Raw genomic sequence first — 57,671 nt, 5'->3', positions numbered from 1 at the left:
TCAAGTTGGCGCATACCTTCATAAGCTATGATTGCCACCGCATTAGATAAGTTCAAAGAACGTGCTTCATCTACCATGGGTATACGAATGCATGTATCCTCTTTACCATCTAATAAACTTTCAGGCAACCCTCTTGTTTCAGGTCCAAAGACAAGCATATCACCAATTTCATATTTCACCTCGGAATGAGTATGCTTCGCTTTGGTAGTAGCATAGAAATATCTACGATCAGGATATTTCTCATATAATTCTTGAATATTTTCATGTACCTGTACATCTACCAAGTGCCAGTAATCAAGGCCAGCACGTTTTACATGCTTGTCATCAATAGAAAAACCAAGGGGTTTGATCAGATGTAAGGTCATATGATTGGCGGCGCATAAACGCGCTATATTTCCTGTATTACCTGGAATTTCAGGCTCATAAAGTACTATTTCCATTTTCAATCCCCTATTCTTTATATCTATATTATTCTACAAAGGAACGGACAAAATGTCCACTTTTCCCGCCTTCTTTTTCTACAAGATATGTAGGACCTATAATCATCCCTTTATCAATAGCTTTACACATATCGTAGACTGTTAAAAGTCCTACTTGAACCGCTGTAAGTGCTTCCATTTCAACACCTGTCTTTCCTGTCGTTTTTACGGTAGCCCGAACCTTAACAGCACGATTATGTGTAGCATCTGTACAAGCAGGACTTTCACCATCAACAAGAGTACAATGCACCTCAACTTTAGTTAATGCCAATGGATGACAAAGGGGAATGAGATTACTCGTCTGCTTCGCACCCATAATAGCTGCTAATTGAGCCACACTAAGAACATCCCCTTTTTTTATTGTTCCCGCCTCGATGCGCTCATAAATGGCATCATTAATAGCAATAAAACCTTCTGCCACGGCAGTACGAGTTGTAATATCCTTATCTGATACATCTACCATCCAAGCATTTCCATCTTGATCAAAATGTGTTAAATCCATAATACATCCTTACTAATTATGTATAAATTATCACCAATAGTTTTATTTTCATTTATTATATTATACAATAGAATTAAGAATTGTATGTACAAGGAAGGAAGTGTTCCTATGAAAACAAAACTAACTTATTTTGGTCACGCTTGCTTTATGCTCACACATGGCGATGTATCCATGATTTTCGATCCATTCTTGACCGGTAATACATGGGATATCGCTAAAAAAGAAGATATCAAATGCCAATATATCTTTGTCAGTCATGGTCATGATGATCACTATGGCGACACAGATTTTATTGCCAAAGCAAATGATGCACTCGTTATCTCTACTGCTGAAGTAGCGGGTAAAGCAGCAGCTGCCGGTTGTCGTACACACGCCATGCATTTAGGTGGCAAGTTCGACTTTGAATTCGGTTCTGTTCGAATGGTTCCTGCCTTCCACGGCTCTGGCATCCCTGGCGGTCACGCTGCAGGTTGTATCGTAGATTTCTACGGAGATATCCTATACTTCGCTGGTGATACAGCACTCTTTAGCGATATGAAATTATTAAATCGTTTTGGTGAAATTGATTACGCCCTTCTTCCTATCGGTGATAATTACACAATGGGGGTTGAAGATGCAGCTCTTGCTGCTTCTTATGTAAAAGCGCGTATTTCCATTCCTATTCACTACAAAACATGGCCCGTTATCGACCGCGAACCAGGTGTATTTACAAGTCTTGTAGAAGGTAAGTATAACCAAACAGCACTCATTATCGATCCAGGTTCTTCTATTGAGCTTAACAGCTAATACAAAATCTACAGACCTAAAAATGACGCAATCCAAAGGATTGCGTCATTTTTGTATATAGTCTTGGTTCAAGATCAAACCCATAAAAAATTGCATTCTAATAGACTAAATCTCTTGATTTGCCATAGAAAAGCCCCCACGGTTAGCCATGCGTACAAACTCATCAATATCTTGAGTTTCATCAATACCAACATAGCCGAGTTCACGAACCAGGCCGTATGGGGTATGCAAAGATAGTTGTGGGTTCTCACCGGTCAACACCCACAGCACCTTATAGCCTCTTGGCGCCTCTCGTAGTCGCTCTTCCCCTTTGCCATCTGTAAAGTATACAAGTAAATCTACACGGTTTTGATTAGCCAGAGAGAATACAGGGGTAAAGGCTGTTGCACCACGCACATCAAGGCGCGGCTTCACATCCTTCACGGATTCCATCGAATAGGTGCGGCGCACCTCATTATCACATTCTACAACGGTAATGCGATGGTTATAAGCATGCACGATTTGTAACACTTGCTCTAAGGCATTCGTAAACTCTACATCAGTTATACTACCACTCATGTCGAGAGCTACCCATACATTTGCCTTATGTTGGCGCAATGTACCAGACAACTCCAAACGCTCAGGTTGACGACGATTACGACGCATCGTCGTTTTTTTGTATCCACTCGCTACCTTGCCCATTAGCTTTTTGAGATAAAAATACCACGGCAAAGCGCGTCGCGTTTTTTGGAATGTATCGATAAGACTTTTCACATAGCCTTCCATATCACCCTTTGAGGCTTCATTGATATAGCGCTCCGTGATTTGGTCCATCGTGTCTGTATCAATAGAATCAGATTCATCCCAAATATCATGGCTAGTTTGAGGATCAAACTCCATAGCAACCGCCGTATCTGCATTATCGATAGGCACAAAAAGATCCGGTTTTTCTTTCATGACATTATCAATAACCTTCGCATAGTATTCAATGGTACGGAAACGCTTTAATAACAAACCAAAGCGCGCATTTACATTGGCTACCGTTACCGCATCACGGTCTACATGTTCAAGGTAATCGTTTACGACCATATCCATAGCCATATGAACTGCTGTTTTGTGAAAGTCTTGACTCAGTGCTTTTACCCGCATCAAATGAGCAGAAATGATATGAAGAACTTCACGCTTAATACCATCCTTCATCACATCAGGCGATTGGCGTAACAAGATAAAGGGATTTACATATAATACATATCCGCCCTGTTTAAGATTAATACCAAAAGCACTGGCCATATCAAAGCGAATGCGATGAGTCATTTGTAAGTAAAAGTAACCAAAGAATTGGTCCTCTTCAAGGAGCAGACTGTTTACATCATGTAATATGTTCCACAACCGTTGCTCATAGGCAGGTGTCATTATCGCTTGCTGCATAACGGAAAGGTCTGTCCCCTCCACTTGTACGTCTTCAAGAGCACGACCGATAGTACCTATATGGCTATCCGACATATTATGGTTCATAAGATCAGCCGCTATACGTTCAGGCGCCATGCTATGATGTTGTTCTTCATAGCTATCTACATAGGCCTCATAGGATGCGTATATTTGCGTATACAAAGCCTCTGCTTCGCGATGTATGCGCTCTCGTTTCGCATGCCATCGATCAAGAGCCTCGATAGCTTCCGCATCATAAGAACCCGTCTTTTCCCAACCATCGATATGAGTCAGCAAATCCGAAGCATCACGTATATCATCCTTATCTAAGTTTCGTTGCATATTTACACCCCCTTTTCTTTGGAAAACAAATTTAATATATGTCACATGCTATATATCAATTAACCTCATAACTAATAATTTACTACAGTTGATTATCTATATAGATAGCTTCGATTTGGTTAACTACGCATATAAAATTATTTTTGCGCTTCAAAGAAAGTATCTACAAAAAGGTCATCTTCAATAGCATAGGCGTAAACGCGCTCATACGTATTACGAAGATCTTTCATAACCGCTACGCGCAAATCCCCTGGATACAAGGTTAAAAACTCCACAAAATGATGTACTTCCTGCGCATTGCTATTGCGATTTAAACGATGCAACATATTTTTTGCCGCTACATAAAGGCGAGTTGGGCTTTCACCTTTAACCTGCTCAGCCATAGACATAATAGCACCTGGTTTTTGAACCGCCGCCAATACATCATCAAAGGTAATAAGAGGTTCTTGGTCGGACTCGATAAAGTTTACAAAAGCCTCCGCAATAAGTTTGCCTACGTTACCGCGGATAACATTCATAAATGCGTCACGACTATAGCTTGTGCCCTCTTGATTCTTATAAATTCTATATAGACCGGACACGCGTTCAAAGGAACGAGGTGTGGCATCGATATCGTCTTCGTGACGTTGATTTAAATATTCTGGATAGGAAGAAATAAATTCAATAACCTTTTCTTCAATACCAGCACCAATAGCCCAGTCAATCCATTGCATATAATCAGCATTCATATAAAGCCATACAAAACGGTTTTGCTGTGCCGGGTCCATGTCAATCGTTTGGTAATCAAAGGAATCCTCAGGGTTCATAGCGGCGATGATGCGCACTTGATCACTTAAAGAAAAGCCATTAATTTCACGGTTTAGAATAAGGTTCATCAATTCTTGTTGCACTGCATGTTCTGCGCGGTTAATTTCGTCGATAAACAGTAATACTTGGCGCCCTTTATCTACGGCTTGTGCCACATGTTCCAATGTATGATGCACAGCGTATACTGTGGTTTTCACATCCCGTGTATTGCCATGACCATCCGTATGAGTCACCGTTTCTACTGTAGGCAAGCCACCAATTTCACCTTCTTTTAAAAGGTTTCCGTCAATAGTTACTAATTCCCAATTATGTACCTCTGCAACGCGCGCTGCGAGAGAGGTTTTACCTATACCCGTCTCACCGACGAGCAAGGGTACTTGATTAGCAGCAAGCACTAACTCAACGCTTGCCATTGTATCTATAAAGTTCATTGTATCTCCGTTCTAATATTTCAAATATTCGCCTACTGCAATTTTCTTAACACTTCTAGTACCATACCTATCAATAAGTGACAATATATCAATAGGCCATTTGGATTGACGTCCACCGATAGCTTTATTATTGATTAACTCGCGTACATAGTCTTCATCAACGGTATCCCTAGAAATGGCATCTAGAATTATATCTTTGATTTCGTCTACCGTAACGCCCAATGTATTAGGTATATAACCGACGATAGCCGCACTTACCTTAAATAAATGCAAAGCCAAGTCCTTAGTGAGATTTGTAATCTGACGCATTGCCTGTGGATCTTGCTTTACTGCTGCTTCTAGTACAGCTACGCTAGGCTCATCAATGTAGCGCAAGGCTAAGTAACTCTCTTGCACGGCTTGTAACTGCACAGCTTCGCTTGGGGCCTTGATATATTGTAAGGCATCATAATTCGCCTTCACCGCTTCTAATTGCAATTCTTCAGATGGGTTCGCAATATAGCGAATAGCCCAACCTGATTGAGCTAACGCACTTTTTATTAATGTATCAGACGGATTGTTGATATATTCTAAAACCGCCCAATCTTTTTCCACTAAGGCTTTTAACAATTCTTCTGTAGGATTTTCAACGAATTGTATAGCTCGTGGTGCTTGTGAAAGCGCCGTTTCAATAACCTTTTGAGTAGGTTCTTTAATATATTGTAACAGCATGCCGTTTTGTCCCACACATGTAAGTTGCATAGCTTCTGTAGGATTTGGAATATTTCGAATCCCATGTGGGTTATTGGTCAGCGCCGTTATATATTGTTCCTCTGTCATAATAACCTTCATTTCTATATTAAAAGGCCATACGAATACGTATGGCCTATACTGAATTCTATCTTATTATATCATATTTTTTCGATATATTTATATCTCTTTCGTATACTTACTACACTGTTAATGCATCTAAATCAGAATTATTTCCTATGATTAATAGTTTTTCCTCTGCTGAAAGAATCGTAAACGGATTAGGAGGGACCTCTAAATCCTCCCCACGTCTAATCCCTACAGCATTAAGATTATATTTCTCACGCAGATTAGAATCTTTTAAGCAGGTGCCTACCAAAAATTTTGGCATATCAACTTCAATAAGGCTAATGCTTTTAGATAGCTGTAAGTAATCCATTACATGTTCTCGTGTCAACGATTGAGCTAACCGTTGTGCCACATCGTATTCTGGATAGATAACCATATCTACCCCCATCTTCTTGAGCATCTTACCTTGGAGTGCATTTTCAGCTTTCGAAACCACATGAGGCATTTTCATTTCTTTCAACAACATCGAAGTCATAAGGTTAGCCTGGATATTATCCCCAATAGCAACAATAACTATATCAAATTGGCTCAAAGCTAAGGCTTTAATGGCCTCTTCATCAGTAGTATCTGCTACGATAGCATGTGTAACATAAGGGGAAACCTTTTGTACAATTTCTGGATTAATATCTACACCTAAAACCTCATGATTCATAGAGGCTAACATCTTGGCGATGGTCGTACCAAATTGTCCAAGACCAATGACAGCTATTGTTTTATATTTCATGCTATATCTCCTGATAGGCTAACTATTCTACTCAATTACAACAATACATTCTCTTCTGCATACCCAATTGGCTTCGTTGGTGATGTCCTAAGAGCCCATGTACCAATAACGGTCATAACACCCACACGACCGGTAAACATAACAAGCATCAGCACCCATTTACTGCTTTCAGATAAATCAGGCGTAATTCCCGTCGTAAGGCCTACAGTCCCAAAGGCAGACGTAACCTCAAATAACAATCGGATAAAATCATAAGGCTCATCCCAGGCCAGATAACATGTGGCTATTAAAATAAGAAGGAGCGATAAAAATATAATCCCGTTGGCTTTAAGCACGGTTACTAATGAAATACGACGTTCAAAAATCTCCGTATCTGGACGGTTATTAAACAAGGTACGCGATGCAAGTATGGTTACTGCTACGGTGCTAATTTTAACGCCTCCACCGGTAGAGTTTGGGCCGGCACCAATAAACATGAGAATAATGGTAACAAACAAGGTAATTGGATGTAATGCATTATAATCAACCGTTGCAATCCCCGCTGTACGCGGCGTAATCGCTTGAAATAAAGAGGCCATTATTTTATTCCAAATCGGTAATGACCCAAAGGTTTTTGGATTTGACCATTCCACACCTAAAAAAATGATAGTTCCTAATAGGATAAGAGTCGCTGTGCCTACTAACATAATCTTAGTGTGAAGTTTTAAGTCAACAAATCGTCTCACCTTACGGTGTGACCATATGTCAAAGGCCGCTAAATAGCCAAAACCACCGATCACAATTAGCACGGCCGTATTGATATTAAATAATATGTCCCCTACCATGGCATACGGTAGATCATTATCAAAAAATACAAATCCAGCGTTACAAAAGGTGGAAATAGCTTGCATGATACCTGTATATAATGCAGCCTGTCCAATATAAGGATATAGCTGAATCGTATAGATTATGCCTCCTACAATTTCAATAGCAAAGGTATAAAGCGTTAACTTTTTCGTAATATGTAGTAATCCAGTCATACCATCCTGTCCGACATCCTCGGACAAAAGCACACGATTTTTAAGGCCTACTCGTTTACCTAGAAGCAAAGCAATTATGGTTGTGAAAGATACAATTCCTAAACCACCTAACTGAATAAGGATAACCATTACAAGCTTACCAAATAAAGACCAATGATAATAAGTATCTACAGTGGCCAGCCCTGTTACCGAAACACAAGATACGGCTGTAAAAGCGGCATCTACAAGAGCCGTCGTTTGCCCCTGAGCACTCGCCATCGGTAACATAAGCAATAGGGTACCTATAATCATGACGCCTAGAAAGCTAAACGCTAATAATCGATATGGATTTTGTTGCATGTACCGTTGTACATGAGAATGGGAAATATCGTGCCACATACTTATTTACTCCAAGCCCATTAACTTATGTACAACTTGTAAACTTGGTAAAGGGCTACGGCCACCAATCCCTTGCGTATTTAAAGCTGCTACAGCGGACGCAAAAATAGCAGCTTTTTCTAAATCAGAATGTCCACAATGTTGTAGTAAATCTATAGCATATGTAGAAGACGCTCCCCATTCTACTGCGGCTAACTCACTCAATAATGTAACAAGCTTTGAAAGAAATGCACCATGAAAACTATCTCCAGCCCCCGTTGTATCAACTACATGTTCTTGAGGGAATGCCTGGCAGCGATAGAAAGTTCCATCAGGCCATACGAAATAACTACCATTAGCGCCATCCGTAACCCCTGCAATAAGTGCGCCACGTTCATGAATAATACGGCAAGCCTCTTCTAAATCAGTAGCGCCCGTATATTTTTCAGCATAATCACGAGCAACAATAACAATATGACTTGCCTCTGTAATAGATTTCATCTCTTCATCGTAGCGCTGTGCACCTCCATCGAGGGAGATAATAGTACCAACCTCTTGTGCTAACGCCATGGCAGAACGCATGAATTGTCGATGCCGTCCATTGACATGTAACATAAAAGCATCTCTAATTAATTGCTTATGAGCATCTAAAAATACTGGCTCTGGCGCAGTAGAGCGCTCAAAAAATACGGCACGCTCGCCAGTACTATGCTTTACGAGGATTGTAGCGACACCACTTTTTGCCTGTCCCTCAATATGAATAGCATCGGTATTAACATTATATTTTTTGAAATCATCTAAAATATGCTGCCCTACCATATCGTCACCGATACTATCAATCATGGCCGTACGTGCACCATATTTACCTGCAACGGCCAAGGCAGTTGCTACAGGTCCACCACCATCGTTGGTCGAGGATAAAACTTGCTGCACCTCACGACCTGTTGGATAATGATCAACCACGATAAAACGGTCTAATGTACTAGCTCCAATACCTAATATATCTATCTTTTTTTGAGGACATGTACTCATACTAACCCCCTAAGCCTACAATTAGCTATATAAGCAATATTACTTACATCTTATAGATTCAATATCTTTCTTATCAATTTATGATTTTAACAGTAATCAGTTTTTATAGCCTTATAGGTTTGTATATCTATTCTTATACTGTTTAAAGCCCTTTAAGTCTTATATCTACAGAATACCTTTCGCGCTATAAAAAGTAAACCCCAGACCAAAGGCTGGGGTTACTTTGTACTACAAAGAGCACCTATATGTTACGTATTATGTCTTGTTTATTATAAATTAGTTATTCCCAGAGGTTGTTAGAATTGAGGTGTAACATAATAGTTTAGGACATCATACGTTCCATCATATATTCAATTTCGTCAGCGCTCAAATTGTACATAGCTTGCACCATTCGTTCTGCAGACTCTCCAGAAGCACCGCTCTTGGAAATTTCAGCTTTCGCCTTAGTAATAAGAGCCTCTTTACGTTGTGTCTCAGAATCCTCATCCGTTGGCACAGAGATATTCGCTTTTCCTTGACCAATACCACGTACTTGTTGATTAGGATTCTCTTTAGAAGTTGTTTTTGTATCCTGAGCCGCTACTGCTTCTACAGCGAAGGAGTTCTTACCAGTCAAGATATATTCAACAGCTTCTAACGTACTTTGTGTAAGATTTACAGTCCAGAACTCACCGGCTGCAGTCAATTTGTAAAGTAAACCATTATAAATAACAAGACCTCGTTCTTCCCATAATTTATAGAGCCAGTTCAATTCATCTAATCTTGAATCCATCTTTACTAAGCTCATAATATTGAGGAAACCTTGTTCTAGTTGGCTTACTACTTGATTAAAGATAGGTTGTAATTCACTTTGTTTCATTAGTGCCATAAACGGTTTTTCACCACGGCTTACCATATCTTCATATGGTTTTAATGCGCGATGTAACATCATGCCATAGCCATCGACGTTACCACCTGCACCACTACCAAATGGGAACATTGGGACACCCGATTTAGCTAGAGTGTTATATAGGCTACGCTCACGATTATTAGCACTCCAATGTGCGGCACTCAATCGGCGATAAGATCGCGCATCTAGGTATTGTCGACCGAACTCGAACATATCCCCTTGCATCGCTGTTGTTGCTGCAGCAGGAACTTTCCCATTTTCAATGTCTTTATTGAGATCACTACCATCAAATACATTTAATTGATATAGGTCTGCACCATCAACGCCAGAGCTTACTAAATCTGCTAAGTCTTGTTCCCAAACCTCCATGGTTTGACCAGGCAAGCCATAGATTAAGTCAATAACAACAGAGCATTGACCATAAGCTTTTAAAGCAGCTAGCCGTTCTAATACGGTTTCTTTCGTATCTAAACGGCCTACCATTTGACGTACTTCTGTATTAAAAGATTGTACGCCGATGGACATACGATTGACACCGTTTGCCATCCAAACTTCAAGATTTTCAGGAATTAAATCGTGAATACGACCTTCTAAGGTAAGTTCGTAATCATTTGCCAATGGCAAGTACGCTTTAATTGCTTTGAGCAATCTTTCAGAGTTTGTAGGTGATAAAGAGGTTGGTGTACCACCGCCGATAAACACGGCATGGATTAAACCATCTTTTAATCTCGGACGCTCACTAGCGAGCTTTAATTCACTAATTAGACCATCAATATATTGGTCTTCAACACTTTGACTCGTACCGTTTTGGAAGAATCCACAATATGTGCATTTTGTCTTACAAAACGGAATATGAATGTAAGCGCATTGCATTTCGCCCTTTTTAGGAGCCCCGTTCATTACTGTATCCCAAACGGCTTGCGTTTCTTTTGGAGAAACGAGCGTACCATTAAGGCCTGCATGAACAACCCGTTTATGAGGAAATGCACCACTCATCGGATTATCGCATTCTAAACCTAGTTGTAGATTGCGTTGTTTCTCCGGAATGGACTCAAAGAAACTTGCTAAACTCATACTCCAATCCCCTTTCAGAAATTAGGCTTGCAATTTTGCAAGTACAGATTTTGTAAATTCTTTTGCATTTGCAAAGTCTTGTTCATCTGGATGAGTTTCCGCCGCTTTATGTAACGCATCGCGCTCTGGGCTTTGCCCATGTGCAGATCCAGGTGGGAACATTTTATACATCATTTCGATTACTTTAGGATCGATTTTACCTTGGCATACGAAGCCATCTACAAGAGCTTCTTTGTTAGGCAACAATTCAGAAGCTTTCTCAATACTTTCACGTGCATGATCAGAATCAGCATACATTCCTAGTGTGGCAAAGAATACCACATTAGGATTTTTTAAAGTTTCAATCAATTTTGCTGCTTCTTTATTCGCTGTACCTCGATCCACCCAGAAACCTACGAATACTGTATCATAATCAGCTAAATTTTCAGGTGCATCTTTTACAGAAACGCAAGGTGTTCCCTCAGGCATAACGGAAGCCATTGCTTCCGCTACACTTTTAGTATTTCCCGTAAGGGAAGAATATAAAATAATAGATTTCATATTTATCTCCTTTATTACTTAGATATATTTATTCTTCTTCATCTTCGCCATCGGCCTGTACTACAAAGTGTACAGGAACTTCTACTGGTTGTATATCCCCTGTTTCATTTGGATACGGAGTCGCTCGTCGCACTGCATCAAGAGCCGCTTCTACAAATATCTCATCCCCACCACTAGTTGGATATACGTCTATTAAATTACCATTAGTATCTAATTTAGCCATTACATTAATTGTAACATCTACGTTCATTTTACGCTTAATAGCCGCATAAGGAATTTGTTTTTGGCTATCTACAGCTGCATAAAAGCCCTCTACATTGAACGCTGCTTTACCTGTACCATGACCATCACCTTCACCGGTACCATCACCTGTACCAGTACCATGGCCTCTACCATCACCAACGCCAGTGCCTTCGCCGGTACCATGACCACCACCAGAACCGCCACCAGATCCAGGGCCTGTGCCACCAACAGCGGAATTATCACCGGATGTATTGCCTTTATTTTCGCTTGCTTTAGCTGCCACATCTACTGCATCAGGAATATCTGTTGCGGTAGATGGTTCAACATTTGCTACAACAGCCTTTGTTCTTGCCGCTACTTCATCTACTGACAATGGTTTAGGGAACAGATCGGCTCTGTTGCCTCCACCACCAGCATGTCCACTGCCACCATCATCGAGCACACTTTGTGTGAGGTCGATTTCATAGGTATCCATTTCTTGAATGGCTGGAACCACTACAAAAAAGATTACAGCAATAAAGAGAGCAATAAGATGAACTACGGCGGATATAATGGCTGCTTTTTTCCATGATATGCCTAGTCCCATAGTTATCCTTTCTGTTCAGCTGCAATAGCTAAGCGTTTAACGCCAGATTGTTTTAACATGTCCATGATTGCTACTACTTGACCATGAGCCGCTCGTTTATCAGCTTGTAAGATAACACTAGCATTAGGGTTTTCTTGGATACGTTGTTTTACCATTGCCTCAGCATCGTCAATGCTCATTGGCTTGTTATCAATCGTAATATGACCCTCTGCATCTAATGTTAGAACCACTGGTAATTGAGCCGGTGCAGAAGCACTAGTAGCCTGTGGTAATTGTACAGACAAGGCTTTTTGAGCCACTGTTTGCAAGCTGTTCATCATGAAGAATACCAACAAGAAGAAAATGATATCAATCATTGGAATAATCATGAATTCCGGCTTAGTTTTCATACGAAAGCTTTGCAAGTTCATAACTATTTCCACCCTTCTCGTTTAGCTGTAACAATATTTACACACATATTTTCAATTTGGTTAATAATGGAATCCAAACGATGACTAAAGATTGTGTATACGATAAACGCCATTATGGCCACACATAAGCCAGATGCTGTGGCGATAAGAGCCTCACCTACACCACCAGTAATGGCAGATGCACCCGCACCGGAGTCAAGGATACTGAAAGAACCAATCATACCTGTTACTGTACCAAGTAAGCCCAATAATGGAGAGATTGTAACTGTTGCACTTAAGTAGTCCATATATTTTCGGAAGCCAACTGCATCAACCCCCATTTGATCAGCAAAGGCTGTCTTCATTGCTTCTTCACTAGAATCATTTTTTAAACCTGCTTCCGCAATACGACTTGCAATAGAAGGGTTCTCTTTAATGACTTTATCGATTTCATCCCAACGTTGTAGTTTTGCAAATTCATTTACTGCATGAGTTACAACAAATGTTTTGCCTGCATACTTACGATAGAAGAAAGCACGTTCTGCAGCTATAGCGATAACCATGAAAGACAAGAGTAACAATGGATACATTACATACCCACCACTATGAAATAAGTGAATGACATAATTTAAATTTTCCATATTTGTAACCTTTCTGCCTGTTTACAGACTGAGCATTAGAACCTATAGGTCCCTTGAATTCGTGTATAATCGCCTAACTTAAAGCTTTCACTACCATATAAAGTATCTCGTTTATTAGTGCCCTTCGCATCAAATGTATAGAATGCTTCAAGGAGCAAGTCCTTACGCGGTACATAACCGGCACCAAATGTAAAGCTACGAACACCATCTAAATAACGATCAGGTACTGCGCCCGTACCATTGCCACCGAAGAAGGAACCATGTTCAAAGTATTTGTAATCGATGAACGCATTCCAAGATTTCGGAACATCTAGATCAGCACGCCCAATATCTAGACGAGCCATCCAGAAGTGTGGTGTACCGCCCATTTGGTGACCTTTTAGAGTAAAGTCTGCTGTGCCACGTTCATGTTGATATACGGTATTACCATTGAGGTAACGTCCTAGGTTAGAACGGTTTTGACCATAATCAACCGTAACAGCTGCATTAGCACCAAGTTGATACTTAGCACCGATACCAAATACATGAGCTACATTGGAGAAGCTGTATTCATCATTACTGTTTCCATTAGCATTTAAATATGTATGTGTTTTACCGCCAAAGGAACGTAAGTACCAAGCTTGTAAACCAAGACGAGCACCAATTTGTTTCTTGTATTGAATAAATGCGGCCTTATCGATGGCTGGTACAGTATCTTTTTCAAGAACTACACCTTCTGTTCTGATCAAGTTGCCAATGACCTTACCAATTGCTTCGCGTGGTAATTTATTTTCAGACTCTGCATCATGTACAACATTTTCAAGATTATACATATAGTTATACATAGCATTTGGCATGCCCCAACCATAATAAGAACCACCTTCACCATAATCGTTATAGGACATTGTAAAGTTCTTCTTATATAAGGCATCTTTAGCATCATAATCGCTAAATACGTATTTACCACTATCATATTTATAAGTCTTAGCACCTAAGAAACCAGTAAGTTCGTAATCACTAGATGGTTGACCATAGTAATCATAGGATCTCTTAAATGTACCATCAGCTTGTTTTACCCAAACCTCATCAAGTGAACCATTATTATAATTCTTCCAATTATCTGTGGCATTATATTTAGCAATTTCTGAAATGGATTGATTAATCTCATTACCATGTTTATCAACATAACTCTTAGGGTTTACCAAAGCTTCTTTATTATCAGTAGGTACGATAAGTCCTTTAGCCTTATCTTTTAGATATTCAGGGTATAACGGAGAGTTCACATTATACATAAGATCACCAGTCTTATAGAGTTTTTCCCCTGTTTTCTTATTAGTAATTTCGTACATTGTATATCCACCAGATGGAATATCGAGGGAGAATTTCTTCTCAGCCATCTCTTTAGGATATGCTTTTGTAAGAATATCTTGTAAACGACTCATAACTTGAGCTTGTTTTTGTTGTGTTTCTGCTAACTTAGCATTAGCCTTTTCAATTTCTTGATCGCGGTTTGGATTACTCCAATTTAGATTTAATGTAGCCTTATAAGCTTCATATTCATCTTGCAAATCTTTAAGCTGTTGATAGAAATAAAGGCTATTAGTCTTGCCTTTATAAGTCGAATCATAAATGCCATTAGGACTATCTGGTGCTGCCGGAGCATCAGAATCTTTTCTTTCACCATCTGAACCAGATTTTGTAGCACTGTTGATATCATATGGATAATCATCACGATTGATACCAATCAATTCAGCTGCTGTTGGTGGTCTAAAGATAACTTTATGCACTGCATGTGTATATGCAGAATCAGTGATACCTGTACTATGTTTGAAAGTACCAACACCAATACGAACTTGAGAATCATGGCCATTCCAAACAGCACGAACACCATCATATGATTGACCAAACCAGTAGCCACTAACGCCCATAGACTCAGTTAAACGCCCTACGGATACGTCCCATTTCTTAACGCGTCTTGTAAGATCAACTGTATCAAGTCGTTGATGGTTGAGACCTTTGGAATCAGATTTTGTCCAGCTTGTATCTACTCCACTCATGCCACTCATGCTACCGATAACTTTGAGGTTTGTGAACTCATTGAGTCGAGCATCAAATCCAAGGCGTAAGCGTTGTTCAAAACTATGACGATTAGCATCGTACATATTGGCTTTTGCAGAACCGATGGCAGAGTTTGCTCTAAATGGAGATTGCGGTCTATTAGAACCATCATGTGCCATCCAACGCGCTCTATAGTCGCCAACCATTGTAATACCACGTTCTTTAGTAGTATCAAAATCAGAACGAATAAAGTCAGTTAAACGAACTACATCAGCTACGTTTTGTACACCAGATTCAGAATTTACCACTTCACCATTAGCTACATTAGCACCTGTAGCATTAACGTTTGCACCATGCTTAGTTTTACCGATGGCCGTAGTTTTACTACCATCGCCACCACCAAATTTAAGGTTAACACCCATGCGGTATACGCGTTCTTGTGTAGCACGATCATCATCGCGATGGTTAAAGATATTGTTGATACCGAAATACATCATGGCATTTTTATTGAAACGTTTTTGAATCATTACATTCCAAATGCCAAATGTTTTCTTTTCATACATTTGTTTCTTATAAACGCCTGCATCACCAGACAAGATATCTGGCCAGTAGTTACCGCCGTTATTAAGAGTATTACTATCAAGCATATTGATATAGTAATCACCCCAGATGGAGCCATTCCAACCGGATTTAGGATTATCATAAGTAATGCCAATATCAACTTTGTGCATTGGTTTATCCAATAATTGACGTGGCATGGATGGATCGCTTTTGTTAATGGCGTGTAAATATGTATAACCTAATTTACCAGACCAATATTTGCCGAATTTTTGCTGTACTTCCGCTTGCAACCCTGTAATTTCAGCTTTACCAATATTTTTAAAGCTGTAAATCATATCCGGTGCACGTTGGTATTTCGCATCACCTTTAAGATATGGTGCGAAGTCCATAAAATCACCAGTGAAGTATACAGACATATAGTTCTTAATACGGTTATGGAATACACCTACGCGTGCATATGTATTTTTATTTTCACCTTCCAAGCTCATGTCGAAATTGACTGATTTTTCTGGTTTTAAATTAGGATTGCCAGCCCAATACCAACCGAGTTTTGCTACCCCAATCCCTACAGGGTTAGAAGCATACATTTCCCAGTTATACCACAATTCGCCCATACCAGGTTCTGTATAACCAGTACCTACATTGGCTTTAAATCTGCGATGTGTATTACCCTTAACGTTATATGTCATCCCCAAGGATGCAGATACGTTAGAACCAAACAAGCTACTATTATCAAAACGCACAATTGGAGACAATGTTAAATTCTTATTGACTTGCCATGTATCAGAAATATAAGCGTTTATTTTACGAATCGTACCACTACCAGTAGTCAAGCGTTGGTCGCGATTACGGTACTCTTCCAAGAAAGCCTTACCATTTAGCTTAGGCGCTTTCTTACGCATTTCTGGATCGTTAGACTCACCATATTTAAAATAGTCACCTACGATGTTTGCACGATGTGCCGCCATTTCAGGATTTTCCGATTTCAACCGATTTTCCAAAGCATAATATCGCTTCTTAAATTCATCCGTTACGGGTTGATTATTCGGCGATGTGCTTGACCATTCACTAAGTCTGCTTTCCGATAAACCATAATTCACATAATCATCGTACGTAATGCCCGGCTTTTGTGCCTTTGTTTCAGCCCCATAGTATTCATAATCCATATCCCATTGCGGCATGCCGCCACCGGAATTAATGAATTTATAGTCATGGATGTGAGAGTAAACTTTAATACTATTATCGCCTTTACGTCGCACGAGACGATCAAGGCGGTCTACTAACAAGCTTTTATCGTAATCCCATGGATCAATGTACATCGTACTTGTATTAGGAGAACTCTTTAAGCGACTACCAGAACCTTCTTCACGAGCATAGCTAACACCATAGCTTAGCAAATGATTTTTATTGACTTGCGTATTTGCATTGACTCGAATATCTAATTGACGATGATCGATGTTATCGATATAACGCAACTCATTAGAGCCTTCATAAGCGGAACGACCTGTATAGTTAATGAGGGCGACGTCATTTTCTTTAATACGAGAGTAATTAGTTTCTACAGTCCAGTCACTCTTTCCAGCTCTAGAGGACCATTGCAAGTTAGCTGTATTACGATCTGCGGTACGTTTGAAGTGTTGTTGTGGCTCTAAGTCGGAGTCGGAATGCTTAACATCGCGCACAAGATCTTCTGTGTACCGATTAAGTCGCAATTCCACCTTGTTTTTATCATTTGCCTCGTAGGTCGCTACAAGACCGATATCTGCCGCATCACCATAGTAACGAAGTACATTTGGCTTGAAGTTATGTTTTGCATAATCAAAGGCCATCCCAGAGGCACGCCGTTTAACAGATGCTAGAACAGGCATAAGATCTCGTTTACTACCTGATAAACCAACCTTTAATTTGCCCATTTGACCAGAATCGGCACGAATGAAGAAGTTTTGGAATGGAAACACATCGCCATCGCTCTTACGACGCATGCCTTCAGCATTAAATTGTACGGATGGTTTCTTTTGTGCTTTTTTAGTGATGATATTAACTACACCACCTACTGCATCGGATCCGTATTTAGCACTAGCCGCACCTTGAATAACTTCAATTCTCTCTACGTTCTCTGTGCCCAAACGTTGTACTTCATCTGCCGCACCAGAGTACTTATCAAAATCACCTAGCACTGGTTGACCATCTACGAGGATGAGAGTGTGACGCGCTTCTGCACCGCGAATGGACACGCCAACACGTCCCATAGCATCAACTGTTCTAGATACACCTGTTTGTGTAAAAATAATATCTTCGACGGACTTCGCCTGTTTCTTTTCAATCTCTTTCTTGGTAATGATTTGCACTTGCTGTGAGTTCAATTTTGCTTCTTCTTCTGCCCATGTGCCTTTCACATGAACAACATCTGTAGTGACAGTCGCATTATCTGCCCAAACCACTAGAGGCGCGCTAAGCCACAAGGCAACTGCACTAGACAGGATTATGGTACGCTTTGTATGTCCCCACCGGTTCATTGTGCCCTCCTAAACTTATAACTAAACATATGTCTTGTATCTCCCACACAAAAATTAAAAAGATACACTTCACTAACATATAATGACATTGAATATCATTCACATTTTAATGTTAGCAAAGTGTATCTTGCATATCTACTCCGAATAGACCAAAAATATACGTTTCGGACAAATCGGACATAATTTTTAGAATTTATACGTCATTTGGAAACGAGTATAATTCCCAAGTTTGAAGTTTTCAGATCCATATAAGGTATCTCGTTTATTAATCCCTTTAGCATCAAATGTATAGAATGCTTGTAAAAGAAGATCTTTAGTTGGCACATAGCCACCACCAAAGGTAAAGCTCTTAATACCATCCAAGTAACGGTCAGGTACAGCCTCTGTGCCATTGCCGCCGAAGAAGGAGCCATGAGCAAAGTATTTATAGTCCACATAGGCATTCCAAGAGCCAGGTTTATTCATATCAACGCGGCCAACATCAAAGCGCAATGCCCAAAAATGAGGTACACCACCTATATCACGCCCCTTGATATCGAATTGAGCAGATCCAGCCTTATGGTCATAATGAGTATTGCCATTCATGAAGCGACCAAAGTCACTACGGTTTTGTCCATAGTCAAAGGAAATACTTACATTATGATTTAATTGATACTTAGCTCCAACACCGAAAATATTAGCCATATTGTTGAATTCATGCGCTTCTGTAGCATTACCATTCGCCGTATAGAAGCGATAGTCACTACCGCCAAAGGAGCGCAAATACCAAGCAGCTAAACCAAGTCGAGGTGTTACCATATGTTTAATTTGAACATAGGCAGCCTTTTCAATTGGTGGAATTGTATCCCGCTCCAATACGACACCTATTGAAGGAATAACAGCACCTGTATATTTTCCTAACGCCTCTCTCGGCAAACGACTGTTGCCGTCCGCTTTTTCAAGCATTCGAGCCAAGCTATTAAAGTACGAAGCTATCATAGAAGGATAATAGGCACTTCCTTTTACGTTAATAAGACCGGACGTGCCGGAGTCGTTAATATCAACGACATTTGCCTTATAAATAGACTCGTCCAGCCCGTCAAAGGCATTATCTTCAAATTTCATCGTATATGGATTATTACCGAAACTATAGGTTGCTATATCTTTCGCCTTGGCACGATACGCCTCTACGATAGCCGCCTTATTCTGATTGTACCAATTTGAAATAAACGTTTTTCCACCATTGGAAAGAACAGTGGTATCACTCAACTTCATTTCAAACAATGGGTTTTTCTTATCAAGCCCAATCGTTCCCGGTGCTATTTTCTGAGTGAAAGTACGTTCGTCTTCATACCATTGTTCATCATCTTCATCATAGTATCGCGATTTATAAGAATACGTTACTGACACATCAGGCATCTTAATCGATACAGTCTGTTTAGCCGCATCCACACCATAAGCTTTCACCGCGATCTCTTGCATCCGGCGCAACACATCAAACTGCGCAGCTCGCAACGGTTCCCGTTCTTTCGCCACACGAGCTTCCACATCCGGCAAAGATGCTTCCAACTTTGCCAACTCCGCTTTTAATGGAGCCAGTTGATCCGCGGACATGCCGTCAATAAATTCTTTAGACCAGATATCGGAAGTCATATCGTCGATTTTCTTCTTTAATGTACCTACCTCCGCATCTAAGATGCCTTCCTTATCGCGCAAGGCTTTTAATTGCTGGTAGAAATTAATAGTATTCCCTGCGTTTGGTACGATGAGTTCCTTATTGGCACCGTCCGAATCCATAGTAACACCTAAGAATTCCTCTACCGTTGGAACCCGTTTAAAATGCGTATAAATAGCATGAGTATAAGCACTGTCGCTAATTCCCGTACTATGTTTAAAGGTCCCCACACCGATACGGACTTGAGTATTCTTATTCGTCCAAACACTACGAAGGCCGTCATATTCTTTATTAAACCAATAACCTGTAACCCCCATAGATTCAGTAATACGACCAACACTATGATCCCATTTAGAACCGTGATGTGTTACATCTAGTTCTTCGAGACGTTGATGATTAAAACCTTTAGAGCCTTCTGTTTCATGACTGCTATCTACACCAGCTTGGCCAGAAGCACTACCCACAACACGTACATTCGTATTATCGTTAATACGAGCATCGACACCGACACGTATACGTTGATTCAAGCCATGTTCCTTGCGGTCCGCCAGATTCTTTGCGGCCTCGTCGGATACGTAACTTGTAGCAGTCACCCGCGTAGCAGGACGATCAGATCCAAGATGACTGTCATTACGTACACGATAATCACCTACAAGTTCCATACCTCGTTTTCTGTCTGTATCGAAAGGACGCGTAATAAAATCCTGCAGCATAACCGGAGGTAACGATTCAAACTGCTCCTTCGTAAGTTTCGTTTTACTTTCACCTGAACCAAAACCGAATTTCATATTTAATCCGATACGATATACTCGAGCCGATAAAGCCCGATCATCATCACGATGATTAAAGAGATTATCAATACCGAAATAGATTCGTGAATCCTTATCAATCTTCTTTTGAATCATCAAATTCCATATGCCATAAGTTTTATGTTCATACATATCGGCGGTTTTTCTATTATTCAAATTATATCTGATAACGGAACGATCGGAATTATTAGGATCAATATAAGATACCATATAATTACCGCCACCAGACAAGGAGTTACTATCCAGCATATGAATATAATAATCTCCCCACAGACTACCGCTCCATCCGCTAGCCTTATCCTCAAAATCCACACCGATATCCACTTTATGACGAGGTTTATCCAGTAATTCACGAGGCATATCTTTATCGCTCTTATTAAGCGCTCGTAAATACGTATATCCCAAACGGGCTTTCCAGTGTTTATTCAAAGTTTGTTTAACTTCAAATTGAAGTCCCGTAATTTGGGCCTTGCCGATATTACGGAAACTGTAAATCATATCTGGTGCATGAGCAAATTTCGCCGCTCCATATGTGGTAGATTCATCATACTGAGGATAAAAATCCATCAAATATCCCGTATTGTAAATCGACATATAATTCCGAATATTATTGTGAAATACGGTTACTTTACCATAGGTATTTTTATTTTCCCCTTCCAAAGAAAGATCGAAATTCATGGATTTCTCTGGTTTAAGGTTCGGATTTCCAACCCAATACCAACCTAATCGGGCTTCACCGCCACCGATTGTGGCATTTGTAATATTCGGGCCATACATTTCCCAGTTATAATACAGCTCGCCCATACCGGGTTCCGTATAGCTGGTACCCACATTAGCCTTTAATCTGCGGTGTACATTTCCATGTACATTGTGAGTCATGCCGAAATTAAAAGACCAGTTAGAGCCGAATAAATCACTATGATCCAGTCTTATAATTGGTGATAAAGTAGTATTTTTATTAACCTGCCACGTATCCTGAATAAAGAAATTCTGTTTTTTGATTTCCGCACGTCCTGCGGTCTGTTGATTAACGCGTTTTAAATATTCTTCTTTAAAATAAGCTCCGTTTAATTTCAACTTCGTAGAATCAAAATCCGGTACGGCGCCATAGTAAAAGCTCGGTAAATAGGCATCATAAAGTGCTGGATAATACTTACCGTTTTCATCTTTTCGGCCCTCCTTATTAAAATGATAGTCTTCAATAAATTCTTTATTCTCCGCTAATAAACGTTTAGCAAACTGCTGATATCGCGCATAAGCTTCAGGATTCCGTTTTTTCAGCGTACGCTCCGTCACGGGGCCATCCACAAGCCCCATTACGGCCGCCGAATCAATTCCCGCCTGAGGATCCAAATATTGAAGATATTCTTCGTAAGTAAATTCTGGCAATGTATTTGGCTTACTTTTATCCCCGTTATACCATTCTTTCTCCTTATTCCACTGCTCTACACCAGCGTCGTTTTTTCTGAAAGAATGGTCATAAATTGTGGATGAAGGAACACCGTTTTTTACAGCTAGACTTTTATCGTAATCCCAGGGATCGATATGCCGTTTATAGGTATGAGGCGCATTTTTAAGTCTGCTACCTTCGCCTGTCTCCCGTATAAACCCAATACCATAAGACAAGAGATGTTTCTTATTGACTTGCGTGTCTGCCCCGAGTGTTACGCTCCATTGACGATGATCTACATTATCCACATAGTTTAATGTATTTTTCCCTTCGTAGGTACTATTTCCATAGTCACTGGTTAATGTTACATCATCTTCTTTGGTCCGCGTATAATTCAGTTCCGCTTTCCACGAACTCTTATTATCCTGACCAGTATACGTCAAATTAAGATTATTCCTGTCTAAATCCCGTTTATAATGAACCTGAGGTTCCAAATAAGAAGTACTGCGCTTTACATACCGTTCTAAGTCCTCATTATACCGATCGATGCGAATTCCCAAAGACTGCTTATCATTAATATCATACGTAGCGGCCAAACCTATATTGGAATTTGTACCGTAATATCGTAGGGAATTCTTTAAAAACCCGTGATCTTCATCATTGGTCATAGCGCTGATACGACGCCGCTCGCTAGCATAAATAGGCATAATATCACGTTTACTACCGTGAATATTAACTTTTAACTTACCTAATGAGCCGGAATCAGCGCGCATAAAGAAATTGGAAAACGGTACGATATCACCGTCGCCTTTAGTTCTACGACCTTCCCCATTAAACTGAAGGCCAGCGGTCTTACGCGGTTTATTGGTAATAACATTGATAACACCACCGATGGCATCGGATCCGTATTTAGCACTGGCTGCACCTTGGATAATTTCTATACGTTCCACATTTTCTGTACCGAGACGTTGTAATTCATCACCAGCACCTTGATATTTGGCAAGGTCGCCCATCACAGGCTGTCCATCCACAAGAATCAAGGTATGACGAGGATCCGCTCCACGGATAGATACGCCGACGCGCCCCATCGAATCGACGGTTCTAGATACGCCAGTTTCGGAAAATACAATATCTTCTACGGATTTTGCCTGCTTTTTGACAATATCCTTCTTCGTGATAATCGTCGTCTGTTGAGACTCTTGTTTTGCCTGCTCTTCAGCCCATGTACCGCGAACATGAACCACATCGGTTGTTACAGTCGCATTGTCCGCCATAACCACCGGCATTTGCAACCAGCACGCTACTGCGCAGGATAGTATGACATATCTCCTTGCCCGCACCCAACTCCTATTCATTAAATTTCCTCCACACATATATTTAACCATGCATATAAAAATACACTTTACCACTATAACCAAATGACATTGAAAATCATTTACAGGTTTAATAGTAGCAAAGTGTATTATACATATCTACTCCGAATAGACCAAAAATATACGTTTAGGACAATATTTAATTTTCATAGACTATCAAACTTAGCCTAAAGCACAAAAATTTTTAGCTAGGATAATATAAGGTCCAAATTATTTAGACCTTACGATAAGCACTTGGCGTTACACCAGTAGCCTCTTTGAATGCACTAGTAAATTTACTACCATTCTCATACCCTACCGCATTAGCGATTTCTAAAATAGACTGATCTGAGTCTTGAAGCAATCGCTTCGCCGCATTAATACGACATTCTTTTAGATATTGATGTATGGTTGTACCAAATACACCTTTAAAGCAACGTTTCAGGGTAGATGTAGGAATATCAAACTGTTCAGACAAGGAATCAATAGTAATACGCTTCATAAACTGTGTTGATACATATTCACTTACAGCTTTTACAATATCTACCTGTTGCTTTCTATAGGTACTTCTCTTTTCAGGATTAGCTGTAGAGATAACAGATAATAATAAAAAGATTTCAATCACTTTTAATTTAAAATAGTGCTCTTTTATTTGATCTGACACATTATATAAACTGGAAAAAATGTGACGAACAGTTTCCGTTTCTTCCATCATCATACCAAAATCAGAATGCTCACAAAACCGATTGGCCAACTCAGTCAAATCAATTCGAGAATCACTAACAAGTGCATCTAATACGGGTTGAGCTTTTTCAACATCTACTAATAATACAATTCCTTTAAATAATTTTGTAGGAAAATAATTTTCATGTTGATAATCAGAGCGTATATGCCAACCTAACGACATATCCCCTGGCCCCATATATAAATACTCACCAGATGAAAACTTGCACTCTATGCGCCCCTCTTCACAGTGATTTATAGCAAACGTCTTGGTATGTGATTTAGCATAAAATTGAATCGTCTCTTGCTTCACATCTAAGAACATCAAATCGATACCGTCAAACACCGTATACCTTGACATAGATGTTCCAGCATGTGAGGCCGCATGATTATGTGGATTCATACTATCACCATATACACAAATTCTATAAACATAAATTAATAATATTATATTATAGTATACTTATTGATAGTCATTGTCAACTTCAAAATAGTAATAATTCATTTTACTTTCAAAAATATGAGTTGGCTCATTTTAGTAATATAAAACAATTACAATCATCGCTAGAAGTTGTGCTGGGTACTATAAAATAAGCCTCATGAATTAAACTGTAAGAATTTAATTCATGAGGCTATATTCAGAACTACGGATATAAATTCCTATTTTTTTGTTTTTATAATAAAAGCTAGTGCTATGATATGAGCGACCCATATAATGCCCATAACAATAAGAGCAATAGGCATATCTTGACTAAAATAGGCACCAATTGTCATTATGGCACTAACGGATATGAGAATGGACAACTTTGTCCGCAATGTCAACGCTTTATCGCGTTCATAAGCAGCAACAGTCTTTTGATATAAACTAGACGCCAAAAACATTTTATGGAGTCGTTCAGATCCACGAGCCAAACAAAATAACGTTAGCATATAAAAAGGAACTGTTGGCAATAGTGGTAGTACGATACCTGCTGTACCAAGGGCAAAACTTATGGACCCAATAGTCAGGAATACATATCGAACAACTACATTACGATGTTGCTCAGTTGTTTTCATTAATCCTCTTCTACATAGTTAATAACTTTACCCTTTGTTTTAATAAAGTTAGGAACAATGAGTACTAAAGCGGCAATAGCTACAATGCCATAAATACCTGCCATACCTACCCATTCATAAGCATTACCTAATACTAGACCCATTACGGCAAAGTCCGCATCACCAAAGGTTGTATTTTGGAAGCCTAATACCACCGCAGTTGGAGCATAGGTGAAGAATACGGCACAATCTACAGCTGGAATTGCATTAGGGATAATTTTTGTAGCAATGCCTTGGAATGCAGGAATTAAATCACCTAAGATCATACGCACACCAGAGTATACGATTGTTACACCAACAGCAAAGTTCATAGCACTCATAACAGCATATAAATATGGGCTCATATCTCCGGATAAAGTGGCTACAAACTCGGAACCAGCCGCAAAAGCCGCAATTAAGTAGAATACAATCATAGTCAATGCGGTAGATAATGTTGAGTCCCGTAAAAAGCCCCATTTTTCTGGTATTTCAATATCTTCTGTACTATCTTCAGCTTTACCAACATATTTAGCAACCCAAGCCGATAAATAGTAGCCTAAACTACCAAAATGACCAATGGCAATTTCATCACCATCTGTCACTTTGGATGTATAACTTTGACCAATAGCTGGAGAAATGGCAGACCATGCCCCCATTAAGAAACCACCTACAAGTATGAGTTCCATACCAGATAAACCTGCAGTACCAAGTACGGCAGACATAAGGCATGCCATAAATAAGCTGTGATGACCTGTTAAGAACACATATTTAAACTTGGTGAAACGTGCAATACATAAATTCATCAATAAGCCTACAACAAGAATAGACATTGTTTCAACGCCAAGTACCTTTTGTGCAACAGCTACGATAGCTTCATTATTTGGCACTACACCAGTAATATGGAATCCATGTTCAATCATTTTTCCCAATGGGTCAAGATTGCTAACGATAACACCCGCACCTGCCGCTAACATTAAATACCCGAGAATAGGTTTTAATGTGCCCGTCATTATTTTATGAAACGGACGTTTCAAGGCGATCAAGCCTATACATGACATAATACCAATCAAAAGTGCCGGTTGAGACAGCACATCACGCAAGAACTCTAATACCATTTCCATGGCACTACCTCCTATATATAATTGTTACATATTATTGAGCGGCTTGTTTTAATGCTTCAAGAACATCTTCTGTAATCTTCTTTTTATTAATATAGCTACGAACAATAGCAACATTTTTATCGTCAAATTGTTCAGCCAATTCTTTTACAGTTACGATAAGGTCAGCCTTACGACCTTGAGCCGCGTTAAAATCGATAGATTCAACTTGTGCATCGATACCATTTTCAGCACAAATTTCTTCAATTTTCATTTTTAACATCAAGCTAGAACCAATACCATTACCACATACAGTTAATACAGAAATCATACTTGCCTCCTTCTAAATGTTTATTGCTCGTCTAAATGCTCTGCCAAGAATGCTTGTACGTCGTCAATACTTTCAAAGTCAACGGCCGCATCTAAGAATTCTTCATCCTCAAATAAAGTAGCAATATCTGTTAACAATTGAATATGCTCATCTTTATTGGGAGCACATAAGAATAATGCGACAGATACAGGGTCATTATCAGGACTGCCAAAATTCAATGGTTTTTCCAATGTCACCAAAGCCGTTCCTACACGCTTTGCACCATGTTCTGGGCGAGCATGTGGCATAGCAAGACCTGGAGCCAATACGATATATGGGCCCATTTCGCGAACTACTTCAACCATAGCCTCTGTATAAGATGGCTCCGTAAAGCCCGCATCAACCATCAGTTGACCACCATGACGAATAACATCCTCCCACGTCTCAGCGGGATAATGAAAGGATACATTATCCTCAGATAATAAATCTTGTATCAAACTAACACCTCCTAAACGTACTTCTGTACATATAGTTCTATTATAGCTATTATAATAAATTTTTCATATATCAAAATAACAATGAACTTATAAAAATGAATAAAGCTAACATAAGATTTTGCTATTTATAATTTAATAAACCCTTATACGTATAATACCTATACAGGTATTAATATTGTATATATATTGAAAATTCTCTATACTTAGATAAGACTTAAACTACCTAAATAAAAAATAGAATAAGGAGATTTTATGCAGACTTCGGTAAAAGTATTTGTACTCTGTCTAATCCTCTGTATTTCATTAGTAACAGCTTTACAGTTTGGCGCTAAATTCATTTCTCTAGACCAAATTATTTCAGCACTTATGTCTATGATTGATGCAAATACTACAGCATCTGTGACTAATACGATTATTACAGATATCCGCTTACCACGACTTATTTACTCTGTTCTAACAGGTATAGGTCTATCACTTGTAGGTCTATTAATGCAAACTGTCACGCGCAATGCCCTCGCAGATCCCTATGTATTAGGTGTTTCTTCTGGCGCAAGCACAGGTGCCGTTTTCGCTATTATCATGGGTGGGCTTCCATTCTTAGGTCAGTACAATACGCCTATTTTTGCGGCCCTGGGCGCAGCACTTTCAATTATATTAGTCCTCTTATGTGTTGGTAAAAGCAACAGCCCCGTAAAACTTATCCTCATAGGTATGGGTATGACTGGTGTATTCTCAGCCTTAACGATGATGATTATTTACGGAGCCAAACACGAAGCTCAAGTGCGAAGTGCCATGTTTTGGCTACTTGGCAGCTTTGCGGGCATACAATGGAGTGATTTACCATTAACAGCAATCATCGTAATCTTATTTATGCTATATATCTATATGTTCAATCAAGACCTTGATGTGTTGCTACTCGGTAATCATGAAGCAGCACAAATGGGCCTTTCCGTTAAGCAGTTACAATTAAGCATCGTTATCATATCCTCTGTTGTGATCGCCACACTAGTATCAAAGGTTGGTGTAGTTGGCTTTATCGGCCTTATCATCCCTCACCTTGCTCGGATTATAGGCGGACCTAAACATAAACATACATTACTATTTAGTGCACTCATAGGTAGCATCGTTATGATCTGGTCAGACGTATTATCGAGAGCACTCTACAGTCCAGAAGAAATCCCTATTGGTGTGCTTACATCTTTATTGGGGGCTCCACTCTTCATTTGGATTATCATGAATCGTTATAAACACAATGGTTAGTGTATATCATATCTATAGGAGATACTATGTATCAAATTAATCAGCTGTCTTTTTCTTATGAAACCAAAGAAGTGTTAAAGAATATTTCTGTAACATTTCCTACCAATAAAATAACAGCCATAATTGGACCAAATGGATGTGGTAAGTCTACGCTACTTAGCCATCTATATCGACTTCATCCATCAAAAAACAAAATCACATTAAACGAAAAACCTTTAGAGTCTTATAAAGGTCGCGAGTTTGCTCAATTGGTAGCAGTCTTAACACAATCTAGAGACGCTATGATCGATGATTTTCTCGTAAAAGATATCGTTCTCATGGGCCGGTATCCGTACAAACAACACTTTGGCACCTATAGTTCTGAGGATGTTAAAATTGCAGAGCATTATATGAATGAAGTAGGCATCACCCATTTAGCAAATGAAGAAATTCATCATTTATCAGGTGGTGAGAAGCAACGCGTATTCATTGCTAAAGCCTTAACCCAGAAACCTCAAATACTTCTTTTAGATGAACCTACTAATCATTTAGATATGAAGTATAAAGTGGCACTTATGAAGCAATTGCGTGCTTTTAAAGGCACTACAATTGTAGTCCTTCACGACTTAAATCTAGCGGCTCAATATTGCGATCATATTGTCATCATGAACAGCGGAACTATCCTAAAAGAAGGTTCCCCTACCGAGGTGCTCACACCTGAAATTCTTGAACCAATTTTTGAAGTTCCTTTCAAAACCTCTTGGGATGAAGGGCGCTATCATTTATATTATTAATTAGTAAAGAAAGGACTTACTATGTTTCAGAATTTAAGAAAGTCAAAAAAATTATTATTAATCGCTATGACATGTGCTACATTCGCTATTGCTGGTTGTGGTTCTGATACTACAAAAACTACAGCGGATAATGGAACCTCTGTAACATGGAGTGAAACATTTGATGGTACAAAAACAGACTTTACCGTAAAATCCGCCCCTACTCATGCAGTGTCCATGTCCCAAGCAACAACGGAAATGATGTTACAATTAGGCCTTGAAGACAAAATGGCTGGGACGGCTTTCAAAGAAGAAGAAATCTACCCACCTTTACAAGCGGCTTACGACAAAGTAAAAGTATTATCTGAAAAATGGCCTTCCTATGAAGTATTCATGTCCGTAAAGCCTGACTTCGCTACAGGATGGCCTGATTCTTTCAGCAAACGAGCTATACCTGCAGATAAAATGATTTCCCAAAAGGTTAATATTTGGATCCCTGAATCCATGTTATCTACTAAGGCTGACCTAGAAACCAACTTCAGCGACATGATTAAATTGGGTGAGATTTTCGGCGTAAAACCTAAAGCTGAAGAATGGGTTGCAGGTCAACGTAAAACATTGGCAGCTATCCAGAATAAACTAAAAGACTTACCTCGTAAACGCGTTTTCATTTATGACTCTGAAGACGGTCAACCATTCACAGCATTCGAGGGTTATACTACTAACATCTTAAAACTTATCGGTGCTGATAATGTAATGAGCGGCTTAGGCGTTGATAAAACATGGGCTAAAGGTTCTTGGGAAACAGTAATTGCACAAAACCCTGATTATATTATTATCGCCGACTATGGTAATTCTATTCGCAACGATGATGATTTCCAACAAAAAATTGAAAAGATCAAGGCTAATCCTCAACTTCAAGACATCACAGCCGTAAAAGAAGGTCACTTCATTCGTGTAAAACTTTCCGAAATCACACCTGGGGTACGTACAGTTGATGCTTTAAAACGTTTAGCTGAAGAAATTCACGGCATCAAAGTAGACTAATTTAATATAACAAGATATAGAGTAATATGTAATATGTAATATGTAATATGTATTGTATATTATATTATATATAACGAAGAAGGTCCCAATTCAAATGAATTGGGACCTTTTCGTACTGCTTGTATTGAACACAGCATATTGTTTTAGAGAGTAAAGATGTGTTGTAGTTGAAAGATTTAGAAATAATGAATTATTGTAAAATAGATTTAAAATGTATTAAATTGTATATGCTGTGACAATGCCTGATTATTCATACTTCTCGACTATATTGTTGCCTATATCGTTTATCATTATTTGCCTTAATAGCCATGATCAATGGCTTTAGCGAAAGAAACTCTTCATCACTGAGTCGAAAGGTTCTACCAATACGTTTAATAGGATTACGTGGGCGCCCGGCACCGCGTCTAGATCCACCCCATGCCATATACATACCTCACTTTTCACTTGAAAAACTCCTTCTACCGATAGTATAACCTCGGATACATAAGTATGCAATAGCCATTCACTTTAAACAACCTCTTAACAGCCTATAAATTAGTAATAAACTTCATTTATTAGTAAAATGCATAATCAACAAAACACATATTTATAAGTATTTTCCCCCTATTCAACTTGAATTGTAACATTAATGTTGCCAAATATAGATAAATCTCTTTTATAGAATATAGTATTTACAAACCAGTTTATTTCTATATTTTTAGACTATTTAGATACTATCACGTACATATATAGTAAATAGAATTTTAAAATAGAAAAGCAAATTATTTATAAATATGACAATATAGCAAGAATATTTTGGTAAACAAAAAAGACTGCTTTTGCAGTCTTTTTTACGGTAATAAAAAGTATATGAATTAGCCAAATAGTAAGTGACCTACTTCATAGGCAATAGCGGCAACGATGCCAGATAATGGAATCGTTACAAACCAAGCCATAACCATAGATCTTGCTACGCCCCAGTTAACAGCTTTAATGCGTTTAGAAGAGCCTACACCTAGTAAAGAACCACTTACTACGTGTGTAGTACTTACAGGTAAATGTAAGAATGTAGCTGTAAAAATAGTAATCGCCGAGTTTAAATCAGCAGCGAACCCATTAATAGTTTCTAGTTTGAAAATCTTGGTACCCATTGTAGAGATAATTTTCCAACCGCCTACAGCAGTACCCATAGCCATTGCAGTAGCACAACAAAGTTTTACCCAAATCGGTACATCTAATGTATCGATGAAACCACCGCTAAGTAAGGTTAATGTGATTATCCCCATCGCTTTTTGTGCATCATTAGAGCCATGAGAAAATGCCATCATAATTGCTGATACAATTTGCATGGATCTAAATCGATCATTTAAAGCAATCGGAGAAAATCTACCGAAAATAAGCAACAATACTTTCATTACAATATAGCCACCAATCATGGCTACAATTGGAGATAAAATAAGAGACAAAAAGATTTTTAAAATCCCCGCCTCATTCAACGCGTCAAATCCTACAGACCAGCCCACAGCACCGATGATACCACCAATCAAAGCATGGGATGAGGAACTTGGGATTCCCCAATACCAAGTTAAAAGATTCCATGTAATGGCACCGATAAGGGCTGCAGAAATAATACCACTATCGATAAGAGATGGCGACATTACTATATCACCACCGATAGTCTTTGCAACACCTGTACTAACCATTGCACCCAAAAAATTGAGAGCAGCGGTCATCATAATCGCCTTTTTAGGCTCAATAGCTCGTGTAGAAACGGATGTGGCAATGGCATTCGCCGTATCATGAAAGCCATTGATATAGTCAAAGGCTAACGCTAAAAATACAACTAGCCATACTAAATAATGGGCATCAAGCATACTTCAATACTACCCGGCGGAATGTACCAACCAAATCTTCGCAGCCATCGATTACATCTTCCATAGCGCTAAGGATTTCCTTCCATTTGATAATTTCAATTGGATCTGTACACTCTGTAAAGAGCTTAGCCATTTCTTCATGATAAATATTATCCGCTTCAGACTCAAGTTTCAATACTTGGTGAACACGCCCCTCTACCTTCACATGATCCTTTTTAAGACTACCCATATAACCAATGGATTTATTGATATGCTTAACGCATTTAACAACAATTTCACTCATGCGAATAGCACCATCACTTGGTTTGCCAACATGATACATAACCATTTTATCCATGATTTCTTTGATATTATCCAATGTAGTATCCAGTTGGTCAATCAAAAGCTGAATATCCTCACGATCCATTGGAGTGATAAATGTTTTACGTAAACGCTCTACAGTTTCATTTACTAATTCATCGGCAGCTTTTTCCTTTGTATCAATTTCAAGAAATGCCTCTTCCTTAGAGATATCCCCTTTAAATACGCGTTCCATCATTTCCGCACTTTCATAGGTTAGTGCAGCATGCTTTTCCAAAATACTGAAAAATTTTTCTTCTTTTCCTTTTAATTTAAAAGCCATGAAGATCCTCCCGAACCAGTATTGATTGCTTCTATAATAACAATTTAATTATAGCATACTACAGGTAATTCCTAAACCAATTTACCAATCTCTATATTTTAACCCCTATGCGTATATGGCATATATAGAATCTACATCTGTGAAAGCTTTTATTGACCATATTTCCATTATATAAAATAGATAAAAAAGCAGATAGCTGACTAACATATCAACTATCTGCTATATATTTCTTAGCTATCTTTGTGCTTTTTATTAACTAATAACCATCAACTCTTAGCTATTAGCTTCCGCCGCCGCTTTAGCCGCCTCTGCCGCCTTTTTTAAATTAGGTACGGATGTAGGGCATGTAGCAGGCGTACAAGCGCCATTAGGGCCTAAATCTTCAGAACGATTTACAAAGGTAGTATGTAACATATGATGTGCTTTGTGGCTCATAGGTTTGCCATCAAAAAACTCAGCATACAATTTTTGGATATCTGGATTATCACAAGCAGCTTTTACAGTTACTTCTGCATCGCGAGTATACAAGGATGCAATACGAGCTTCACGAGCTTTGTCAGCCATCGGTAATTTAACGCGTGGTTGACCACCACCACCGATACAGCCACCACGACAAGCCATTACTTCGATAAAGTCATAATGGATATTTTCTGCACGCATGTGTTCTATGAACTTACGCAAATTACCTGTACCATGAACTGCCGCTACGTGTAATGTTTTATCCCCAATCACTACGTCTGCTTCGCGAGCACCATCCATGCCACGAATAGCTTCAAATGGAATCAATGTTTGAGGTGCATCTTCACCTGTCGCCATCTTGTAAGCCGCACGCATAGCCGCTTCCATAACGCCACCAGTGTTACCGAAAATGATACCACCACCAGAAGCTTCACCCATCAATGGGTCAAAAACAGAATCTTCAAGATCATCAAAGTTGATTTCTTCTGCGCGCAACCATTTTGCAAGTTCCCGTGTAGTAATACAGTAGTCTGTATCGCGCATTTCTGGTGTATCCCAGTATTCCGCAGAGGAATTCATTTCATCGCGACGAATCTCAAACTTCTTAGCTGTACATGGTGTTACTGCAACGGCAACAATTTGTTTTGCATCAAGGCCCATTTTTTCAGCAAAATATGTTTTTTGTGTAGTCGCTTGCATAGCAATTGGGCTCTTAGCCGTAGATAGGTTTGGCAAGAATTCTGGATAGAATGTTTCCGCAAACTTAACCCAAGCAGGACAACAAGATGTGAATTGAGGCAATACTGCATCACTATTAATAACGCGTTCTAATAACTCAGATGCTTCTTCCATGATAGTCATGTCCGCACCAAAGTTTGTATCAAGAATATAGTCGCCACCCAATTTACGAAGAGCAGCCACCATTTTACCTTCTACAAACGTACCAGCCTCAAGGCCAAATTCCTCGCCTAAACCAACACGTACGGCAGGCGCAGTTTGGAAAATGACGATTTTATTAGGGTCAGCAATAGCTGCTTTTACTTCATCAATTTCAGAGCGCTCATTAATGGAATCAAATGGGCAAATAGACGCACATTGACCACAATGAATACAAATTGGATGATCCCCATTTGTTGTTAAATCATAATAATCAAATACACCCATGTCTACAGCACAAGCTTTACGACATAAGGAGCAGTTTTTACATTTAGTTAAATCTTGTACTAATGCAATATTTCCGTCTTCAATTGGCACGCGACGGTCTAAAAATTGGTACTTACTCATGAGTTCCTCCTACTTAGGTAACGTTGTTATCGTTAATCGTAGAAATTATACTATACATTGTGAGTTTTATCAATAAACTTACACGTAATTCCTTTGCATAACAGATATTAAAAAATAGCATGATAAAAGGAATTATAGGCGTTCCTCTAATTCCATCCACCGTTCAGTGAGCGCATCTATTTGAGTCTGTGTTTCTTCTCGTTCCTCCATCAGTGACTGCATTTTTTCATAATCAGTAGCCACTTGGCTTATCATAACATCGAGGCCCTTCACTAAATGTTCTAGCTTAGGCAATTCATCCATAATTTTGGCATACTCCGCGTCTTCTGCTTTATTGAGACCCTTCTTTGGTATTTCTTTGAAAGTATCTGTTTTATCACCAGCAACAACATTATCATTTCCAAGGGTATCTACCCTATTAGATTGATTATCAACAGAGTCATCGCTATCAGCCTCTCCACCTACTACAGCTCGTACCACTTTGGAATTAGCCGGTATATTATCATTTGGCATATAGAATGGGCGCTTGCTGCCACTACTTTCATCAAGAGCATCTTTGTAGTCAGAATACGAGCCATGAACGATTTCAATATGTCCATCGCCGGTAAAAACAAACAGTTTATCCACTACGCGGTCTAGGAAGTACCGATCGTGGCAAACGGTGATGATGACGCCACTAAAGGAGTCAAGGAAATCCTCTAATACCTCCAATGTTGGAATATCAAGATCATTCGTCGGTTCGTCCAGCAATAATACGTTAGGGGCGCTCATCAACAATTTTAAGAGGTATAAACGACGACGTTCCCCGCCAGAGAGTTTTCGAATCGGTACACCATGTAATTCTGGGGTAAAAAGGAATCGCTCAAGGATTTGTCCTGCGCTCAATGTAGATCCATCACCGAGCACCATATAAGAGTGGTCCTCACGAATATAATCGAGAACGCGCATATCTTCATCAAATTCAGGTAGCTCTTGTTTAAAATGAGCAATACGAACGGTCTCACCTTTACCAATAGTACCTCTCGTCGCTTCGTAGGTGCCATCAAGGATATTCATAAAGGTAGACTTACCAACACCATTGGGCCCTACTATACCGATACGATCATGGCGTACCACGTGATAGGTAAAGTCCTTAATCATAGGACGTTCATCAAAATAAAACTCTAAATGCTCAATATCAAAGATGGTTTTTCCTAAACGTGTCTTCAGCGCAATAGGATCCATTTGATCCGGACGACGGGTTTTCTCCATATTCTTTAATTTTTCGTAACGGTCAAGACGAGCCTTTTGTTTTGTAGTTCTTGCCAGAGCACCACGACGTACCCATTCGATTTCCCGCTTTAAAAATTGACGTCGTTTTTCTTCCGTAGCAGCTTCACGAGCCTCTCGATCAGCTTTCAAGGCAATAAATTCTTCATAATTGCCATCGTATTGATACATATGACGATTTGATAGCTCTAAAATACCATTACATACGGAATCGAGGAAATATCTATCATGGGTACTGATTAATAATCCTCCTTGACGTACACTCAAATACGACTCTAGCCAATCAATACTATCTTCATCCAAATGGTTAGTCGGCTCATCTAGTAATAAAAGATCACATGGATATAGCAATGCTTGCCCCAATGCAAGACGACGCTTTTGCCCTCCTGATAACATAGCTACCTTTTGCTCCACATCAGGAAAGCCCAATTTAGATAAAATAATGCGCGCCTCTTGCTCTACTTGCCACCCGTCTTGCTGATCCATTTGCTCCAGTGCATTCATATAGTTGCGAGATATTTTAGCATCGTCTTTACCAGACTCTTGCATTTGGCGATACTCACGACTAATACGTTCAAAGACTTTTACCATTTGCAACCGAGGATGATTTCCATCAAGAACGGCCTCAAGCAAAGTAGCTTCCGCATCAAAATCAGGTGTCTGCGCTAAGTAATAAATGCTAGCCTTACCATTACGCTCAATGGTGCCTTTATCAGCTTCCATTTGTCCTGCTAATATTTTTAGAAATGTAGACTTACCCGTTCCGTTGATGCCCACAAGACCTAATCGTTTTTCCGTGGTAAAAGTCATACTCACCTCTTTAAACAGTAGCCTTGTGCCATATGATTTCTCTATGTTCTGTAAACTAATAACGTTCATATTCCGCTCCTATTTTGTAATTCTGTTATTTATTATACTACACATTACCATTGACAGTAACAGGCGCCCTCAGTAGAATAAACGTAACATATATATTCATGAGGAGGTCCACATGGCGACGGATATGGTTTTAGACTTTTATGAAAGTATCAACTTTGAACTTATCGACATTGATGGGTATGACACATTATTTACTGAGCTCTTAGAGGATGGCACGTATGCAACTGTGTCCGATGATGACGGCTATATGCCAGAGGACTTAGAGACACCAGTCGTATTCAATGTGTACGACGATAACGACTCCTTCCAATGGAGTGTTACCCTTGATGACTCTTACCAATTAAAAGATCTATTGGATGGTGCAGAAAGTACGGATGCTTTCTTAGTTACATTACAAAAACTTCGAAAAGAACATATTGAACAGTATCAATAGAAAAAAGCGATGGCCCTTTAGGTCATCGCTTTTTCTATATTGGTTAGCTAATTGCCTCTTGAGCTTTCACAAGCTCATCTTGTGCACTAGCATCTAAAATTTCAATGAGACTATTTACGATATCAGCAGCCCCATCCACATGCCATTCGCGAGCACGTTCAGACATTTGTTGAAGTCGCGGAGAATTAATTAACAGTGCAGTTACCACATCTTCTAAGTTGTGAATATCGCGAGCCCAACGAGCACATCCCCGTTGCTCTAACAATTCTGCATTTGCCTCTTCCTGCCCTGGGATAGCATTAAAGAATACCATTGGCAATCCGATTGTAACAGCCTCCATACAGGTCAATGCACCAGGTTTTGTGACGAGCAAAGACGATGATTTCATGAGCTCAGAAATATTGGTAGTATAACCATATACGGTAGTCTTCGTCTTCATAGATTCACTAAGGACAACTAACGATTCGTAAAGAGACGTATTTTGTCCAGCTACAACGGTAATTTCACCAATACCATTTACTTCATCTAGATGTTTTAAAGCCGTCTCAAGAGAGCCTAAACCCAGGCCACCACCCATAACAAGAACTTTCACAGGTTCCTCTAAGCTATACTCTTCAATAGCATCACGGAAAAAAGATCGCCGCACAGGAATGCCAGATACATGAATACGAGATTCATCGATACCTGAAGCTACCATTTCAGGTACCATAGATTCTGTTGCAACATAGTAAACATCAATCTGTGGATAGAGCCAAAACTGATGACTACTAAAGTCTGTCATAATAGCCACTAGTGGTACATCTATATGACCTTGACGTTTTAAAATCGATGCCGCCCCACAAGGAAATGGATGTGTAAAGACCATTACATCTGGCTCTTCTTGTTGTACTAGTTTAAGCATGCGGCTTTTAAGTAGGTACGACAATGCGGTTTGCATAATGGTACCTCGTTTTTCCCCTTTCGATACGCGATAAATCATATCATAGAGCATGGGGAATACGTCAATCATCTTGATATAGGTACCCTTAATTAAATGCTCTACAGACATAGTTTCTGTATCAAGAAAATCAACATGGGTAATTGATGCTTGTGGCTCTTTTTCTTTCCAATATTCTTCTATGGCTCTTGCGGCTTGCATATGTCCAGTGCCGATTGAGGCAGACACAATGAGAACCTTCCTTGATGTTTCGTTATTCATAATGCACCCTTTCTCTGTGCATTATACCATAAATAGATAAAAAAAAGAGACCTCGAAAGGTCTCTTTCACATCCAATATGGATTATTTTTTGCGTTTTTTAGCTTTTGCAGCGTTAACTTGTTCTTTCAAACCTTTACCAGCTTTGAATGCAGGGGATTTGGAAGCTGCAATTGTGATAGTTTTACCGTTTTGTGGGTTACGGCCTTCACGAGCTGCGCGTTCACGAACTTCGAAAGTACCGAAGCCGATAACTTGTACTTTGCCACCAGCTGCTAATTCTTGAGCTACTGTGTCAAATACAGCTTTTACTGCTTTTTCAGCATCTTTTTTAGTTAATTCAGTTTTTTGTGCAACACTTGCGATTAATTCTGTTTTGTTCATGACAGAACCTCCTTAAAATTACAATACCTTAGAAGTGTATAAACCTCTAGGTTACTTTTCCTGCACTTTAGCCTCCTCCCAAAAAGCATCGAGCTCAGCTAATGAAAAGTCTTCCCATGAGCGATCGCTTTGGTTAACACAAGCTTCTACATGTAAAAAACGCTGTCGGAACTTTGTGTTTGTGCGATTTAGTGCATTTTCACCGCTTATTTTATACCATCTGAATAGATTAATCAAGGAAAAAAGCACATCTCCTGCTTCTTTTTCCATATTTTCTCTATCATTTTGGTCAATAGCCTCCTTAAATTCCCCCATTTCTTCGGAAACTTTAGCCCAAACAGGATCAAGCTCGTCCCAGTCAAATCCTAGCTTTGCAGCCTTTTCTTGGAGTTTATAAGCCGCCATTAAAGCAGGTAAACTTTTCGATACACCATCCAATACAGAATTTTGAATATTTTTCTTTTCTTGTGCCTTTAATTCATCCCAAGTGTATGATTTTTCATCATTTTCTGGGCTAAAAACACGAGGATGACGACGAATCATTTTTTCAGCGACATCATTAATTACGTCTTGAAGTGTAAAATGACCAGCCTCCTCTGCCAATTGACTGTGAAAGACAACTTGCAATAATACATCACCTAACTCTTCACGAAGATTTGGCATATCTTTATTATCAATGGCATCTACTACTTCGTAAGTCTCTTCTATAAAATAGCGGCGTAAAGATTCATGCGTTTGCTTTTGATCCCAAGGACAGCCATTTGGTGCACGCAAAGTTTTCACTACATCGACTAAAGGTTGAATATCAATATTGTTCTTCATATAGCTTTGCTTCCTCCCTATTGCGTCGAGCTTGTAAGCGCTTGCCTATGATTGGGAAATGGTATATATCATCTTTTACGACAGCTTTAGTAAGCCATAACGATAAACCATATACAAAAATAGCCACTACAATTGCTGCAGCCACAGCGCCACCATTGCCTAATAAATCAACAGTGCTCACATAGATGACTTGTGTAGCACCGCCCATGGCCATGGCAGATACTATTATTTTTAATAACTCTAATGTGCTGAGTACCGAACCTACATATTTTTTTACAAAAATATAGTTAATAAGCGCTGCAATGGCAAAGTTTAAATTCGTCGCCCAAGCTGCACCATTAATGCCCAACTCAACACTACCTGTCAATTCATAATCTAAGAATGTCTTCACTAATAAGCCGATAAAAATCGACACCATAGGAATTACTGTTCTTCCTAAACCTTGTAAAACACCTGCAGTAACCTGCTGCCATCCGAGGAACACAATACTCAAGCTAATAACAGCAATAACAGGCCCTGCGTGGGGTGTTGCATATATTAATTGCGATATTGGTGTAGCTAATACGCAGAGACCAATACAGGCTGGAATCGTAAACATATTAGCAATTTTAATCGCCGTCTCCGCCCGTTTCACGATGCGATGTACATCACCTTGAGTATGGGCCTCAGATACGGCTGGTACAAGACTAGCGGCTAAGGACGTAGTTAGAATAATTGGCAACCCAATCAGAGATGTTGCCATTCCCGTTAGATAGCCAAATTGTGTGGTTGCTTCATTGAGATAGTATCCAATATCCATCAATCGTTTCGGGACGATAAATGTATCAATGAGTGATACCATGGGAAGCATGATATTCGCCATAGAAACCGGTATGGCAAGACTAAACAATCGTTTAACTACGGTGCCGTTACTTTCACAAATGGCATTAGGATTCTGTTGTGAAAGCATCTTCTCTCGAACATTACGTTGTCGGTAGTAAAAATAAATTAATACCAGTAACCCTGCCAATACGCCTGGGAATGTAGCAAAGGTCGCACCACCCGCCGCCAAATGGAGTCCACGATCAATGAAGTAGTATGCCAAACCTACCATAGAAGACACGCGAAAGATTTGTTCAAATACTTGACTCGTACCAGTAGGCACCATATACTGGAAACCTTGGAAATACCCTCTAAAACAGCTCAGGATGGTCACTACAAAAATGGCTGGAGATAATAGCTGAATAGCAATTAAAGCACGTGGATCGGTGATGATTTGATTATCTACGAGCCATTGCGCACTACCATATAAGGCCAAACTAAATACCAGCCCTAATATAGCGAGTACCCTCAAAGATACGGAAAATACTTGTTGTACGCCTCGCATATCATCATTAGCAAGTTTCTCTGCAATCATAATAGATATGGCTACAGGAATACCTGCAGCAGAAATACTAACGATAATTTGATAGATTGGATAGGCCATCATATATAGCCCAATTCCTTCACCACCTAAGATCCGTGCAATAAGAACCTTACTAAACGCACCGATGACCTTCACGATAATACCGGCTAAGGTTAAAATCATGGCTCCTTTTAAAAATCGATTCATAGGCCCTCCTTAGTCGGTGACTTGTGGCTAAGAGCCTTTATCACCGCTTCCGTAATGGTCAAAACAGAACCTTTCATGCCATTAAGATTCACATATAATGTGGCTGGCTTGGTGTCCATAAACTTCATTTTTTTCCATAAATCTTCTCGTACAGCCCCCATGTCCCAATCGGCCATTTTAGAATCGTCATACCAATGGATGGTGAGCTGCTTATCTCTACGGACGATACTCTTAATACCCAGTAGGCGCGCTTGCTCCTTAATTTGAGCAATGCGCAACAAACGGTCTACTGGATCGGTTGGTGTACCGAAACGATCAATGAGCTCATCCGTCATATCGTCGAGTTGCTCTTTAGATTTAATATGTAACAATCGTTGGTATACAGAAATCTTACGAGCACTATCTTTGATATACGCATCATCAATAAACGCATCTACCTCTAAGTCGATAGCTGGATCAATGGATACATCTCGCTCAACTTCTTTATTTTGAGCCTTTGCAATCGCTTCTTCTAACATGCTCACATACATACCAAAGCCGACAGATGCGATATTACCATGTTGCTGTGAGCCTAATAGATTACCGGCACCGCGAATCTCTAAATCTCTCATGGCTAACTTAAATCCTGCGCCGAGCTCGGTGAACTCCTCTATAGCTTTTAAACGCTTTTCAGCTGCCTCTGAAAGTATTTTATCTGGCCGATACATGAAGTATGCATAAGCACGTCTACGAGAACGTCCTACACGGCCTCGCATTTGGTATAGTTGAGATAAACCTAAACGGTCTGCGTCATAAATGATGATAGTATTGGCATTAGGAATATCTAAGCCAGTTTCAATGATACTCGTGGACAAGAGTACATCATAATGACCTTCATAAAAATCGGTCATAATCTCCTCAATTTGACGGCCTGTCATCTGTCCATGAGCAATAGCATAACGCAAGCCAGGCAATGCGGATTCTAATAGTTCTCCCATGTGATTAATGGACGCGACACGGTTATATACGAAATAGACCTGTCCACCTCTTGCAAGTTCTCGTTTGATAGCATCTGCTATGAGATTCATATCGTATTCCACCACATAAGTTTGAACAGGCAATCGCTCCTCTGGCGGAGTATTGATAACAGACATTTCTCGAACCCCAACAAGGGACATATGTAAAGTCCGCGGAATCGGTGTAGCACTCAAAGTGAGTACATCAATATTGCTAGCCCACTCTTTCCACTTTTCTTTTTGTGCTACCCCAAAACGTTGCTCCTCATCTACAACAAGCATTCCTAAGTCTTTGAATACAACCTTTTTGTTAAGTAATGAATGAGTTCCAATAAGAACATCAATAGATCCATCCTCTACGCCTTTAAGAATTTGTTTTTTCTCTGATGTAGTTCGGAATCGATTAAGCACATCTACTTTCACCCCAAATGGAGCAAAGCGATTCAAAAAAGTTTGGAAATGTTGCTGTGCTAAAACCGTAGTTGGTACAAGTACTGCTACTTGTTTTCCGCTCATAACAGCCTTGAAAATGGCGCGCATAGCCACTTCCGTTTTACCAAAACCTACATCACCAGCGAGCAAGCGATCCATAGGAACAGGTCTTTCCATGGATTCTTTAATCTCTGCGGTAGCCTGTAATTGGTCTTCCGTTTCCTCATATGGGAACGCATCTTCAAACTCTTGCTGCCATGGTTGATCTGGCAAGAATGCAAAACCTTCTGTGATTTCTCGTTGTGCATATATCTCAACGAGTTTATCTGCTAAATCATCAATAGATTTTTTTGCCTTTGTAACAACCTTGCTCCAGTCACGACCACCCATCTTATTAATACGTGGCACATCACCTTCGTTGCCAATATATTTTTGCAGTTGATCTAAATTATTAGCTGGTAAGAACAGTTTGTCCGTTCCAGCATAAGCAATCTCAATATAATCGCGGTGAATGCCTTCCGTCTCAATTGTTTTAAGGCCAATATACTTGCCGATACCATGCATGTTATGTACTACATAGTCACCAGGCGTTAAATCTGTAAAATAATTGATTTCTTGGCCCTTTTTAGGCTTATTACGAAGCTTGCGCTTTTGCTGTCCGTAAATATTACCTTCTACAACAACCACGAGATGGCTATTGGGCAATTCAAAACCATCTGTTAATAATCCCTTTAAAATAACGACAGTGTTCGGCTTTGCTATCCATGTATCACTATGAATAAATGCAATATTCTCTCCTTCAAGGGCGCGCTCAATACCTTCTCGTCGTTGCTGATTATTTAATACTAGTACCACTTGGTGATTTAAACGATGCCATTGCTTTATTTCGTCTGTTAATAGAGGAATTTGACGCTCAAAGCTCGTCATCGTCTTCCCTTGAATGCCAATAGGATTAAATCCTGCAAGTCCAATAGAACGTTGTTGCATAAATGTGAAAGCCACTTGATTCGTAGCATCTACAGTACGTTGTAGTTCATTCCAATCACAATGATTTTTCCGATGTGTAGGATCTTCTTTTAAGAATTTCTTTAACGCCTCTTGAATACGACCTGGCTCATCATAAATCAAAGTGCCCTCTTTCACATAAGATAATAAAGTACTGTCCGCATCACTTTTACCAAGAAAGAAAGGCGTCACCGTATAGGATTCGATTTGCTCAATAGAACGTTGATTCTCAACAGAGAAGAAACGCAATGTATCGATTTCATCACCAAAAAACTCAATGCGAATCGGATGATCACTATTTACAGGATAAATATCCAAAATATCTCCACGCACGGCAAAATGACCACGTTGTTCCACCTGGTCTACGCGTTCATATCCAATTGTTACGAGCTGTTCAAGAGCTACATCACGTTCAATTGTATCATTCAAAGCAAAATGCAACGATTGCCCCTTTAAATAATGAGGGGATACAACATATTGTGTAACCTCTTCAGCATTGGCAATGACTACTGCCGGCTCTTGCCATGCTAATAATGCTAAAGCTCGCATTTGTGCACCTTGGTCTTCAAGACTACGTGCTACAGTTGTAAAGTCTACATGATCTGTTATAGGAAATGATTGGACTAGCACATTAGGCCAAAAGAAAGCTAAATCTCGCTCCCACATCTCCTTATGATCCTTATCATGGACTACGATGACTACAGGCTTTTTAAGACCTACAGAAAAAGCTTGGCTTAAGAGGAAACTTTTTTGAGATCCACTAAGACCATATATGACTGACTTTCCCTTACGCTGAAATGCGTTTAGCCCATCCACAAAGGATGGGTTCTGTGAAAGCAGTTTTGTTAATGTATTATTCATACTGCACCATATAGTATTACTATGATTGTATTAATTAAATAGTTCTAACTTATTTATTATAACATATAATGTAGTAGTTAATTCTGTCCCTACCCTACTATTAAATTACAAGTTTTTATCGATATAAATATCCACATTAACTACTTAATTTTAGGCAAAAAAAATACACCTCTAAAGGTGCAATAAAGTTGGTGCGGGAGAAGGGACTTGAACCCCCACGCCGTAAGGCGCCAGATCCTAAGTCTGGTGCGTCTGCCAATTCCGCCACTCCCGCGTCTCAACTGAAATAATAATATCATGTATGGAATTCATCGTCAATCATTTTTTTATAAATGACTTAAAATCCATATATCTAAAAATAAATTCCAAGAAAAGCAACTATCTAAACCTTATGATTTACATAAACCTAAAACAAATACTAAAACTAAAAAATCTTAACTCTACAATTGTATATCTATTAACGCTTAACGCCTCATCTAAACCTAAACTCTACAGGTCTCAATCTAAAAGGTCTTACCGATAATTAATATTTGCAAAATAAAAAGAGACTGACCCAGAATCCGAACTACTAGAACCCTGGGTCAGCCTCTTTTTTAGGATGATGATGAATAAATGCATGCCCTACATTTACCATAAAATATATTAACAGTCATAACATATGTCATGCTGGTAATACCAAAAAGGTAATCCACCATGACCATAGCACGACATTTAGGTCGTATAGAACTAAAATCTAAATCAACTATAATGCAATTTAGATCCAATAGAACTAAAAAATCCTTTTTACGAATACGTAAAAAGGAGCTATTAACTTCTCCTCCCTATCTCTCGTAGGTCAAATGGTGAATGTTGAATAGGCAGTTCTCCTGACTCGGCGTCATCGCTCATCTAGCCTTCCCAGTTTCCCAGTGACTTAATTTAGACTCGCTCGACCATACAGTGGCGGGACCGTGCCGGCCTTTAACCGGCTTCTCTATTATGCTTTTCAGCACCTATTCCCAAATATGATATTTTCTATGCCTTTATTCTAACAGTCTACATTCATTTAGTCAATACGGCAGTAGCATATTTATTAATAAAAAAATGCTATATAGGTCTGCCGTATTGTTATAACAAAATATAAAAAGTTTAACAATCTAATCATTAGCTTTATCCAACGCGATTTCTAAATAGCCATCCTGCTATGGACATGCTTATAATGATTAGGATAATCATAGGAATAAAATTAAACCAAATATCCGTCAATCCTGCACCTTCTAAATAAATCCTGCGCATTGCATCAACAGAAAACCGCATAGGATTTCCATATGTAAGATATTGCAATATTTTCGGCATGTTATGTACAGGTGTGATTAATCCGGACAATAATGCTAGTGGAAAAAGAAAGACAAAAACATATACGAGAACTTGCTGCATATTTTTTGCAATAGCCGAAATAGATAACCCCAATCCAATACTACTACTTATAAATGTAAACAACACGGCATACACAAGAAATATGTTGCCCCGAAATGGAACTTTAAACCAAAACATGGCTATTAATAACAATACAGTACTTTGAAACAGTCCTATTATCATGGGTGGTATAGACTTTGCAATCAAAATTTGCATAGATGATACGGGCGTCACCAATAATTGATCAAAGGTCCCCTGCTCTCGTTCTCTCGCCACAGATAAGCCCCCCAACATGATAACTTGTGTCATACTGATCAATATAACGAGACCTGTCAAGAAAGTCCAGGAAGACTGCTGATTTTCATTGTACCAGGTACGAGATTCAATCGTGATTCCCTTATGCTCAACACCTAACCAAGTCTGATTGAATTGAGAAATGATTTGCCCCATATAGGCTGCTGCAAGACCTGAAGTCATTGTATTCGTTCCATTTACAATAACAGTAATAGATGTAGGTTGTTTATGCTTTAAATTTTCTTCAAAATCCTGAGGTATGATAACCGCCATAATAACCTTGTTGGAGTCTATTAGTGGTGCGATTATATCCGGAGAGTTCGCAGATTGATACAGTTCAAAAACACCGGATGAATTAATAGTCGATTCTAATGCAGCTGCGGTCTGCGTATGACTTTCATCAATCAATACATAGGGAACCTTGTTGAGATTATAGGTTGCGGCGTAACCGAAGAGGAACCCTTGAATAATAACTGGTAACAGTAAGATTATACGAGTTTTCGGATCTTTAAAGGTGGCTAATAGCTCTTTCCATATGATGGAGACAATTTGATTCCAATACAGTCGCCAATTCATTATTCCACCTTCTTCCGCGTAATATAAATTGTCAATATTGTAAAGCAAATAGCAAACCCCGATAATACGGCACTATTTTTAATAATCAAATACCAGTTATTTCCACCTAGGAACAATGATTTCAGTAATTCTAAAAAATATGTAGGAGGTAAAAGCCGTGAAATATATTGAATCACCACAGGTTGTGAATGTGGATCAAATAAAAACCCCGTCAATATCAACGCCGGTAAAAAACTGGTAAGTAACGCCATTTGACAAGCTAAGAACTGTTTCTTCGTAAACGCAGATATAAGTAGTCCCATATTTAAGGAAACAATCAAATACAATGTGGACACGATGCAGATGATCCATAAGGAACCACGCATAGGTACTTCATAAAAGAAATACGAAACACCGAGGCAAAACAACAGCCCCAACATGGCCAATACATAATAAGGCACTACCTTAGCCAAAATAATTTCAATAGGCTTAACTGGTGTAACGAATAAAGACTCAAAAGTACCACGTTCCCATTCTCTAGCCATAACGACAGCCGTAAGAAAAACGGATACAATCGTCATGATAATCATGATGAGCCCAGGAATCAAAAACCAGGTACTTGTATTTGCTTCATTAAACCACATGCGAGGGTTCATTGTTATATATCCACCACGTAGCATAAACGGAATATTCTTAACGGCCCATAAGTTAATAGCTGAGTTTACATAACTTTCTATGCTCATCGCTACCGAAGTATCGACACCATAGTAAATCCCCTGCACTTTCCCTTGTCCACGCATAACTTGAGCAGAAAAGTCCTGTGGAATCACCAATATGGCATCTACCTTTCGTTTTTCCATCAATAGTTCCGCCGTTTTTCTATCGCGAACCGCTATAGGTTGAAAGTACTCAGAGCCGTATAAGGAGTCATACACACTCTGGGTCATAGAATCTTGCCGTTCCATAACCACTGCTATCGGCACGTGTTTAACATCCAAAGTAACCCCTGAGCCGATGAGGATAATAAGTAGTATAGGTAGCACAACACCCAACAAAATAGTGCTAGGGTCGCGCAATACTTGTAAGGTCTCCTTGTATACCAATGAGGAAAACCGTCTTATAAATCCGTTCATACGTCATCCTCCTGTTCCCGTTTTTTTAGTATGACGGAGATAAACGCTTCATCCATAGTACAATTCTCATCGCCGGCAATCCGTCTAACTTCATCAGGTGTTCCCAGTACAACGAGTTTTCCTGCATCCTGAATCATAATACGGTCACAATATTCCGATTCATCCATAAAATGAGTCGTAATAATAATCGTTGTTCCTCGCTTTGATAAAGAAGTAATCTGTCGCCAGAAATTACGCCTTGTAAGAGGATCAATACCACTTGTGGGCTCATCCAAGAAAAGAATTTTAGGCTCATGCATTAAGGCAGCCGCCATGGACAAGCGCTGTTTATAACCACCAGGCAAATCACCGGCTATCATATCTCTCACGTCATTCAGACGAAACTCACTGATAACGGCTTCTATACGATCAAGCTTCTTCTGTCCGTGAAGGCCGTACACACCGGCAAAAAAATTCAAGTTTTCCATAACAGACAGATTACCGTACAAAGAAAACTTTTGCGCTACATATCCGAAATTGCTTCTTGCCGCCGTACGGGATTTAACGACATCAATGCCGGCCACGCGCAAATCCCCGCTCGTTACAGGCAATAATCCACACAACATACGAAATGTCGTCGTCTTCCCTGCTCCGTTTGGTCCGAGTAACCCGAATACTTCTCCGCGCTGCACCGTAAATGATGTATTAGCCACCGCCGTAAAATCACCGAATGTCCTCACCAAATGAGATACGGAAATTTCTACTGGACGCTCAACCATTTCATTGGGGGCCAACAAATGCTTTCGTTCTTTCTCTATCACACTTTCATCCAAATCCATATCGATACTATCTAAAGGCTTAGCCCCTTGTTTTGAGGCAATTTCATCCTCTTTTAACAGCATCATAAAGGTATCTTCCAAACGGCTCTGAACTGGTTCTTCCTCCATACCGTACTCATTAAGCCATGGAATCGAAAGCATTTCTTTTGTTTTTATGTACCTCACAGCACCGGCCTCCGGAACTGCATCCGCCACGCATTTCCTGTCATCCATCAATGCGGCCTGTACATTTCGCATGCTCAATGACTTCGGAATCTTTACCTGAAAGCATCGTTCCTCAGACATTTGAGTCAACTCATACGGTGTCCCGGTTGCTAAAAAGCGCCCCTTATTGAGGACGAAAACATCTTTACAACGCTCCGCCTCATCTAAGTATGCAGTGCTAACAAGTACGCTAATTCCATCTGTACATACCAGCGACTCTAAGATCTCCCATAACTCCCGCCTTGAAAATGGATCGACCCCTACGGTAGGCTCATCGAGCAGTAATAGCTCCGGAGAACGAACCAATGTACAAGCTAGGCTAAGCTTTTGCTTCATACCGCCTGACAATTTACCGGCTTGACGCTTAGTAAATTTGGCTAGCCCTGTCATATGCAGTAATTCTTCAAACCGCTTCGTTCTCACATGCAAAGGAATACCGTGTAAATCTGCATAGAGATTCATGTTTTCACTGACGGATAATTCCTCATAAAGCCCAAATTTCTGAGGCATATAACTGAGTCTATCTTGAACTGCCTGTGAATGTGCTTTCACATCCATTCCGAGGACCTCTAAAGAACCAGCCGTGGCATCCAATAAACCAGCTATCAAACGAATCAAAGTCGTTTTTCCCGCCCCATCTGGACCAACCAACGCAGTTAAACAGCCTTTCCGGATTTTAAAATCCAAATGGTCCAATGCTATTATAGGATCAGCTCCGACAAGGGGGAATTCTTTATATAATTGTGACCCTTCGATTGCATATACATCATTCACTGCACACCTCTATATATCAATGGAAACAGTGGCAGGCATTCCTAAACGGAGACGATTATCAGGATCATCTACATATACCCGCACTTCATACACAAGTGTAGTACGCACATCCTCCGTTTCTACCGATTTAGGTGTAAATTCCGCTACGGAGGATATATATCCGATTGTACCGTGAATCGGTTCATTCTTATTGGTATCCGTCGTCACATTCGCATCCATACCGTTATAAATTTTTCCTAAATCCCGTTCGTTCACATATACACGAACCCATTTCTTAGTATTCTCAGCCAATTTAAATACAGGTGTATTCGGTGAAGCCATATCGCCAACCTGTAATAATCGGGCCGTTATAACACCGTCTATCGGGGACGTTAATACAGATTGGTTCAACAAGAACTCCTGACGGGCCAGTTCGCTTTTCATCGCATCCAATTGGGCTTGGGCCTGTGCTATATCTTCCTGTCTTGGCCCTGCGACAGCTAAATTGTATGCTTGCTGAGCCTCGTTTAATTTGGCTTCCGATACTTTCACCTTCGCCTGTATATCATCTACAGACTGTCGACTAACGGCCTTACCATTTGAAGCATTATAGGATTTTTGTAACTTCTCTGCCTCCTGTTTCGATTGAGCTAACGCAGCTTCTGCAGATGTAACTCGTGCCGATGCTTGAGCGATTTCTTCTGGTCTACTGCCTGCCTGCAACTTGGCCACTATAGCTTCCTGTGCTGCAATGGTAGCCTTAGCCTGCTGTACAGCAAGATTCAATTCATCAGAATGTAAATACCCCAAAATCTGCCCTTTGCTCACCACCGCACCTTCATCCACCAAAAGGCTGGCAATCCGGTCACTTCCCCGAAATGCAACATTAACTTCACGCAGATTCACATTGCCTTGCAACACAATATGATGAGAGGCCATGTACACTTCGTATTGATTATAAGCATAATAACTTACTCCACCCAAAATTATTAGAAAGGCAATCATTATACCTGCGCACTTTTTTCTATTATTCGCCATCCACCGTTTAAGGACATCAAGTTTCTCTTTCATAATCATTCCCCGTTTCTCACACTATTTCTTAGCATGCGAGTCCGCCTCTGCCTCCTGATCCATGTCCATGGCTTCCCAACCACCGCCTAAGGATTTGAATAAACGAACGGTATCAGCAAACTCTTGCCCCCGACTCATGATATATTGCCGCCTTGCAGACAATACATTTCTTCGTGCATCAAGAACACTTAAGTAATCGCTAAGACCGGAGTCAAAATTGGTTTGCGCCAAAGATTCCGCTTGCTGTGCAGATTCTACAGCAGATTTCAATTCCTCAGACTTAATATGATCCTGAGATGCATCCGTTACCGCATTTCGGACCTCTCCTACAGCTTTCAAAACAGTCTCTTCGTAAAGTGCCAAGTATTCCTGTTCCTTTTCCGTTTGTACTTTTATATTCTTACGAATAGCACCGGCATTGAAAATAGGCATAGTGATAGATGGTCCTATTCCTATCATTTTACCGATAGCCGAAATAAGACCTCCCGATGAAAACGACTCCAAGCCTATACTGCCATTTAGTGAAAATCTAGGTTTAAGATCAGCCTTTGCAGCCTTGGTTTTCTGTTGTTGCGCCGCAATACGTCGTTCCGCCGCCTGAATATCAGGCCGTTGTCGTAAAGCTTCCGCCGGTATGCCGATAAACATGTGTGGATTCACTGTAGGTAATGAAGTATTTTCCATCAATAACCCGTCAATCTCGCCTGGAACTGTTCCTGTCAATATAGAAAGAGCAGCCATTGTGGAAGCTATATTTTTCTTTAATGAAGGAATCTCCGCTTGAGTCTGAGATAATGCATATGTAGCCTGTTGCACAGGTAATTCATTAATAATACCAGACTGATTATTTATCTTAATCAGTTCCAATGCTTCCTGTTGACGCTTCACATCATCTTCTGTTATGCGCAATTGCTCCTGTAAAGTTCTTAACGACATATACTGTAATGCGGTTTCCGCGCTCAAAGATACCCAGGTGGAATATAAATCCGCCTGTGATGCTTGTAACGAATTCGATGCAGCACGTGATTTTGCTTTTTGTCTTCCGAATATATCAATTTCCCATCGCGCATCAATTCCCAATTTACCGGTTTCTACATTTCTCGTCATCTTATCAGATATAGGTAAATTCTTTATCGCTTCTCGGTCTGAATCCCATTCACCCTGACCTCTATTAGCCGACCATGAACCGGAAGCATCTAGCCAAGGTAATCGCTGTGCTTCAGCAATACCCAACTGTAACCGCCCTTGTCTAACTCGAGAGCGAGCTACCTCTAACTGCCGATTATTTTTGAGGGTCAAATCAATTAATTGATCCAATACGGGATCATTAAAAACCTTCCACCAGTGGGCTAACTCTTCTTCACTGACCGCTTTCCCTTCCACAACCACATACGGTAACGGATGTTTTCCCGCTTCTTCTACCCAAGAATGTTCATTCAATTCTTTAGTTGCTTTTTGTTTCTCTGAAAGCTTAGTCTCATCAGCAGCAGTGCTCTTTTTCTTCTTTTTTTTGCCATCTTTGTAATACGATGCAATAACAGGACTACCTTGGGCAGAATCGTCAACAGTTTTTTCAGACTTATGCTGTATTGTCGTATTATCTCGACGTGTTTGATTCGTATCTCTATTTGATTGACTAAAGCTGATGCCAGCGCTAGCACTCCAAGCCCCTAATGCTAAACATATATAAACAATTAAAAGTTGTTTTCTATTCGTCTTCATAGCAAACCTCTTTTCATTTCCATATATATCAGTATCATTATATGTTCATTTTATAATATAAAACCATTATGTATCAATAATATGAAGTATCATTTCAATCTAACTTGAGTTTTATCGAACTTTCACATAAAATAAAAATGTATTAATATAATTCAAGTGGAGGCGATTATGTATATCGGTGAAATCATTAAAAGCTATCGCGAACAACATAATATGACAGTTGAAGAATTCGCAAATAAATCGAATCTAAGTCAAGCAGAAATCACCCAATTGGAAGAATTATTTCAAAGTGATAGAACAACACCTTATCCTGTTGCAATGCGACAAATTAAAAGTATAGCTGAAGCCATCGAACAGCCAATCCCCATCATTATGAATCTTATTTCTGCAGATCAAGAAATTGTCGTTAACGTAGTAGCTGAATCAGATCAGCCACATGCGAAATAATAAAACTTAGTTAATTAAATAAAGATTATTAACTCATAAAAGGACCCTACATAAATATGTAGGGTCCTTTATATACATATAAAAAGCAAAATAAAAAAGCACCACATTACTGTGATGCTTTAATTTGGTGACCCAGAAGGGATTCGAACCCCTGGCCTTTTGATTCGTAGTCAAACGCTCTATCCAGCTGAGCTACTGAGTCATGTACAAGGTACTCACTTATATTAACATAATGATTGCGGCTACGCAAGCATTTTTTAATATTTTTTGAGTAATTTTATGGACATGCGGTCCGAAGACCGCCATCCAAAATTTGGCAGGGGCAGTAGGACTTGAACCCACAACCAACGGTTTTGGAGACCGCTACTCTACCAATTGAGCTATACCCCTATGTTCATCAAGCTTTGCTTGATACTTGATTAGTTTAACAAATATTACATACTATGTCAAGAAATATAGGCTTATTAATCAATAAATAATAGGAAATATTAAAGGAAAAGAGCCCTCTTTCAAGGGCTCTTATGTCTACTTAACTTTTACCTTTATATATACGGGAGATGGTATATATAATTAGAGAGTTTTGTATATGTATTGTTTTGTTTATACACAGGGAGAGTATTGTTGTGTATTTAAGTGTTGTTTTATGTGTTGTATTGTTTTGTGTTGTTTGTATTATTTGTAAAAGGGACAGGTAAAAGTTATTAGTAGTAGACCTCCATTTCCTTAGTTGATCTCAATCAACTATAGCTAGTATATAGATAGTTCGTGAAAACATAGTGAAAGTGATATGAAATATAATCAAAACGAGTAATTTTTGGTACATTTTGGTATATTATTAAATATCAGAAAGATAGCTATAAAGCACGTATTTACTAGGCTAGATAGGGACCTATATAAAAAAGTGATAATTCTATGCATGAATAGAATATGTAATAAATAGTAATTATTAAAATTTATAATTAGACCTTCATTAATTATTTATTATCAATTAACTGATAATATAATTAAAAAATAATGAACTAAGTGATGCAGTGAATCTGTCGTCGTTTCACTCCTCCATCTTCTACTGCCCTGCTTACCAGGTCCCCTGGGAGGATAGGAAGCCATATACAAAAAAGACACACCCTCAGGTGTGCCTTTAAGCAATCAGCGGCTTCCTATCACACTCGCCCATGGCAGTTTTAAGATTATAATCAAAATTAAAATATATACCTTAAGGTCTTCGTCGAACCTGATGCAATGGACGTATGCGTCGCTGCGCTCCTTTACGCCCTATTGCCCTAGGCTTCCCACGCCGTCTCTATTGATCAATACACATAGACAATACTTCTACAACCTTGGCTGGAGGCTGCTCTAGTAGGGTTAGCTAGTCGAAGACTAGCAAAAAGAAAAAGGCCTACCTTTAGGTAGACCTTTTTCTTTTAGTCAATCAGCGGCTTCCTATCCTCCCAGGCCGTCTCCAGCCAAGTACTTTCGGCGTTTATGAGCTTAACTACTGTGTTCGAGATGGGAACAGGTGGATCCTCATAGCCATCGCCACTGAATCTGTCAGAGTTTGTACTCTGAAAACCACATAGAAGTATATATATTTGTTGCACATTCTGCTTAATGTTTTGTTGTATGTTGCGTCCCATACTCAAAGTACACGTCTGGAGGATTGCGTCGAAGCCTGTGGATTTCACATCGTGAAATCTTACGTTTCGACGTAAGCGACTCCACGCAACTTGTGCGTCGCGTTGCTCCTTCAAGTTGGTTACGCTGCTTAAGTAAAGCCCTCGATCGATTAGTACCAGTCAGCTCCAAACCTCACGGCTCTTCCACACCTGGCCTATCTACCATGTCGTCTACATGGGATCTTACTAGCTTTTGCTATGAGAAACCTCATCTCAAGGCTGGTTTCACGCTTAGATGCTTTCAGCGTTTATCCGTCCCGAACGTAGCTACCCAACTGTACCCTTGGCAGGATAATTGGTACACCAGCGGTTCGTCCACTCCGGTCCTCTCGTACTAGGAGCAGCCCCCTTCAAGTTTCTTACGCCCGCGATGGATAGGGACCGAACTGTCTCACGACGTTCTGAACCCAGCTCACGTACCACTTTAATCGGCGAACAGCCGAACCCTTGGGACCTACTTCAGCCCCAGGATGTGATGAGCCGACATCGAGGTGCCAAACCTCCCCGTCGATATGGACTCTTGGGAGAGATTAGCCTGTTATCCCCAGGGTAGCTTTTATCCGTTGAGCGATGGCCCTTCCACTCGGCACCACCGGATCACTAAGCCCGACTTTCGTCCCTGCTCGACCTGTCCGTCTCGCAGTCAAGCTCCCTTCTGCCTTTACACTCTTCGAGCGATTTCCGTCCGCTCTGAGGGAACCTTTGGGCGCCTCCGTTACTCTTTTGGAGGCGACCGCCCCAGTCAAACTGCCCGCCTAAGACTGTCCGGCCGGTCGTTACTCGGCCCGTTAGAAATCAATTAATGAAAGGGTGGTATCCCAACAGCGACTCCCCTAAAACTGGCGTCCTAGGTTCTAAGTCTCCCACCTATCCTGTACATTCATTAACTAAGTTCAATCTTAGGTTGCAGTAAAGCTCCATGGGGTCTTTCTGTCCAGTCGCGGGTAACCTGCATCTTCACAGGTACTTCAATTTCACCGGGTCCCTCGTTGAGACAGTGCGCAAGTCGTTACACCTTTCGTGCGGGTCGGAACTTACCCGACAAGGAATTTCGCTACCTTAGGACCGTTATAGTTACGGCCGCCGTTTACTGGGGCTTCAATTCAGAGCTTCGACCGAAGTCTAACCCCTCCTCTTAACCTTCCAGCACCGGGCAGGTGTCAGCACCTATACATCAGCTTTCGCTTTAGCAGGCACCTGTGTTTGTGGTAAACAGTCGCTTGCGCCTCTCTTGTGCCACTCATTCATGCTCCAAGCGCTTCTGCTCTTCACACTACATGAGTCCTCCTTTTCCCGAAGTTACGGAGGCATTTTGCCGAGTTCCTTAACGAGGGTTTTCCCGCGCACCTTAGGATTCTCTCCCCGCCTACCTGTGTCGGTTTTGGTACGGGCGATGTGTCTCTACCTAGAAGCTTTTCTCGACAGTGTAGGATCAATCACTTCGCGACTATTGCTAGTCACTCGTCATCACATCTCAGCTTTTAGAGCTACGGATTTGCCTATAGCTCAACCTACCTGCTTAAACACGCTCTTCCAATCGCGTGCTGACCTACCTTACTGTGTCACTCCATCGATCAAACGATTCACACCGGTACAGGAATTTCAACCTGTTGTCCATCGCCTACGCTATTCCGCCTCGGCTTAGGTCCCGACTTACCCTGAGACGACGATCGTTGCTCAGGAACCCTTAGGCTTTCGGTGGAATGGATTCTCACCATTCTTTTCGCTACTCATACCGACATTCTCACTTCTCATCAGTCCACAACTCCTTACGGTACTGCTTCAGCCCGATGAGAACGCTCCCCTACCCATATACATTGCTGCATATGACACGACTTCGGTTTTACACTTTAGCCCCGGACATTTTCGGCGCAGAGTCTCTCGACCAGTGAGCTATTACGCACTCTTTAAATGGTGGCTGCTTCTAAGCCAACATCCTGGTTGTTTTGGAAATTCCACATCCTTCGCCACTTAGTGTAACATTGGGGACCTTAGTCGGTGTTCTGGGCTGTTTCCCTCTTGACAATGGACCTTATCATTCACTGTCTGACTCCCGAGTATAAGTATAGCCATTCGTAGTTTGACTAGGTTCGGTAACCGGTATGGCCCCTAGCCCGATCAGTGCTCTACCGCCTATACTCTCTACCTCGAGGCTAGCCCTAAAGCTATTTCGGGGAGAACCAGCTATCTCCGTGTTCGATTGGCATTTCACCCCTATCCACAACTCATCCCAAAGCTTTTCAACGCTCACGAGTTCGGTCCTCCACACAATTTTACCTGTGCTTCAACCTGGCCATGGATAGATCACTACGGTTTCGGGTCTACTATTACTAACTATACGCCCTGTTCAGACTCGCTTTCGCTGCGGCTCCATGTTTTCCACTTAACCTCGCTAGCAACAGTAACTCGTCGGTTCATTCTTCAATAGGCACGCCGTCGTCCTGATATATATACAGACTTCGACTGTTTGTAGACATACGGTTTCAGGTTCTCTTTCACTCCCCGCCAGGGGTTCTTTTCACCTTTCCCTCACGGTACTATGCGCTATCGGTCGATATCAGTATTTTGGCTTGGAGGGTGGTCCCCCCTGCTTCCCACAAGGTTTCACGTGTCTCGTGGTACTCTGGATACAGTCCCATGTATGCAAGGTTTCGATTACAGGGCTTTCACCTTCTGCGGCTGAGCTTTCCAGCTCCATTCTTCTACCTCATTTACACTTGATGACTGTCCTCAACCCCGGTGCGGTTGCCCGCTCCGGTTTGGCCTCTTTCCCGTTCGCTCGCCGCTACTAAGAAAATCTCGTTTGATTACTGTTCCTCCGGGTAATTAGATGTTTCAGTTCCCCGGGTGCCCTCCTCATAGTCTAAGCTATGGGTGACAGTGCATAACCACTGCCGGGTTCCCCCATTCGGAAATCTACGGGTCACAGGTTGCTTGCACCTCTCCGTAGCTTATCGCAGCTTACCGCGTCCTTCTTCGGCTGATATCGCCAAGGCATCCACCGTACGCCCTTAAAATCTTTACTTAAAATGCAATATATTTTGCGCTTATCTTCGTCATACTGCATTCAGCTCGTCTTGCGTATACAAATACGCGGCGACTTCGCTTCACTGGTATTCCTTGATAATCATCAAAATCTATTGATTTGAGATTTTTTAGACATGCATTAGATACATTGTCGTTTTTTGTAGCCGTACATTTTCATGTACGTCACCATTAAGTCAGAGAATTATTTCCTATGTGCTCGGGTCAACCTACTTAGAAATTCTAAGAGATGACCTTACAAATATATATTAATTCTTCTATGCAGTTTTCAAAGAACAAACAATTAGTATA

The 57,671-nt window shown here is 40.1% G+C and carries 41 protein-coding genes, 3 tRNA genes, 2 rRNA genes, 1 pseudogene and 1 riboswitch (1 of these 48 running past the window's edge); of the genes and pseudogenes, 6 read left to right on the top strand and 41 right to left on the bottom strand.

Annotated elements, in window-relative coordinates; translation table 11 throughout:
• Both trmL and moaC read right to left on the bottom strand, forming a co-directional pair.
• Window positions 1–440, bottom strand: the 5' portion of a protein-coding gene (trmL, locus tag PK1910_RS00230; RefSeq protein WP_004696651.1) for a tRNA (uridine(34)/cytosine(34)/5-carboxymethylaminomethyluridine(34)-2'-O)-methyltransferase TrmL. 46 nt of this gene lie to the left of the window's left edge; the window shows 440 of its 486 coding nt (coding positions 1–440); it begins with the start codon at window positions 438–440; its stop codon lies off the left edge, out of view.
• A gap of 28 nt (window positions 441–468) precedes the next feature.
• A complete protein-coding gene (gene moaC / locus PK1910_RS00225) occupies window positions 469–981 on the bottom strand; it encodes a cyclic pyranopterin monophosphate synthase MoaC (RefSeq protein ID WP_004696653.1) in 513 nt (170 codons plus the stop codon).
• 108 nt (window positions 982–1,089) lie between these two features.
• On the opposite strand from moaC, the gene PK1910_RS00220 reads away from it, so the two are divergent.
• Window positions 1,090–1,767 (top strand): metal-dependent hydrolase, encoded by a 678-nt coding sequence (locus PK1910_RS00220; RefSeq protein WP_287511340.1) that lies wholly within the window; start codon window positions 1,090–1,092, stop codon window positions 1,765–1,767.
• Between the two features lie 105 nt (window positions 1,768–1,872).
• On the opposite strand, the gene PK1910_RS00215 is transcribed toward PK1910_RS00220, so the two are convergent.
• The 18 genes from PK1910_RS00215 to PK1910_RS00130 all read right to left on the bottom strand — a co-directional run bounded on the left by PK1910_RS00215 (window position 1,873) and on the right by PK1910_RS00130 (window position 27,126).
• Window positions 1,873–3,516, bottom strand: coding sequence for a vWA domain-containing protein (locus tag PK1910_RS00215; RefSeq protein WP_287511341.1), 1,644 nt, complete (start codon window positions 3,514–3,516; stop codon window positions 1,873–1,875).
• Window positions 3,517–3,653: 137 nt separating this feature from the next.
• On the bottom strand, window positions 3,654–4,754 hold the full coding sequence (locus PK1910_RS00210) for an AAA family ATPase (protein WP_287511342.1): 1,101 nt from the start codon (window positions 4,752–4,754) through the stop codon (window positions 3,654–3,656).
• A 12-nt stretch (window positions 4,755–4,766) separates the two neighbouring features.
• Complete coding sequence (locus tag PK1910_RS00205; RefSeq protein ID WP_287511344.1) at window positions 4,767–5,573, bottom strand: hypothetical protein; 807 nt, start codon at window positions 5,571–5,573, stop codon at window positions 4,767–4,769.
• A 112-nt stretch (window positions 5,574–5,685) separates the two neighbouring features.
• Window positions 5,686–6,336: a potassium channel family protein gene (locus PK1910_RS00200; protein ID WP_008601569.1), complete on the bottom strand. Its 651-nt coding sequence runs from the start codon at window positions 6,334–6,336 to the stop codon at window positions 5,686–5,688.
• A 35-nt stretch (window positions 6,337–6,371) separates the two neighbouring features.
• On the bottom strand, window positions 6,372–7,733 hold the full coding sequence (locus tag PK1910_RS00195) for a TrkH family potassium uptake protein (protein ID WP_287511346.1): 1,362 nt from the start codon (window positions 7,731–7,733) through the stop codon (window positions 6,372–6,374).
• Window positions 7,734–7,739: 6 nt separating this feature from the next.
• Entirely contained in the window at window positions 7,740–8,744 is a 1,005-nt protein-coding gene (locus PK1910_RS00190) for a carbohydrate kinase family protein (protein ID WP_287511347.1), read from the bottom strand.
• A 322-nt stretch (window positions 8,745–9,066) separates the two neighbouring features.
• Window positions 9,067–10,707, bottom strand: a complete 1,641-nt coding sequence (gene hutW, locus PK1910_RS00185; protein WP_331298974.1) for a heme anaerobic degradation radical SAM methyltransferase ChuW/HutW — start codon at window positions 10,705–10,707, stop codon at window positions 9,067–9,069.
• A gap of 21 nt (window positions 10,708–10,728) precedes the next feature.
• Window positions 10,729–11,247 (bottom strand): flavodoxin family protein, encoded by a 519-nt coding sequence (locus tag PK1910_RS00180; RefSeq protein WP_021148425.1) that lies wholly within the window; start codon window positions 11,245–11,247, stop codon window positions 10,729–10,731.
• A 28-nt stretch (window positions 11,248–11,275) separates the two neighbouring features.
• Window positions 11,276–12,076 carry an energy transducer TonB gene (locus PK1910_RS00175; protein ID WP_331298972.1) on the bottom strand — a complete coding sequence of 267 codons (801 nt, stop codon included), beginning with the start codon at window positions 12,074–12,076 and terminating at the stop codon, window positions 11,276–11,278.
• A gap of 2 nt (window positions 12,077–12,078) precedes the next feature.
• Window positions 12,079–12,486 (bottom strand): ExbD/TolR family protein, encoded by a 408-nt coding sequence (locus tag PK1910_RS00170; RefSeq protein ID WP_004698605.1) that lies wholly within the window; start codon window positions 12,484–12,486, stop codon window positions 12,079–12,081.
• A 2-nt stretch (window positions 12,487–12,488) separates the two neighbouring features.
• Window positions 12,489–13,106 carry a MotA/TolQ/ExbB proton channel family protein gene (locus PK1910_RS00165; protein WP_004696674.1) on the bottom strand — a complete coding sequence of 206 codons (618 nt, stop codon included), beginning with the start codon at window positions 13,104–13,106 and terminating at the stop codon, window positions 12,489–12,491.
• Between the two features lie 35 nt (window positions 13,107–13,141).
• The gene (locus PK1910_RS00160) at window positions 13,142–18,220 is read right to left on the bottom strand and encodes a TonB-dependent receptor plug domain-containing protein (RefSeq protein ID WP_287511351.1); all 5,079 of its coding nucleotides are present in this window, start codon (window positions 18,218–18,220) and stop codon (window positions 13,142–13,144) included.
• Window positions 18,221–18,406: 186 nt separating this feature from the next.
• On the bottom strand, window positions 18,407–23,428 hold the full coding sequence (locus PK1910_RS00155; protein WP_331298970.1) for a TonB-dependent receptor plug domain-containing protein: 5,022 nt from the start codon (window positions 23,426–23,428) through the stop codon (window positions 18,407–18,409).
• Between the two features lie 232 nt (window positions 23,429–23,660).
• Window positions 23,661–24,551: a helix-turn-helix transcriptional regulator gene (locus PK1910_RS00150; protein ID WP_156697019.1), complete on the bottom strand. Its 891-nt coding sequence runs from the start codon at window positions 24,549–24,551 to the stop codon at window positions 23,661–23,663.
• A 257-nt stretch (window positions 24,552–24,808) separates the two neighbouring features.
• Window positions 24,809–25,204 (bottom strand): YbaN family protein, encoded by a 396-nt coding sequence (locus PK1910_RS00145; RefSeq protein ID WP_118091650.1) that lies wholly within the window; start codon window positions 25,202–25,204, stop codon window positions 24,809–24,811.
• Window positions 25,204–26,343 (bottom strand): PTS ascorbate transporter subunit IIC, encoded by a 1,140-nt coding sequence (locus tag PK1910_RS00140; protein ID WP_331298968.1) that lies wholly within the window; start codon window positions 26,341–26,343, stop codon window positions 25,204–25,206. The genes PK1910_RS00145 and PK1910_RS00140 overlap by 1 nt, the downstream gene beginning before the upstream one ends.
• A gap of 31 nt (window positions 26,344–26,374) precedes the next feature.
• On the bottom strand, window positions 26,375–26,650 hold the full coding sequence (locus PK1910_RS00135) for a PTS sugar transporter subunit IIB (protein ID WP_004696686.1): 276 nt from the start codon (window positions 26,648–26,650) through the stop codon (window positions 26,375–26,377).
• Window positions 26,651–26,670: 20 nt separating this feature from the next.
• Entirely contained in the window at window positions 26,671–27,126 is a 456-nt protein-coding gene (locus tag PK1910_RS00130) for a PTS sugar transporter subunit IIA (RefSeq protein WP_021148434.1), read from the bottom strand.
• A gap of 252 nt (window positions 27,127–27,378) precedes the next feature.
• Here PK1910_RS00130 and PK1910_RS00125 point away from each other — a divergent pair, with 252 nt between their 5' ends.
• From PK1910_RS00125 to PK1910_RS00115, 3 genes are read left to right on the top strand one after another with little or no spacing between them, the layout of a single operon-like run.
• Window positions 27,379–28,386: a FecCD family ABC transporter permease gene (locus PK1910_RS00125; RefSeq protein ID WP_287511356.1), complete on the top strand. Its 1,008-nt coding sequence runs from the start codon at window positions 27,379–27,381 to the stop codon at window positions 28,384–28,386.
• A 26-nt stretch (window positions 28,387–28,412) separates the two neighbouring features.
• Window positions 28,413–29,159: an ABC transporter ATP-binding protein gene (locus PK1910_RS00120; RefSeq protein WP_155085994.1), complete on the top strand. Its 747-nt coding sequence runs from the start codon at window positions 28,413–28,415 to the stop codon at window positions 29,157–29,159.
• Between the two features lie 21 nt (window positions 29,160–29,180).
• A complete protein-coding gene (locus PK1910_RS00115) occupies window positions 29,181–30,185 on the top strand; it encodes an ABC transporter substrate-binding protein (RefSeq protein WP_004696693.1) in 1,005 nt (334 codons plus the stop codon).
• 250 nt (window positions 30,186–30,435) lie between these two features.
• Here PK1910_RS00115 and PK1910_RS00110 read toward each other — a convergent pair whose 3' ends face one another.
• The 5 genes from PK1910_RS00110 to PK1910_RS00090 all read right to left on the bottom strand — a co-directional run bounded on the left by PK1910_RS00110 (window position 30,436) and on the right by PK1910_RS00090 (window position 36,551).
• Window positions 30,436–30,609 carry a hypothetical protein gene (locus PK1910_RS00110; protein ID WP_004697552.1) on the bottom strand — a complete coding sequence of 58 codons (174 nt, stop codon included), beginning with the start codon at window positions 30,607–30,609 and terminating at the stop codon, window positions 30,436–30,438.
• Window positions 30,610–31,039: 430 nt separating this feature from the next.
• On the bottom strand, window positions 31,040–32,038 hold the full coding sequence (locus PK1910_RS00105) for an inorganic phosphate transporter (protein ID WP_008601598.1): 999 nt from the start codon (window positions 32,036–32,038) through the stop codon (window positions 31,040–31,042).
• Window positions 32,031–32,660, bottom strand: a complete 630-nt coding sequence (locus PK1910_RS00100) for a DUF47 domain-containing protein (protein ID WP_004697557.1) — start codon at window positions 32,658–32,660, stop codon at window positions 32,031–32,033. Before PK1910_RS00100 ends, PK1910_RS00105 begins: the two co-directional genes overlap by 8 nt.
• A 273-nt stretch (window positions 32,661–32,933) precedes the next feature.
• A complete protein-coding gene (locus tag PK1910_RS00095) occupies window positions 32,934–34,403 on the bottom strand; it encodes a [FeFe] hydrogenase, group A (protein WP_287511359.1) in 1,470 nt (489 codons plus the stop codon).
• Window positions 34,404–34,535: 132 nt separating this feature from the next.
• On the bottom strand, window positions 34,536–36,551 hold the full coding sequence (locus PK1910_RS00090) for an ABC-F family ATP-binding cassette domain-containing protein (RefSeq protein ID WP_287511361.1): 2,016 nt from the start codon (window positions 36,549–36,551) through the stop codon (window positions 34,536–34,538).
• 112 nt (window positions 36,552–36,663) lie between these two features.
• Between PK1910_RS00090 and PK1910_RS00085 the strand changes: the two genes are divergently transcribed.
• The gene (locus PK1910_RS00085) at window positions 36,664–36,984 is read left to right on the top strand and encodes a hypothetical protein (protein ID WP_008714437.1); all 321 of its coding nucleotides are present in this window, start codon (window positions 36,664–36,666) and stop codon (window positions 36,982–36,984) included.
• Between the two features lie 43 nt (window positions 36,985–37,027).
• On the opposite strand, the gene PK1910_RS00080 is transcribed toward PK1910_RS00085, so the two are convergent.
• The 12 genes and pseudogenes from PK1910_RS00080 to PK1910_RS00030 form a co-directional block, all read right to left on the bottom strand.
• Window positions 37,028–38,182 carry an MGDG synthase family glycosyltransferase gene (locus PK1910_RS00080; protein WP_008714438.1) on the bottom strand — a complete coding sequence of 385 codons (1,155 nt, stop codon included), beginning with the start codon at window positions 38,180–38,182 and terminating at the stop codon, window positions 37,028–37,030.
• A gap of 82 nt (window positions 38,183–38,264) precedes the next feature.
• Window positions 38,265–38,564 carry an HU family DNA-binding protein gene (locus PK1910_RS00075; RefSeq protein WP_004696710.1) on the bottom strand — a complete coding sequence of 100 codons (300 nt, stop codon included), beginning with the start codon at window positions 38,562–38,564 and terminating at the stop codon, window positions 38,265–38,267.
• 51 nt (window positions 38,565–38,615) lie between these two features.
• Window positions 38,616–39,386 carry a nucleoside triphosphate pyrophosphohydrolase gene (gene mazG / locus PK1910_RS00070; RefSeq protein ID WP_008601616.1) on the bottom strand — a complete coding sequence of 257 codons (771 nt, stop codon included), beginning with the start codon at window positions 39,384–39,386 and terminating at the stop codon, window positions 38,616–38,618.
• A complete protein-coding gene (locus PK1910_RS00065) occupies window positions 39,370–40,977 on the bottom strand; it encodes a putative polysaccharide biosynthesis protein (protein ID WP_077708629.1) in 1,608 nt (535 codons plus the stop codon). The genes mazG and PK1910_RS00065 overlap by 17 nt, the downstream gene beginning before the upstream one ends.
• A complete protein-coding gene (mfd, locus tag PK1910_RS00060) occupies window positions 40,974–44,270 on the bottom strand; it encodes a transcription-repair coupling factor (RefSeq protein WP_331298954.1) in 3,297 nt (1,098 codons plus the stop codon). The genes PK1910_RS00065 and mfd overlap by 4 nt, the downstream gene beginning before the upstream one ends.
• Window positions 44,271–44,459: 189 nt before the next feature.
• Window positions 44,460–44,544: transfer RNA gene (locus PK1910_RS00055), tRNA-Leu, on the bottom strand.
• A gap of 565 nt (window positions 44,545–45,109) precedes the next feature.
• A riboswitch (cobalamin riboswitch) is annotated at window positions 45,110–45,281 on the bottom strand.
• Between the two features lie 138 nt (window positions 45,282–45,419).
• Entirely contained in the window at window positions 45,420–46,535 is a 1,116-nt protein-coding gene (locus tag PK1910_RS00050) for an ABC transporter permease (RefSeq protein WP_278451762.1), read from the bottom strand.
• Window positions 46,535–47,647 (bottom strand): ABC transporter permease, encoded by a 1,113-nt coding sequence (locus PK1910_RS00045; RefSeq protein ID WP_101928791.1) that lies wholly within the window; start codon window positions 47,645–47,647, stop codon window positions 46,535–46,537. Before PK1910_RS00045 ends, PK1910_RS00050 begins: the two co-directional genes overlap by 1 nt.
• The gene (locus PK1910_RS10255; RefSeq protein WP_371744924.1) at window positions 47,644–48,405 is read right to left on the bottom strand and encodes an ABC transporter ATP-binding protein; all 762 of its coding nucleotides are present in this window, start codon (window positions 48,403–48,405) and stop codon (window positions 47,644–47,646) included. Before PK1910_RS10255 ends, PK1910_RS00045 begins: the two co-directional genes overlap by 4 nt.
• A 540-nt stretch (window positions 48,406–48,945) precedes the next feature.
• Window positions 48,946–49,443 (bottom strand): annotated as a pseudogene (locus PK1910_RS10250) (ABC transporter ATP-binding protein); the annotation flags it as partial.
• Between the two features lie 9 nt (window positions 49,444–49,452).
• Window positions 49,453–50,406, bottom strand: coding sequence for an efflux RND transporter periplasmic adaptor subunit (locus tag PK1910_RS00035; protein WP_331298951.1), 954 nt, complete (start codon window positions 50,404–50,406; stop codon window positions 49,453–49,455).
• Between the two features lie 108 nt (window positions 50,407–50,514).
• Window positions 50,515–52,215 (bottom strand): efflux transporter outer membrane subunit, encoded by a 1,701-nt coding sequence (locus tag PK1910_RS00030; RefSeq protein ID WP_278451763.1) that lies wholly within the window; start codon window positions 52,213–52,215, stop codon window positions 50,515–50,517.
• A gap of 168 nt (window positions 52,216–52,383) precedes the next feature.
• On the opposite strand from PK1910_RS00030, the gene PK1910_RS00025 reads away from it, so the two are divergent.
• On the top strand, window positions 52,384–52,662 hold the full coding sequence (locus PK1910_RS00025) for a helix-turn-helix domain-containing protein (protein ID WP_128114310.1): 279 nt from the start codon (window positions 52,384–52,386) through the stop codon (window positions 52,660–52,662).
• 125 nt (window positions 52,663–52,787) lie between these two features.
• Here PK1910_RS00025 and PK1910_RS00020 read toward each other — a convergent pair.
• The 4 genes from PK1910_RS00020 to PK1910_RS00005 form a co-directional block, all read right to left on the bottom strand.
• Window positions 52,788–52,864 (bottom strand) — tRNA-Arg (locus tag PK1910_RS00020).
• 112 nt (window positions 52,865–52,976) lie between these two features.
• Window positions 52,977–53,052, bottom strand: a tRNA-Trp gene (locus tag PK1910_RS00015).
• 1,037 nt (window positions 53,053–54,089) lie between these two features.
• Window positions 54,090–54,206: ribosomal RNA gene (rrf, locus tag PK1910_RS00010) — 5S ribosomal RNA — on the bottom strand.
• Window positions 54,207–54,425: 219 nt separating this feature from the next.
• A 23S ribosomal RNA gene (locus PK1910_RS00005) occupies window positions 54,426–57,360 on the bottom strand.
• Window positions 57,361–57,671: the final 311 nt, after the last annotated feature.

The organism is Veillonella parvula (assembly GCF_036456085.1).
In the GTDB taxonomy this organism is placed as follows: domain Bacteria; phylum Bacillota; class Negativicutes; order Veillonellales; family Veillonellaceae; genus Veillonella; species Veillonella parvula_E.
The sequence above is the reverse complement of the archived record's forward strand: the minus strand, read 5'-3'. Positions and strand labels throughout refer to the sequence as shown.

Excerpts from the sequence above, each read along its gene's own strand:
- moaC (WP_004696653.1), bottom strand. The coding sequence starts at position 981 with ATGGATTTAACACATTTTGATCAAGATGGAAATGCTTGGATGGTAGAT.
- PK1910_RS00220 (WP_287511340.1), top strand. The coding sequence starts at position 1,090 with ATGAAAACAAAACTAACTTATTTTGGTCACGCTTGCTTTATGCTCACA.
- PK1910_RS00215 (WP_287511341.1), bottom strand. The coding sequence starts at position 3,516 with ATGCAACGAAACTTAGATAAGGATGATATACGTGATGCTTCGGATTTG.
- PK1910_RS00210 (WP_287511342.1), bottom strand. The coding sequence starts at position 4,754 with ATGAACTTTATAGATACAATGGCAAGCGTTGAGTTAGTGCTTGCTGCT.
- PK1910_RS00205 (WP_287511344.1), bottom strand. The coding sequence starts at position 5,573 with ATGACAGAGGAACAATATATAACGGCGCTGACCAATAACCCACATGGG.
- PK1910_RS00200 (WP_008601569.1), bottom strand. The coding sequence starts at position 6,336 with ATGAAATATAAAACAATAGCTGTCATTGGTCTTGGACAATTTGGTACG.
- PK1910_RS00195 (WP_287511346.1), bottom strand. The coding sequence starts at position 7,733 with ATGTGGCACGATATTTCCCATTCTCATGTACAACGGTACATGCAACAA.
- PK1910_RS00190 (WP_287511347.1), bottom strand. The coding sequence starts at position 8,744 with ATGAGTACATGTCCTCAAAAAAAGATAGATATATTAGGTATTGGAGCT.
- hutW (WP_331298974.1), bottom strand. The coding sequence starts at position 10,707 with ATGAGTTTAGCAAGTTTCTTTGAGTCCATTCCGGAGAAACAACGCAAT.
- PK1910_RS00180 (WP_021148425.1), bottom strand. The coding sequence starts at position 11,247 with ATGAAATCTATTATTTTATATTCTTCCCTTACGGGAAATACTAAAAGT.
- PK1910_RS00175 (WP_331298972.1), bottom strand. The coding sequence starts at position 12,076 with ATGGGACTAGGCATATCATGGAAAAAAGCAGCCATTATATCCGCCGTA.
- PK1910_RS00170 (WP_004698605.1), bottom strand. The coding sequence starts at position 12,486 with ATGAACTTGCAAAGCTTTCGTATGAAAACTAAGCCGGAATTCATGATT.
- PK1910_RS00165 (WP_004696674.1), bottom strand. The coding sequence starts at position 13,106 with ATGGAAAATTTAAATTATGTCATTCACTTATTTCATAGTGGTGGGTAT.
- PK1910_RS00160 (WP_287511351.1), bottom strand. The coding sequence starts at position 18,220 with ATGAACCGGTGGGGACATACAAAGCGTACCATAATCCTGTCTAGTGCA.
- PK1910_RS00155 (WP_331298970.1), bottom strand. The coding sequence starts at position 23,428 with ATGAATAGGAGTTGGGTGCGGGCAAGGAGATATGTCATACTATCCTGC.
- PK1910_RS00150 (WP_156697019.1), bottom strand. The coding sequence starts at position 24,551 with ATGAATCCACATAATCATGCGGCCTCACATGCTGGAACATCTATGTCA.
- PK1910_RS00145 (WP_118091650.1), bottom strand. The coding sequence starts at position 25,204 with ATGAAAACAACTGAGCAACATCGTAATGTAGTTGTTCGATATGTATTC.
- PK1910_RS00140 (WP_331298968.1), bottom strand. The coding sequence starts at position 26,343 with ATGGAAATGGTATTAGAGTTCTTGCGTGATGTGCTGTCTCAACCGGCA.
- PK1910_RS00135 (WP_004696686.1), bottom strand. The coding sequence starts at position 26,650 with ATGATTTCTGTATTAACTGTATGTGGTAATGGTATTGGTTCTAGCTTG.
- PK1910_RS00125 (WP_287511356.1), top strand. The coding sequence starts at position 27,379 with ATGCAGACTTCGGTAAAAGTATTTGTACTCTGTCTAATCCTCTGTATT.
- PK1910_RS00120 (WP_155085994.1), top strand. The coding sequence starts at position 28,413 with ATGTATCAAATTAATCAGCTGTCTTTTTCTTATGAAACCAAAGAAGTG.
- PK1910_RS00115 (WP_004696693.1), top strand. The coding sequence starts at position 29,181 with ATGTTTCAGAATTTAAGAAAGTCAAAAAAATTATTATTAATCGCTATG.
- PK1910_RS00110 (WP_004697552.1), bottom strand. The coding sequence starts at position 30,609 with ATGGCATGGGGTGGATCTAGACGCGGTGCCGGGCGCCCACGTAATCCT.
- PK1910_RS00105 (WP_008601598.1), bottom strand. The coding sequence starts at position 32,038 with ATGCTTGATGCCCATTATTTAGTATGGCTAGTTGTATTTTTAGCGTTA.
- PK1910_RS00100 (WP_004697557.1), bottom strand. The coding sequence starts at position 32,660 with ATGGCTTTTAAATTAAAAGGAAAAGAAGAAAAATTTTTCAGTATTTTG.
- PK1910_RS00095 (WP_287511359.1), bottom strand. The coding sequence starts at position 34,403 with ATGAGTAAGTACCAATTTTTAGACCGTCGCGTGCCAATTGAAGACGGA.
- PK1910_RS00090 (WP_287511361.1), bottom strand. The coding sequence starts at position 36,551 with ATGAACGTTATTAGTTTACAGAACATAGAGAAATCATATGGCACAAGG.
- PK1910_RS00085 (WP_008714437.1), top strand. The coding sequence starts at position 36,664 with ATGGCGACGGATATGGTTTTAGACTTTTATGAAAGTATCAACTTTGAA.
- PK1910_RS00080 (WP_008714438.1), bottom strand. The coding sequence starts at position 38,182 with ATGAATAACGAAACATCAAGGAAGGTTCTCATTGTGTCTGCCTCAATC.
- PK1910_RS00075 (WP_004696710.1), bottom strand. The coding sequence starts at position 38,564 with ATGAACAAAACAGAATTAATCGCAAGTGTTGCACAAAAAACTGAATTA.
- mazG (WP_008601616.1), bottom strand. The coding sequence starts at position 39,386 with ATGAAGAACAATATTGATATTCAACCTTTAGTCGATGTAGTGAAAACT.
- PK1910_RS00065 (WP_077708629.1), bottom strand. The coding sequence starts at position 40,977 with ATGAATCGATTTTTAAAAGGAGCCATGATTTTAACCTTAGCCGGTATT.
- mfd (WP_331298954.1), bottom strand. The coding sequence starts at position 44,270 with ATGAATAATACATTAACAAAACTGCTTTCACAGAACCCATCCTTTGTG.
- PK1910_RS00050 (WP_278451762.1), bottom strand. The coding sequence starts at position 46,535 with ATGAATTGGCGACTGTATTGGAATCAAATTGTCTCCATCATATGGAAA.
- PK1910_RS00045 (WP_101928791.1), bottom strand. The coding sequence starts at position 47,647 with ATGAACGGATTTATAAGACGGTTTTCCTCATTGGTATACAAGGAGACC.
- PK1910_RS10255 (WP_371744924.1), bottom strand. The coding sequence starts at position 48,405 with ATGGTTGAGCGTCCAGTAGAAATTTCCGTATCTCATTTGGTGAGGACA.
- PK1910_RS00030 (WP_278451763.1), bottom strand. The coding sequence starts at position 52,215 with ATGAAGACGAATAGAAAACAACTTTTAATTGTTTATATATGTTTAGCA.
- PK1910_RS00025 (WP_128114310.1), top strand. The coding sequence starts at position 52,384 with ATGTATATCGGTGAAATCATTAAAAGCTATCGCGAACAACATAATATG.